The following is a 56,532-nucleotide window of genomic DNA, read 5'->3' as shown; positions in this document are numbered from 1 at the left end:
CTCGCTATGTATTAATTCCTTAACATAGTGCTCAAATCCTTCTAGCACTATGTAACTTTCTTCGAACTCAAGCAGTGGTAAAACAGGGTCTTCATACAAATAATGCCATTTTACCGACTCACTGGCATAATGCTGCTTCACCCATTTTCTTTTGCCGGTAAATGCACCGCCGAATACGAAATGCATGCTCTTCTCTCCTTTGCCTGTTTGTATGTACACGCTACTGAAAAACCTTCTCCATAAGAAAAAGAAACATCCCAAAGCGACGCTGTCTGTTTAAAATGGGATGCAAGTAAACGCAGTGGGCCGCCATGCGACACAATAGCAATGTGACGCAATTGCTGACTGGCCGCCAAATCGACCGCTTCTTCCCACGCTGCCCAAACTCGGTTTGAAAAGTTTGAGAAGCTTTCACCATTCGGAGGCGTATGTTCTGTCCAGTGATCAATCCAATTTCTATACGCCCGTATGTTTTTTAAATCTTCATACGTCTTCTCTTCCCAATCTCCAAAATGCAGCTCACGCCAATTTTTATTTTTAACCACCTGAGATTTTGGAAAAACAACTGCACTTGTTTCTAGCGCCCTTTTTAAGTCACTGGAAATAACGAGCTGAGGTTCTAGAAAAAGCTCTTTCAATTCATTTTTCCCTTCTATACTTAAAGGCGGATCACTCCACCCTATATATTTTTTCTGTTGATTTTCAAGCGTCATGCCGTGACGAATACATGTGATAACCAAAGAATTATCCATAAAAATGTTTCTCCTCCTTCAATGGTTGCCCCTATAACATCTCCTGTTACGCCACCAAACTGCGAACGATAAAATCGTATCCAGAGCCATAAAAAACCGGCAAAGAAAAGAATAATGAATTTATTGTCCATAAAAATAACGAAAATAGCAACTAAGAATAGGCTCATGATGATAAATCCGTAAATAGACCGTTTGGTGACTCCTTGTTGAAAATAAGCAGCCAGACCCGTATCTTTAGCGGGCTTATCTCTCATCAACGAAAAGGCTGCTCCAATTCTTGGAAGGGTAAAGACAATTAAGCATGCCCAAATTGATAAGGAAGAAAGAGACACTAATTCATAGATCGCACTAAAACGCAGCAGCAGCAGAACCATAAGAGAAAGAATAGCAAAAGACCCAACGTGCGGATCACTTAAAATCTGCAGTTTTTTTTCCTTTGACTGATGAGAAAAATACGCATCGCTTACGTCCATCCAGCCGTCTAAATGAAGGCCACCCGTTAAAACAAGCGGTAAAAGCAAAACTAAAATACTATCAACAATCGTAGTGATAGGTGAAGATTGAAGCAGCTGTAAAAAGCTATAAAACATCAAGCCTAGTAACATACCAATCCAAGGCAGTACAAAAAGTGAGCGTGCCGTTCTTTTTTCAGTCCATTGAACAGTTTTAGCTAGTGGTAAGATCGTAAAAAACTGGAGAGAAATCCGTAGTATGGCTATCCATTCTTTCATATATCTACACATTCCTTTCCTTTTTTAAAACGATAGATTCCCGCTTCTACACAAATAGCCACATCTGCTTTTTCTACAATATACTGATGTAATTTCCCTAATATCTTCATATAGCTATATGTGGGCTCTTCTAATACGCCCGCTTCAAACAGTTCATTAGATACTAGCACAACCGTCTGAGACTGCGCAAACAGCTTATCGAGCGTTTCTGTCATATGACGAAAAACCGCTTGTTTCCCTTCTTTTGTTTGCCACCTTTTTTCTGTTAAAAAAAGCTCATTGGCAAGCCAGTTCGTGACACAATCCAAAAGTATAGCATCATCACTTTGAAGATTTGGCAGAATTTGTTGTAAATCTACAGACTGCTCGATCGTTACCCAAGGCGTGTTCGCTGCTTGGCGTTCTTTTTGATGAAGCTGGATGCGTTTTTGCATTTCCTTATCTGTTTGCCTGCTTGTGGCAATATAAACAGCGCGCTTTGTACAAAAAGTTTGAACCATGTTCTCCGCTGCACTTGATTTTCCGCTTCGAACGCCTCCGCTAATAAAGATGATCATATTTCATCAAGTCCTTGTTTGATTACGTTAAGTAAATAGTCATTTTCTTCTTTCGTTTTCACAGCCAAACGGATATAGCGTCCATTTAAAAATGGAAAGTTTTCAGTATGACGAGCTACCACGCCATGGCTTGCTAAATAGACAAGCCATTCGCGCGTTTTAATAGAAGACGGAACGCTGCAAAGATAATAGTTTGTTTGAGAAGGAGAAACCAAAAGCCCCCATTCCTTTAGTTCACTCAAGGTCCGTTCCCGTTCTTGTTTAATATAATGTACGGTTTCTTTTACAAAATCTTTTTCATCCACACATATCATGCCTATTTGCTGCGACAATCCATTTACACTCCAAGGAGGCTGCTTTTTAGCCATCTTGCTAATGATTTTTTCATTTGCCAAAATATAGCCAAGACGAACCCCGGCAATATTAAACATCTTTGTCATGGAACGCACAACAATGATATGCTCATAATCCAGAATAAGAGAATCAAATGAAGGCTGATGTTCGACAAAATCAATAAATGCCTCATCAATCATTAAGTATGTACCATGATGAGCAGCAGCTTTTACTACTTTCATCCATTCCTCATGACTATACATAACGCCCGTTGGATTATTTGGATGACAAATCCACAGTACTTTTATGTCCGGAAGAATACTCATAATCAACTCTATATCCCAGCTCCAGCCATTTTCTTCAGCTAAAGGAACGTATGTCACTTCACATCCATAAGCTTTACTTGCCTGTTCATATTCAACGAAAGTCGGCTGTACAATCCCTGCTTTCTCTCCTGAAAATAACGAAGCAATAAGGAAAAACGCTTCAGCGGCGCCATTTGTAGGCAGCACTTGAGCAGCTGAAACATGATGATGAGCTGCAAGTTTATTTTTCAGCTCCGTTACTTGAGGGTCAGGATAACTAAACGCTGCACCCTTGAATTCGTTCCACTTTTCGTGAAGCACAAGGGGAGCCCCTAAAGGATTTGTATTCACGCTAAAGTCTTTTATATGCGACAAATTCTCAGCCCCTATTGCTTTTAAAAAGACATTAGGATTAGCTCCATGTGTAGGTAATAGCACTAATAACTCCTCCTAACAAAAGATATAATAACCACGTAGCATAGACCGTCCTTTTCATAATGAAAACAGCTTGTTCAATATGACCGGCTTGCAGAGGAATGAGTGGTTCACCCATTTTTGCACGATTAGATTCTATGCCTTTATATGTATTAAGCCCGCCGAGTTGAATACCTAACAGAGCAGCCACTGCGCTTTCCCCGTATCCGCTATTTGGGCTGGGATGCTTCTTAGCATCACGCTTAATCAAACTCGTTACATGCCCAAGAGAATACTGGCTTTTTGCTACATTAACAGCCGTCATCACCACTGCAGTTAACCGACTTGGAATATAGTTTAATACGTCATCGGTTTTTGCACTAAAGTAGCCGAACAGAAAGTAGCGGTCATTTTTGTACCCAACCATCGAATCACATGTGTTAATAGCTCGGTAAAAAAAGGCTAGGGCTCCTCCTCCTATAAATGCATAAAAAAGCGGAGCTGTAATACCATCACTTGTATTTTCAGCCACGGTCTCTACCGTCGCTCTGGCAATTTCTCCTTCTGACAAACGATCTGTATCTCGTCCCACAATCATACTTACTTCATATCTAGCTTTCTCCATATCTCCTAGCTGAAGCGGCTTTTGTACCTTATAGGCAGCTTCGCTTAAAGAACGAGTGGATATAGTAGTCGCAATCATTACGCCCTCTACTAAAACACCTGCTATAAAATGAACTCCGTACAAAGCATGGAGGAACAAAAAGGGAACAACTCCTGCGAGCACAGCCATACTTATCACAAGAAGCAATCCTTTAAATCGTCTTCCTGCACCTTTATTTAATCTAGAATCTATCCAATAAATCCATTTGCCAAACCAGCGAACGGGATGCGGCCAATTTTCGGGATCGCCTATAATTCGGTCAATTAGTAAAGCAATCGTCATGGCCGTCATGTGTGCAATTATCGCTTGTGTAATACTCATTTCTTCACCTCTTTCCCTTAAGTCCCTGCTCTAAGCTTATTTTCACCAGCTTGGCTACCGCTTGCCCTAAAGCGGTCATAGAGCCTGCATATTCATATAATGGTCCTTGCTGAGACGCTGCAACTGAGATGCTGTCCGTAGATGTCCCCGTAGCAATCGTCTTTGTAGCCGGATCTATGACACCCAGCTGTGACAGCGTTTTTGTTTTAGCTTCTGTGGCCGCAATAAAAAGCTGTAAAAACGCTGCATCCGTAAGCGTACCTTCCACGAAAAAAAACATATTAATTGTACCGGGAGAAGAATAGAACGGGACAGCTTCGTCAGCTGTAATATCTACTGCGTTTCCTACTCCAGCCGTTATCACGGAAGCTACTCTTACTCCGTAGCCTTCATAACAGTAAATCGCTCTTTCTTTTAACCAAACGGCTGTCATTAACCCTACGATTTGCTCATGGCGCACATTTTCTTTCATCAAATATTGCTCATACTCCAAAGAAGGAGTATCTGAATAATAGTCTTTGTGAACAAATCGATTGTAAAAGGTGTCCGTTTCCGTAATGCCTGTTCCTAAAACCCCTGAGCTGTATGTTTTATAAGAAGTCTCGGTTTTCATGATTAAAAGCTCAGGCCGTTCTTCAATTTTAAGATGTGAAAAGGGACCAATCCCCTTTTCAATTCGAACTGGAATATGGTCCCTCTTCTTATTTATTGTACACCTCAGGGTATACTGCTTTTGCTAAGTCCTCTAAGCCATCTACAATACGAGGTCCTAAGCGGTTGATTTTGTTTTGATCAACCTTCTCGATGTTACCCTCTTTTACAGCAGTCATGCTGCTCCAAGCGGGACGCTTCATAATCTCATTTTTATCTGCATCATACGTTGCGATAATAACGTCAGGGTTTAACTTAACAACTTGCTCTTCAGAAAACTTAACCCAACCCTTTTCACTAGCCGCTACGTTATCAGCACCGATCATAGTAAGCATTTCGTTCATGAACGTACCTTTTCCTGTTGTATAAATCTCAGGAGCTCCTGATACCTCTATCCATACTTTTTTACGATCTTCTTTTGAAATCGTTTTTGCTTTTTTCTCAATTGAAGCTACTTTTTCTTTCATGTCTTTAATTGTTTGATTAGCTTCTTTTGTTTTACCTGTTAATTTACCGATTTGCGTAATAGAATCATAAACCGTGTCAAACGTTGTTGAATCTTTTACAACAAATACCGGAATACCCGCACTTTCAATTTGTTTAAATACTTCATCCGAAACGCCCATACTTGAAGCGTGTGCTAGCACTAAATCAGGATTTAAAGCAATAACTTTTTCCGCATTAACGTTCATATCTCCTACCTGCGCTTTTTTCTTTACGCTTTTAGGATAATCATCGTTGCTTGTAACACCGACTAATTCTTTTTCAAGGCCAAGGGCATATACAATTTCCGTATTACTTGGCATTAAGGAAACAATTTTCTTAGGCTGTTTTTTCAACGTAATTTCTTTATCACGCGCGTCTTTTACCTTCACTGGAAATGCAGCTTGTGACGTTTGTGCCGTATCTTGCTTCGTTTTTTTATCACTGTTGCTTTGGCTGCCTGCACCGCATGCAGCAAGTACGATGACTAACAGTGCAATAATGGAATACGAAAGCCATTTTTTCATCTAAATACTCCCCCTATATATTGTTCATTGTGAATACGAAACCTCCACGTTAAAGAAAAAGCAAATGATCATGCAAAAAGCAGCGCTATCCCGTTTTTCCGCTTTGACTATGTATACTGCTCGCCGGCAGCTTCAAAATAAAAAAGCTTTACTTTCAATTGAAAGCAAAGCAGGTAACGTCAAGATAAGCAGGAAAAGAATCCGTTCACTATACTTGATATGTATGTTCATTACCCTGCTTCACCCTTCCTCGAAGGTTTCACAGCTAACAATAAGGCAGGTCTCCTGACTTACGCACAAAGCGCTTACAGTGGCGGGACCGCGCTGGTTTTTCACCAGACTTCCCTTTTCACTCAATCTTTAAATTGAGACCTTATTGCTTTACGATTATTCACTTGTCCTAGTATACCCCACTCATGGAAAAATGGAAATAGCCATTCTCACAAAAAAAAGCTGCAAGAATGCTCTCGCAGCTTAAGGAATTAAAGAGTTGCTAAAAATTCACGGACCGCTTCAGGCGTTTTAGCATTTGCACTGTGCAAGTGTGCAATTTTTTCACCGTTTTTATATACAAGAAGAGAAGGAATACCCATTACATTGTTTTCAGCAGAAAGTTCTTCAAACTCATCCTTGTCAATTTTAAACCATGCTTTATCTGTATTTTCATCAACGATTTCATCAATGAACATATCCAAACGTTTGCAATCAGGACACCACGTTGTCGTAAAAATCCCAACGCTTAGTGTTTCGTTCTTAATTTGTTCGCGAAATTGTTTTTCTTCCGTAAATTGTTTCATTGTGTTACCTCCAGCATCTATTCGTTCCTTCTCACTATTCTATGGTAAGAAGTCTGACTTCATTATAAACGATTTTTTTATCGTTGTGCTAATGTTTCAGCTTATTTAGACCCTAACGGTTTTAGACGTAAAAAAATGCTAGCTTAAAAAAGCTAACATTTCGAAATCGCAGAATGTTGTGTCTATTATCAGCTAAACCATTTAGGCGGCATGTTTCGGTTCCAATAAATTTTCCCTAAATCATAATGCTTCTGAAAATTATCTGCAGCCGCATGATAGTGAAAATTAAACCAGTATCCATCTTTTGGAGGATTTTCACGCCGTACATGAAATCGTATTAAGTCCTGACCGGTTTCCCGGTCATATACATGGAAAATCTTTTCACCGTAGCCAGCAGCAGGATGCTCGCTTATCTCGAGATTCTGAATTGACTGTTCACGTTCAGTGCCAATGTCGGTCAGCACTTCTTCAATTTTAGGTAACACTGCTTGACGAAATTCATCTTCAATGACAGGTCCAATTTTTGTTCCGAATTTTTCCACTGACTGTTTTTCAGCTGATTCCATTGCATACGTAACAAATGATGAAACGTCTTCATATTTTGGTTCTTCATATGGCAAATGAATATCTTCTATAACAGCTGTGACAGGAGTTGTTTCTCTTACATACCCTGCTTTATGTTGCTTGTCCGCTTTTGCATCATCAACGTATAAATATTCTGGTGGAGTGACAAGCCCAAATGTAAATACTGTAATAAATACAACTAGCATTCTTTTTATCCATCTAGGCATTCGTATCTTTCCTTTCTCATCTTTTCCCATATGGTCTTTTCATATCGTAAAATTCATTGTCATAACTCACTAGGTATTGTAACATACTTATTAATTTTTTACCTATATTTGCTTATTCATTTATGCTGTCTACGGGCATTCGACAACTTTTTAGTTAGCACCTTCCTTCTTCTGTTTGAGGTTGTCACACCGAGCGGAAACCTATACAAGATATTCCTTTTTTGCTGGATGCTTAAACACAAAAGTATTTTTATGTTCAAAAATATATCATACTTTTATGAACTTTAGATGAAATTCACAAAAAAAACTTCCAAAACTTTTTAATTCCTAAAAGGTTTTGGAAGTCTTTTCAATGAGCGTGATTCTTTTTACTTTTTTGTTTATTTTTGTATATCAATTGTCCCGTAATGAAATTTTGATGTTTTTCGTTTTTGCACGGTAAATCCATGCTCTTCAAAACGACTGCTTTTCCAATGATCTTTTAGCACGACCTTTTGTTTGGCTACTCTTTTTGCTTCTTGTATAGCCATGGGCGTCAGCGTGGTATACAGTGCTATTGCTTTAATACCGTTAATTCCATTCGATTCCTCAATTTGCTCTTGAAACATAGGATCAAAGTAGACAACATCAAAAGAATTATCTTCACAACACGCCAAAAACGATTCAAAATTTTGATGAACCACGTTTATACGCTTCATTGCATCATTCAACTCTTGTACGTCACTTTCCCAATTTAAGAGTCCTTGTTTGACTAAATAAGCTACATAGCGGTTGCCTTCTAGTCCGACAACTTTTCCGCTTTTCCCTACCGCTGCGCTCGCCATCATACTATCCGATGCAAGACCAAGTGTACAGTCAAGCACGCTCATTCCTTTTTCCAAACTAGCAGCTTCAATAAACGAATCACGTTCTCCTCGCAGCCATCTCTTCACTCTAAACATAGCGGAATTTGGATGAAAAAAAATAGGCTCCTCTTCATTTTGGACATGCAATTCTACTCTATTCTTACCGACAACCAGCACGTCTGCAGCTTGAAGATTCTGAAGATCTGCAACGGATTTCTTCTCTCTTGTTACAAAAGGTATACTTAAATCAGTGGCTACTTGTTTGGCTTTTACAATCATCTGTTCATTTGTTCGACCAGCAGTCGTAACAATCACTTTCATAACTCCCCCTACACTGTTTGGCTATTTACATAAAGAAAAAGGATGTCTATAGACATCCTTTTTCTTATAAAGTATATGCGATTTTTCTCTAAAAATCTATATACTAGATGTGACAAAAGCAGGACATTTTATGAACAGTGCTGCTTAAAACCATTTAAAATGTTTTCAAAAATAACTTCTAACGGCTGACCTTCAATTTCGTGTCGAGGAATAAAATGAACGACTTCTTTTCCTTTTAAAAGCGCCATAGACGGTGATGAGGGCTCAATGTCCCCAAAATATTCACGCATTTTAGCTGTTGCTTCCTTATCTTGACCGGCAAAAACTGTTACCACTTGATTTGGTTTTTGCTCAGACTGTAAATACGCTTGTGTCGCTGCAGGACGTGCTAAACCAGCAGCACACCCACAAACTGAATTAACGACAACAAAAGTTGTTCCTTCAACATTTTCCATAAAATCAACTACTGCTTCTTCTGTTGTTAATTCTTCATAACCAGCTTGAGTTAATTCTTGACGCATTGGTTTAACTAACTGACGCATATATTCTTCATATGCCATTGACATATTAACATTCCTCCTAACAATCATTCACGCTAAAAGCATACTATAAAAACCAGGAAAAATCTAGCTACTCACTCTTCAAATCCTCATCGTTGTCCCGTTCTCCTTTTTCATTTGACAAAAAAAGATCAAAACCGGGTCATATCATCTAAGTTTTTTCCATAAAAATGTCGATTTTTACTATTAATATTCCATTTTTTGTACTATAGTAGTAAATAGTAGTTTAGTAGAAAGGATTTTCAAATTGAACCAGCGATTTAAGCCAAACAAACGATTTTATGCATTTCTGTCTTTAGTGTTAGTGATTGTCGCTTCTTTGTTTTTTATTACAGAAGCCAAAGGAAGTGAATCTGCTTCATCTCAGCAAGTCTTAGCATCTACTGCATTGCCGCTGAAAGAAGCTGCATCTTCAGCACAGCCTGAGAAGCTGCTTAATACACTTCACCATAATATGTATGTAGGAAATACGGTGAACGATCAAAATCAAGCTCTTACACAGCCTGTTTATCTTACGTTTGACGATGGTCCAACACCTGATACTCTTCATATTTTAGATGCTTTGCGTCAATATAACGTAAAAGCAACTTTCTTTATGTTAAAGCATCAAATTGACGCTCACCCTGAAATTGCTAAAAAAGTAGCACAAGAAGGTCATGCCATCGGCTGTCACGGCGTCTCCCATGATATTCATGTCATGTATAGTAAAGACGGCGCTGCGCTAAAAGAAATGCAGGAGTGTCAAGCAACAGTTAAGAAAGTAACCGGTGTTGACAGTAAGTTAATCCGCGTTCCTTACGGCAGCGTTCCTTATTTAAAAGAGCCACACCGTACAGAGTTGCTAAGCCACTTTAAATTATGGGACTGGAATGTAGACAGTGAAGACTGGGCACTTCGTTCTGCACCTAGAATTATTCAGGGCCTTGAACCTCATATTCAAGGGGTTAACTCCAATGGAAGAACACCCGTCATTTTATTTCATGACAAATCCTTTACTGCACAGTCTCTGCCGACTATTTTGACTTACTTAAAACAGTCCGGCTATCAGCCTATTAAAATTGATAACACCATGCAGCCTATGCAGTTTCCAACTGCTACTGCAAAGCAGTCATAAAAAAAGATCATTCAAGTGAATGATCTTTTTTATGCTTTTCTGCTTTCTGTCATTTGTTTCCAAACAGAACCTTTTGCTTCTTCTCCGCCTTCGATACGTTCGATCGCTAGCTTGATTTGTAAGTCTACCTCAAATTCTTTATCATTCTCTGCTGCTTTTAATGCAGGAAGAGCTGTCTCGTCCCCTACTTCGTATAAATACATAGCTGCACGCCAGCGCACAAGCTTGTTTTTATCACTAAGAGCTTCACACATTGCCGGAATACCTTCTTCAAAGCCTAAATCTGACATGCAGTCTCCAGCAGTACGGCGCACAGTGACTGATTTATCTTTTAATGCTTTGTATAAATAAGGTAGTACCGTTTTTGATTCAATCATTCCTAAATAGACGGTAGCTAAGCGGCGAATAGATGCTTTTTCATCATCAAGCGCTTTATTTAAAACGTCTAAATCAGCTTCTGTCGGATCCATTTGTTCTAAATGAGCATAGCGCACTGACCAATCTTTGTCTTCTAGCATCTCTTCTGTAACTTTATAGGTTTTACGCGGCTGTACAACTTTTCCGCCTTCTTTTTCTTCTTGTGCATTGGCTACAAGGCGAGTTAATCTTTCTTGAGGATATGCTGCTGCTAATTCTTCGACTACTTCGTCTCCGATAGCCGCTAACTCTCCGTAACGAACGCCTTGTTCTTTCCATTTCCGTTCTAACACTACATTATCTGAAAAGCTTTGAAGCTCTGCTACCGCTTTTGCGAATCGTTCGGGCAGGCCAAAACGCTTTTCTTCATTTCCGTCCGTTAATTTGACTTGCATCGGTACGTTTTTGAACATTTGAACGGACACATTGACTTCACCAAAATGCTCATTCATTTTGTGTTGTTCACTGTTACTTTGCAAATCTTCACCAAACGCTGCACGAACTTGCGGCAAAATTTGCTTCCAATCATATTTGGCATTTCGCTCTACTGCTAAGAAGTCCGCTACGTGGTAGACTCCTTTTACCCCTTCTACTTTTAAAATATCTTGAACAACTTCCGGGGCCGCTTCAGCATTCTTTTCCGTATAGTTATTGCTTTTTCCGCCTGATAACACTTCGTCTAAATTAATTTTCATTGTATTCGGACTTGGCGTTGGCTCAATTGATTTAATGTTCATGTCGTATCGTACTCCTCTCATTAAAATTGTAGCATGTGGCTTATACTCAGTCTAACGACTTGTTTACGCGTTTTCAATTTCTTCAATCAGCTCTGAAAGCTCTGCCCAGCGATCAAGCAGTGTACTTAATTCTTCATTTGCTTTTTCTTGTTCTAACGATAGGTTATGCGCTTTTGTATAATCACTGCCCACCTGTTCAATTTCACTTGTTAAGCGTTCAATTTCTTCTTCTTTTGCTGCAATATTACCTTCGATTTCTTCCCATTCTTTTTGTTCTTTATACGTTAAGCGACGCTTTTTCGTTTTCTCCGGCTGTTTTGGCTTTTCTTCTTTCACTTTAGCCTGCTGAACCATTGCCTGTTTCTTCTTCATCGCTTCTTCCAATTGATCCGTATAAGCGCCAAAATAAATCGAAATGTTTCCTTCTCCTTCAAAAACTAGTAAGTAATCTGCTACTTTATCCAAGAAATAGCGATCATGTGATACGGTGATAACGACACCTGGAAATTCTTCGAGGTAGTCTTCAAGCACCGTTAGCGTTTGAGTATCCAAATCATTAGTCGGCTCATCTAGAAGCAAAACATTTGGCGATGTCATTAATAATTTCAATAAGTATAAACGACGGCGCTCTCCTCCGGACAACTTTTGAATTGGTGTTCCGTGCGTATGTGAAGGAAATAGAAATCTCTCGAGCATTTGCGACGCAGAGATCATTTTCCCATCCGTCGTATGCACAACTTCTGCCGATTCTTTAATATAATCAAGCATGCGTTGATTTAAGTCCATATCGTCGCTTTCTTGGGTATAGTAAGCAACTTTAACCGTTTGTCCTCTGTCAATTTCACCGCTATCCGGCTCAATTCGCCCTGCAATCATATTCAAAAGTGTAGACTTTCCGCTTCCATTTTTTCCGACAATTCCAATCCGGTCTTGTTTTTTCACAATGTGCGTAAAGTCTGAAAGAATGATTTTATTTTCATACGTCTTAGACACATCTTTTAATTCAAACACTTTTTTCCCAAGGCGGCTGCCTGCTAAACTTAAATCCAGTGATTCTTTTTCAGAAGAATCGAGCTTCCCCTCTAATTCATCAAATCGTTGAATACGCGCTTTTTGCTTAGTCGTACGCGCTTTTGCTCCTCGGCGAATCCAAGCCAATTCATTGCGATATAAGTTGCTTAATTTTGCTTGAGTTGCCTTTTCCTGCTCTTCTCGAATCGCTTTTCCTTCTAGAAAAGCAGCATAGTTTCCTTTATAGCTATATAAATTCCCACCGTCTAACTCAAAAATTCGGTTTGTAACAGCATCCAAGAAATAGCGATCATGAGTAACAAGCAATACGGCTCCTTGATATTTGGATAAATATTCTTCGAGCCATTTAACCGTCTCATAATCCAAGTGGTTAGTCGGCTCATCTAAAATTAATAAATCAGGTGTTTGAATTAGGCTTTGCGCAATTGACACGCGCTTTTTCTGTCCACCTGAAAGCTCACCGATTTTTGCACTCATATTTGAAATTCCCAGCTTCGTTAAGATCGACTGTGCGTTAGAATTGGCTTCCCACGCGTTCATCGCATCCATTTTCTGCTGTAAATCGTACAATGTTTGCTGGTTTTTCTCGTTTGCAGAATCTTGCTCTAACGCATACAGAGCTAGCTCATAGTTTTTTAGTAAGTTAAGAAGAGGCGTATCTCCGCTGAAAACTTGCTCCAAAACCGTTAAGTCTTCATCAAAATCAGGATGCTGAGGTAAATAGGTCACGCTGTAGTCTTTAGCATGAACAATATCTCCTTCGTCTCCGAGCTCTAGACCTGCGATAATTTTAAGAAGCGTCGATTTTCCTGTTCCGTTTACACCGATTAAGCCGATTCGCTCATTTTCCGTAATTGTAAATGTTAGCTGATGAAACAGCTCTTTTTCTCCATATGTTTTTGTTAAGTTTTCAACAGTCAGCATTTTCATAATGATAATTCCACTCTTTCTTAAATTGAACTAAAAATTCTTTCATATATGTATGTCGCTCTTGCGCTAGAGACCGTGCTGTTTGAGTATTCATTAACGCAGTGAGCTTTAATAACTTTTCATAAAAATGTGCAATAGCCGTTGATTTCCCGTGTCTGTATTCTTCTTCCGTCATCTCACTTCGTACAGCAATGTTTTCATCATACAAAGCCGTGCCTTTAGCACCTGCATACATAAACGTACGTGCGATACCAATTGCACCGATCGCATCTAAACGATCTGCATCTTGAACAATTTGACCTTCAAGCGTAGCCATAGCCGGACGGTTTCCGCCTTTAAATGACATCGTTTGTAAAATGTGAACGATATGCTTGCAGTTCTCTTCTTCTACCTGATGACTCTTCAGCCACTCCCACACTTCTTCGTACGCCTTTTCAACATCTTCCACTAGCTTATCATCTACAACATCGTGTAAAAGTGCGGCTAGTTCGATAACTTCCCGATTGCCGCCTTCTTTTTTATATAAAAGCACTGCATTTTGACGCACGCGATCGATATGCTGCCAGTCATGACCCGTCGTGTCGTGCGCAAGCTTTGCTTGAACCCACTTTTCCGTTTCCGCTATTTTATTCATTTGCTCACCTCAATTATATCCACCATTATTTTAGCACAAAGTAAGGCGCTCGTCTCACTGACAGCTGGTCACCCTTTGAAAATCCTTGCTGAAAAATAAAAAACAGATGGAAATCCACCTGCTTTTACAGCAATTCTTTTATATCTTTTTGAATATCTTTTGGTGCAGTTTGAGGTGCGTATCGCTTCACGACTTCACCTTGACGATTCACTAAAAACTTTGTAAAATTCCATTTTATCCCTTTGGAACCTAGCAGGCCCGGTGCTTGTTCTGCTAAGTATGTAAATAACGGGTGTGCGTGCTCCCCTTTTACATCTACTTTTGCAAACATCGGAAACGAAACGCCATAGTTTAACTCACAAAATTGTTCAATATCATTTGAACTTCCTGGCTCTTGACCACCGAACTGATTGCAAGGAAAACCTAAAACCGTTAGGCCATTTTCTTTTTCTTCTTCGTACAGCGCCTGCAAATCTTTATATTGAGGGGTGAAGCCGCATTTGCTAGCTGTATTCACAATCAACAGTACGTCACCTTGATAGTTAGATAGCGATACGTCTTCGTCTTTAATTGTTTTTGCCGAGTATTCATACACGCTCATCAAAACGCCTCCTTTTTCCTATTGTAATTCACTTCATTTCTGAAGTACAACTGAAACGCTCTTATGATTTGTCGTAAAGAACCTTTAGCTGATCAGTCGTTTGCAGCATATAATCAATCATCTCGATTAAATCTCCTACTTGATCTTCGTAAATAAATCGGTTAAAGGTTACCGCAATATTGTTTTCATATTCGCTTCCTCCAACTTCATGAGTAATACGTTGCTTCACAACTCTTGTTGTTCCCCAGATCCTCTCACACATTTCCTGTATATTTCGAAACTCAGCTTCTTCAAACGGTTTTTGTTTTTTTAGCTGAAAATGAATATAAACTGTACACCCTGGTTTTTCTACACGGGAAGGCGTTAATTCCGCATGAATGTTGTCTAAGTCGGTTGATAAAGTTAGGGACGCGGTACAGCAAAAATGCGGTTGAAAAGAAATGCGGTACGTTCGAGTAAATTGAGCTAAGTCTACAAAATCTTCGCGATTCGTAACAGATACTTGCCCAGATAAGTCAAGATCATAGATCTCTCCTTCTACAACCACTTTTAAATTATCAAATACAATTGGATCAAACATTTCAACTACTTCCTTTTTTATAAAATGCGAACAGTCAGCTCTTCTTCTTTCTTGCCAAATTAATTCATAAAATACCTGTTATTTTATATTGCAAGAATGAGATTGAGACACAACTAAGTCCACCCAATCTACATCTAGAAGCCACTACACCCATGAAACTTATTTTTACCATAACTATGAAAAAATCCGAACGAGTTTGATTCTTCATCAAGAATCTTGCTTCATCGTTCGGATTTTCCTTCAACTAAAATACTCTTACCCTAGCCTCTTCTCTTAAAAAATCCCTAGTGCATGTCCATTCTCGTCAATATCCATATTGAGCGCAGCAGGTTTTTTTGGAAGTCCAGGCATTGTCATAATTGAACCTGTTAGCGCAACGAGAAAGCCAGCTCCGAGCGAAGGACGGAATTCCCTCACCGTAATCTTAAAATCAGTTGGTCGCCCAAGCTTCGTCTGATCATCACTTAACGAATACTGTGTTTTGGCCATACAGATTGGCAGGTGATCCCATCCGTTTGCTTCAAATTGCTGTATTTGCTTTAACGCTTTTGGAGCAAAATCTACGCCTTGTGCTCCGTAGACGGTTTTAGCAATAGCTTCTACTTTTTCTTGAATCGAAGCTGACACATCGTAAAGAGGCGAAAACTGACTTTCTATCTCGTTCATGACTTCAAGAATTTTTTCAGCAAGCATGACGCCGCCTTCTCCACCTTTTTCCCATACTTCTGTTAAAGCAACGGGAACATTCTTTGAAGCACACCAATTCATAAGCGCTTCTACTTCATCTTTTGAATCTGTTACAAAGCGGTTCACGGCTACAACATAAGGAACGCCGAATGCCTGAATCGTTTCAATATGTTTTTCAAGATTTTCAATTCCCGCTTCTAAAGCCTCAATGTTTTCTTCATTTAAACGCTCTTTAGGAACGCCTCCATGCATTTTCAGAGCGCGAATTGTCGCAACGATTACTACCGTTTCTGGTTTAATATCTGCCATACGAGCTTTAATATTTAGGAATTTTTCTGCACCTAAATCTGCCCCAAATCCCGCTTCTGTTACTACATAGTCGCCTAGTTTTACAGCCATTTTTGTTGCAATGACGCTATTGCAGCCGTGGGCAATATTAGCAAAAGGACCTCCGTGAATGAGGGCTGGAGTATGTTCCAACGTCTGTACAAGGTTTGGTTTAATCGCATCTTTTAAAAGAAGAGTAAGCGCTCCTTGTGCACCTAAGTCTGCAACCGTTACAGGCTCATTGTCTATGTTATAAGCTACCACAATAGACGCTAAGCGACGCTTCAAGTCTTGTAAATCTGACGCTAAGCAGAAAATAGCCATAATTTCTGATGCAACGGTAATATCAAATCCATCTTCTCGAGGAACACCTTGCATCGGACCACCTAATCCAACGACAACCTGACGCAGCGCGCGGTCGTTTAAATCCACCACTCGTTTCCACGTGATTTTACGTGTATCAATACGCAATTCATTGCCTTGATGTATATGGTTATCTAAAATAGCTGCCAGCGCATTGTTAGCTGTTGTGATGGCATGCAGGTCTCCGGTAAAGTGCAAGTTAATATCCTCCATTGGAAGCACTTGAGCATAACCGCCTCCAGCGGCACCTCCTTTAATTCCCATTACCGGACCAAGAGATGGTTCACGCATGGCTACAATCGCTTTTTTACCTAATCTATGTAATGCCTGAGCTAAGCCAACCGTCACTGTCGACTTCCCTTCTCCTGCTGGAGTTGGATTAATAGCTGTAACTAAAATCACTTTTCCATCTTGTTTTGTGTGTAAACGTTCCATAACGGACAAAGAAAGCTTTGCTTTATAATGTCCGTACGGCTCTAACTCGCCCTCTAAAATATCTAGCTGCTCGGCAATCTCTTTAATCGGTTTAATCGTTGCCTCTTGTGCAATTTGCAAATCACTTTTTATTTGCTTCTTAGTTGTCATATAATAACCCCTTTTCTGCTGAGAATTCTTTTTAAACACTTCATCAAAAAAGGATAAAATCCGTTTTTTGGGGGAGATATGAAGTTTACTAAATACAGGAACGACTGCGCTATAATTTTTAATGAGTTTCAGTCACGCTAAAAAAGCATAGCAACACTCCAGTTTAACCTTATTGTACCATTTCATTTTAGCCATTACGCATATTAATGCTCTTTTTTTTCAAAATTCAATTGCTTAATATTCTGTATATTCCTATAATAGTATATTGTACATAAATGTTGAACCTCATTTTCACGTGAGAAAGAACATTTATACGCGTCATTACTTCGAAATCGAATAGGAGGAATTTTATTGCCTATTAATATTCCACGTGATCTTCCGGCAAAAGAAATTTTAGAAAAAGAGAGAATTTTCATTATGGACGACGTGCGCGCGGTTAACCAAGAAATTCGCCCGCTTAATATTGTTATCCTAAACTTAATGCCGGAAAAAGAAAAAGCTGAAACGCAATTATTACGTTTACTCGGGAACTCACCGCTGCAAGTGCATATTACACTTCTTTACACGGCAAGCCATAAAGCAAAAACAACGAGTAAAAATCACCTAGATCAGTTTTATAAAACGTTTGAACAAATTAAAGAACGAAAATATGACGGAATGATTATTACAGGAGCACCTGTAGAACATATACCATTTGAAGAAGTAAACTACTGGAAAGAACTTCAAGAAATTATGGATTGGTGTAAAACAAATGTGACTTCTACCCTTCATATCTGTTGGGGAGCTCAAGCTGGACTTTATCATCACTTCGGCATTGACAAGCGACCTCTTTCTGATAAATGCACGGGTGTATTTACACATGTTGTATCGAGTGAAGAACCAATTAAGCTGCTGCGAGGATTTGATGATGTCTTTTATTCTCCTCATTCCCGTCACACTGATGTAGACATGAATGAAGTACAAAATCATCCTGGCCTTGAGCTTCTTTCCTATTCTGAAGAAGCTGGTGTGTATATGGCGATGTCTAAAGACGAAAAGTTTGTTTTCGTTACAGGGCACCCAGAGTACGACGTTCAAACACTGCAAGAAGAATTTCTTCGAGATACAGAAAAAGGACTAGAGCCAAAGCTTCCGGAACACTATTTCCCAAACAATGATCCCGACAAAAAACCTTTAAAAACTTGGCGCTCTCATGCCAACCTATTGTTTATGAATTGGTTGAACTATTATGTTTACCAAGAGACTCCTTATCTGTGGGAATGAAAGAACCGATCTGTCCCAGTGTTCAATTAAATTACGCATGCTCTTTTTTATGTTAAAACTGCAGCAAATGAGAAATAAAATAGAAAACCTGCTGCTCGTTTAGAGAAGCAGGTTTTCTATTACTAATTCTTCTTTATTCCGCAATTAAAGCTTTCTTTCGGAAATTCAGCATCAACAACACTGCTTTTGAGATCCAACATTCACATACTATTGCTCATTCCCCCTTTTCATCTTTATTTAATTTTGTTTTATCCACCATTTCCTTCTTTTGTTCTTCTATCATTGTGTCCAGCCACTCAGGCGGCTTACCGTCTTGATTTTCATTGTACACTTCTGATATATCTTTTTCTTCCAAAGAGGATAAGATGTCATGAATGTCATTTTGATTGCCTAAAATATTGCCAAATCCTTGACTCACTTTTTTATGACTTCTGAAGTTTGTCGGAAAGTTATTGCCAAAATTCACAGCTGAAGCATCTTCAATTGTGCCAATGTGGATGTCACCTATGCTAAAAGTTGACTCTAGAGCTTGATCAGACTCCCTCATTTCTTCCGTATGGGTTAGTGTATAAGGGACACTTCTTTCATTAATTTTAACTGATATTTCAGAAGGACCCTTTTCTTTATTATTCTGACTACCCGATTTTCGATTGACATCAGATTCATTTGTTGTTTTTTTACCTTTCTTTCCCGGCACTTGATATTGATTCGTTTGCGAAGGAAAAGTATTGCCAATATTCAACGTTCCACTAAGTTCCTTTACATCAATATGCTCTAAATAATAAGACAGTTCGTCCAAGTTTAGTGTTTGAACGTTCTCTATATCTAAATGAAAAGAATGAACCGTTTTTTTTGAAAGTTCATTCATGTTTTTTTCTAAATCTGTAAGCCTTTTTTCAATGTTTTGGAGTATATTCAGCACCTTTTCATCCATAGAGTTTGACCCCTTATTTGATTTAACACCTTTAGCCCATCTACAACATATAATAGTGTATTAGATGACTTCTATTAATGTCTCATATGTATCGGGAGGAATTATGAAAATACATCTTCGTTCTCCTCAGATCGTTTTTGATGATCTCACCGTAAATGCGGTTAAAAACAATGCAGGAGTTTTTATAGGGAAAAATGTTCAGCAAAATTGGGAAACTACGATCATCAGCAGTAATTCAGGTTTCGGCACAATTTCCGGAGATGATAACCAACTATCCTATAACACACACCTTGTTCTTGGTGAAGATGATGTAAATGATTCTTTTGAGCAGGCTGAAAAGGAAGCTTGACTCTACGCTTTTAGTCATCATTCTTTTTAGAAATTTTCGTCACGGTGGTATTATTTAAAATTTTATTAGAATCACCAACTATTTTTCCGAAACCGTCAGAAATTTGACTTTTATGATTCCATTTATATTGAATATTAACGCCGTAAAATAGGCCTGAACTGTTTTGGATTTTATTTACTTTAATCGATTGATAGTGAATATTAGTCATAGACAACCCCTCACAGATAGAAGTTTGCTTCGTCTGATTCAATATAAAACTGAAAATACATTATCTTATGTTTACATTCTTATCTGTTTGCCTCAAATTGAACGTCTCTTTAATCATGTGAGCTTTTACGTCTTTTCTATGATACTTACTCCGTTTACGATAAAAGTATTCCTGTCATTACCTTTTAGTCTATGTTAATAGCTACGATTACACCCTAAAATAAGCTAGCAAAAAACCATCTGTATAAAAGATGGTTTAAATCTCTTACTAATATATTTTCGCCGATCTGACAGAATAATTAATAGAGTGATTAAACGAGTATCCGCGGAACCTGGTTTTCCTGGTTTAACTTTGTGTAACAGGGGCGTTGTTGACATCTATATTTTCAGAAAAATAGGAATCAACGACGTCATTATCGTTAATGATATTTACAATTTGAGAGGCAAAGTTATTATAGCCGATTATTTCACCAAACCCCGTATTACTTTTCCAATTTACTTGCCAATCTGATTGAGTATTTTCCCCCGTGAAAATACCAGAATTAGTAGAAATATACGTAACATTAAGATTAGTAAATTTTATAATCAACTTTTTCAACTTCTTTCATCTTCTTTTTCCCTAGAATTGAGAAACTGGCTGAGGATTAATATTTTCCGGCTGAGTAATTGGAGTGTCGCAAACATCTTGATCATTAATGATATTTGTACTGCCCAATATAGCTGAATTTACAGAGAATCCGTTTCCTAAGTTAAATTTACCTTGGGAATTCCAATCTGGCTGGCTATTTTGACCCGAAGCAATTACTGAATTGGAAACCATACTTACCACATTTATTTGGTTGAAAATGACGGAAACAGGCATTAGTCAATTCCTCCGTTTTCTAAAATTTTAATGTAGTATATGCTTCCTTCTAAAGTATGGTTCAACCGATTTTCTGCAATCAAAAATGTTAGCTAGGTCTTACAGTTATTCATTATATCTATTCTTCTTATAGATCGTTTTGCACTGCTCCTAATCAGCAAGCCTGAAGGGAGGAATTTATTGATTATCCTTAACAAAGAAACTTATTTAGTCATCTTTGTGCACAGCTATGTTTTTCTTTTTATTTTGCATTTAGAACATAGTTTTATCAAATAAATAAAGAGATTAAGACATAACGAAATCGATCTACAAATAAACAAACGAGATAAATGGTCTAATATGGATCGCTTGTTTCACCCCTGTTGATTTCGGTGCAAGACGTCGCTTTCCGCGGGCGGGCGATGAGCCTCCTCGCCGCTTATGCTCCTTCAGGGTCTCACCTCTTCCGCTTTTCCCGCAGAAGTCTTTACCTTACCCTCCAATCAACAGCTAGAAGCACCTACATACAGCCTACGTTCACCCTACCAATAAAAAAATCCGAACGCGTTTGATTCTTGATGGAGAATCAAACGCGTTCGGATTTTCTTGTCCCAGCTTTTTTTAAAGTTCTTTAATGTATTCAATGACCGAATCTGGAAATTCGTTTCGAATTCCGCAATTTCCACAATAAAATCCGCTATATTCGTCTGTCGCAACGTACTGTCTTAGAAGAAACAATGTTAACCTGTTTGGGAGACCGCATTCTGTGCAAAACGCCAGGTATTTGCTGCGCTGTCTGTTTGCTGACATACGTTTCATCCTTTCGATTAACTATAGAAAGCGTTTTCTTATTTATATGGAGCTTTCTTGTTAGTTTATGACAGCAATTACGGTCTATCTCCAATTATTGTCGCGACGAGAAGGGCGGAATAAACGCAGAATTAAATTAATTATAAGCACAATAGCTAAAATGTTAATTAACAACCCAAAAATCCCGCCCAGTGCACCCATATGACCAAGCAAACCCCCAAATAACATCCCTGCCAGGCCGCCATAAAGCAGTCCACGGGCGAATCCTCCTCGTTTTGAACGGGTAAATCCTCGATTTACAGTTCCATTTCTGCGGTTTGAAAAATTAGACCTCGGCTCATTTTGTCTAATGCTTGGCTGTCTATTAAAGGACCGCTTCCCCGAACGGTACGACCTTGCACTTACGTTATAGTCATCATGATAGGAAATATATTCAGCTAAGGGAGATAAACTTAGCGAAAAAATCAATGCTACGGCAATCATTATTTTTTTCATCTGCTTTTTCCTTTCTTCACCTAATAGTAACTGTTTATTATAGTACGCTGTTTCATGCATATCATACGCTTTGACACAAAAGGGAAATTCAGCTTCATACAAAATTTTTAATCGGGTATCATAACGTTATACTTTGCCCTCGAAAGGAGCGTGCATGTACATGATACGAAGAATTAGCATACTGCTTTTTACACTGTGCTTTTTATTTAATGGAGCCCTTCCTGCACTATGTAAAGCGGAACAAGTAAAAAATGTAGCTGTGCGTGACCGTTTGCTTTATCAAGGTAATAACCAACTAAAGCAAACCGCCCTAACATTTGATGATGGACCGGATCCACGCTTCACTCCACATGTATTGGATCAGTTGAAAAAGCATGGTATTAAAGCAACCTTTTTTCTTATTGGGGCAAAAGCTCACGAACACCCTGAGCTGGTGAAAAGAATGGTCGCTGAAGGTCATGCTGTTGGGATTCATACCTATTGGCACCCCAATTTACTAAAGGAATCTACTGAAAAGTTTCACTGGGAAATTGCCAAAACTCAGGCTATTATTAAAAACATTACCGGTTTTGAAACACAGCTGTTTCGTCCTCCATATGGAAATTTAACGCAAGAAATGATCAACGAGCTGCCAAATGAAAATGTCTATGCGATTAACTGGTCTTCTGATTCATTAGACTGGAAGCAAATTCCAGAAGTAGAAATCACCAATAATGTATTTAAGAACATGCACGCCGGAACAATTGTTTTGATGCACGACGGCGGCCATTGGACCATGGACCTTTCTAACACCGCAAAGTCGCTCGATACCATCATTCCTAGACTTAAGCAAGAAGGATATCATTTTGTGACCGTCCCAGAACTTTTGCACATCCCTTATCCAAAAAATTAAGCTCCAAAGCGTTTCTGATTTAGAAACGCTTTGGAGCTTTACGATTTCCCTTGATAGAAAGTAAATATGCCTCTCCTACAAAAAGAGCGTGTCAAAAGATCTAATTCAAATCCATCTTAATACTCAAAAATATGCCTTATTTCTTCAAAACGTTATCGTACTAAAGATACAAAAAGAGGCATTCTTTTTTTGTTCCATCGCTCTACAATAGAGGGAATTTACGGATAACCTCTAAAATAGGTTTTAAGTTGCATGATTAGGAGTAAATATTACTATAACTACTCTCATGTTTTTAGACAAGCTGCATATAGATAAAATGAGAGAGTCGAACGCATTCCACATATCCCTAAATTTCTTCTTCTCACAAAAAAATTGACGAACTTTTTTTGTCAACAGGTGCGTATAGATATGATAGAATTCCTATATAATGACCTGGATTCATTTCTAAACAAGGAGTTTTGACTATGATTAATGAACAAGAGACGTTGTTATTTATTAAAGAACTTGGCCGCTTGTTGAAAGACTATCAAAACTGTTCAAACGCCTCTGTAAAAAGTGAAATATATAAAGATATCGTGTTGTTGAGCAATGTTATCCAGTTAGATCACGTGAACGTTTCTTACGCTTAGAAAATCCTTTTTATTTCTTTATAAATTTCAGTTTTTCTACTATAACTACAGAAAAGGAAGAAAGGAGACGATTTCCATCCATCTCCTTTCTTCCTTTCTCGTTATCGTTTTTTATGGTTATTTAGAACATAGTTTTATTAAAATTACTGTAGAGTTTTTCGAGTGTGTTCGGTCCAACTATTCCATCTACCTGCAGATAAAGTGCTTGTTGAAAAGCTTTTACCGCTTTGAAAGTAGAAGACCCGAATATACCGTCTGCGCCTCCAAAAAGAGAATAACCTAAGTGAATAAGCATACGCTGAATTAACTGTACGTGATTTCCTCGATCTCCGTATTTAATTAACATCCTTGAAGCCTTTGGCGCCTGTTTTTTAGGTCCTTTTCCACTTCGAAGCTCCGACAAAGATAAACCGAATGTATATTGAAAATGAGGGTAATCTTTTAAGCTTGTCCAATCTCCTCCCCATTCCAACCCAATCCTTTTTCCTATCTCTCCCGCTTTGTTCCATCTTCGATCAATGGTCCAGTCAACTTTTCCGTCGTTATCAAGCAGCGCAATGTCAAAAGCTAGTCCATAGTTATGATAAGAATACCCGCCTTTGGCATTAGTCACAATACTTCCTGGTGTTGTTCGGCCTTGTGAATATAGTTTGTGCTGATGCTCTATCGATCTAAATCCTTCAGTGATACTAACAAATATGCTTTCTTTATATGATTGCCCAATGAGCTCGTACGCTTTTTCTTGCACTATTTCATGTACATCTTGCAACTTATTTTCTGCTTTTTGTAACAGCTTGTCTAATGATAAATCACTCATACTCCCCACTCCTTAACTAGATGGCTTCTCCTTATATAGACGTATAAGACGAACTCTAAGGGAAGCATCCAGTATCAGTTTATGCGGGAAGCAGTTGAGTTGTGCAACATGGAGAGCTGCTGTTATTTCAGCACCCAGTGGCTGATAGCCTTCGCTACTCCGTTATTGACATTTGTATCTGTCACCCAGTCCGCTGCTTCTTTTACAGCTTCCTGAGCATTTCCCATAGCGATTCCACACCCTGCCGCTTCAATCATAGCCATATCATTTAAGCTGTCTCCCATAGCAATGACTTCATCCATTGTAATGCCCAAACGTTCACATACAGTCATGATCCCTTTTGCTTTATTAATACCAAGTGCATTAATTTCTAGATTCGTTAAACTAGAGTTGCTAATTTCAAAATCTGAAATGCCTGCTATTTGTTTCAGCACTTCTTCTCGTAAAGCATCATCTGGAATATCGTAGCCAAACTTCAGCCATTCCTGTGAGGCAATATCTTCTGGAAATTCGTCTCTCCATACTTTATCCGTAGTCACCGCCCAAAAGTTAAGCTTATGCTCTTGCGTTAAATTCCACATCTTCTCGATGGAAGAAGCATCAATTAACTTTCGTTCTACAAGCTCTCCAGATTCATCCCAAATTTCACTTCCGTTCACTGTAATCAGGTAAGAAGATAGCTGAAGAGACTGCGCATATTCACGGCATGTTAAAAGGGAGCGCCCCGTGCTGAGCACCACATGAACACCTTGTTCTTGGGCTTTAGCAATGGCCTCACGATTTTCTTTAGAAATTTCTTGCTGATTGTTCAGCAGCGTTCCATCCATATCTAGTGCGATCAGTTTAAATTCTTTCTTTTCATTTGTTTGCATCTTTCTCTCTCCTTCTCATCAATAGTAGGTATAACATTACGCTGAGCGTTTGACTTACACTATGTAACTCTTATTATAACTGTAGCACAGGAGCATTTCGCTCTGCACCAGATAAGCGTTAAAATGGTTAATTATTCTACGGGGAATAATTGAAGGAAAACAAAATAGCTTTGCCGTAATTTACATATAACGCTTTTCATTTTTAGTTATTTCAACTAGAATTTTGGTAAAAGGATGTGAATGTTATGAATACTATTATTTCACCAGTTGACTTACATACTGCATTACAGCAACCCCAACACTCCATTGTGTTGCTTGACTGCCGATTTACCCTTGGGAATTCTGAGGCAGGTGCAAGCGCTTATCAAAATGAGCACCTCCCGGATGCTCATTATTTGGATTTAGAAAAAGATTTGTCTTCTGCAGCTGCTTCTCTCGGAGGCAGACACCCGCTGCCTGACGTTCAAAAGCTAGCTCAAAAGCTCGGCAGCTTAGGAATTAATGCTGATTCAAAAGTCGTCGTTTATGATGAACAAAACGGAATGATGGCTTCAAGAGCATGGTGGCTACTGCGATATATAGGAATTGAAGACGTAAAAATTTTAAATGGAGGTTTTAATAACTGGAAGCAATCGGGATATGAAACAACGAAGAACGTACCAGAAGCTTCTCCTCAAACGTTTGTACCTTTCGTTCAACAAGATTGGGGACTTGCAGGAGTTGAATACGTAAAAGAGAATCTTCATAACCCTAATGTTATTCTGATCGACTCTCGTGAAAAAAGGAGATATCTCGGCTTAGAAGAACCCATTGATTTTGTGGCAGGACATATCCCAGGCGCCATTCATTCTTTCTGGAAAGATGTGTTAACTTCAGAAGGTTTGTGGAAAACAGATAAAGAGTGGAAGGAAATGTTTTCAGCTATTGATTCTCATGCTGAAATCATTGTATACTGCGGATCGGGTGTATCTGCTTGCCCGAACGTTTTAGCTTTAAAATCAGCAGGTTTTCCAAATGTAAAATTATATGCCGGCAGCTGGAGCGATTGGATTAGCTATCGTGACAATCCCATTGAGAAAACAAGATAGCACAAAGAAGGCTCAGTCTCACCAAAAGTATAGAGGCTGAACCTTCTCTTTTTGTATTCTTCTTATTAGCCGCATGTTATTTACTGAGCCTTAATATAAAGTCATGAAGCCGCTCTAAGGTAAGCAGATTTTGATTACATGCTTCGCTATCTTGACAAATATAATTTCCTCGTTGTGTAAATGTCCCTTGAACAGTTCCTTTGATTTCAGCAGTGAACATACCGACTTCCTCGTAGCTGTGGCAAAGCGTGCATATTCCTTTCTGGTTGATAGGTTTAAACGTTCCTTGAATGCCTTTTAACTTCTGGGTATACGGCTCCTGCGCTACGATAAACTTTCTGTTTGAGCCTTTATCGATCCAGCTGACATAGGAAATGCTCGTTAGATCAATGCTATCAGCAGAAGGAACTTTTAACTTTTTCACTTTTGGAAACAGCTTTTTCACGCCAGCTTCTGTAAAAGATTTAAATGGAATCACGTAAGGCTTTATTGTTTCTAAAAACACCTCTGCTTGCTCCTTATTTCTAACTTCAGCAACTGACAGCAGTAATTCTTTCTGTTCCTCGCTAAGAACCTCAAACACATTTAATACTTTTTCTTTTGCAAGAGCTTTTAAAGCCTGCAGCACATCAGAATTGTTTACTGTTCCATGCCCATTGATAAGAATTTGCGTTTGGCTTTTGATAAAATTATATTGATCATTTCTTATAAACGCTTCCACGTTCTTCACTCCTTCTTCATTTAATTAGCTAATTTTTACTTTACCGTACGAATTCTTTTTATGAAATGTAAAAAATAAATCAGAAATAAACTATACCTAAAAAAGCGCGGGCATTCAGTTGCCAGCGCTTGATTTCTACCGTTGCTTTTTATATACAATTTTTTTGATGGTTTCGGTTGATAAAAAGTATTCACGGGCTAGTTCCTCAATTGAAGTTCCTTTTTCAAACAAATTCTTAATCCGTTCGTTTCGCTCGTCAATCAACTTTCTTCCACCAGAGCAAGTTCCCCATTTTCTTTTTTCCTTCTGCGGCTTTGGAATATAAATGGTTTCTCCTTGAATGTATTTTTGAATTTCACTAATCAGCTCTTCAGGTAAAATATTTGTTGCTTTTACATACGTCATTTCTGCCAGCTCCTTATGTGGTTTTGCTTATACAATAAGGGGCAAAGCCGTATATATTAGAAATGAGATATGCGCGGTTAGGCGATGTCTATTACTAAACCGTCCACCCCATGCAAAGTATCGCCTTTCTAATATCAGGCTTTGCATGAGACGCTGCAGTATCCGGTAAACATCTTTTATTTACCATTTATTACACCTCCACTTTACATCGGCTGTAAACCAAGCTTGTATAAAATTACAATTATTGGCTCAGATTTTATTATAAGCTATCTATAATCTTGCACACAATACCTTCTTATTTATAAAACTGACCCCATAAATAGAACGAACTTGCAGGGAGCTCGTTGTTCTCCCTGCAAATTCGTTTTATTTTTGTTATGAACGCTTCTGCTTTTTGTTAGCTGAACTGCTTTGAACACCTTGTTCAGAAGTGGTCGTCCCTTGTCCTTCTACATTTGGTGAACCTAGCTCTGATTTTGAGCGGTCTTTTTTAATTTTACTCATGTCACTCACCTCCAGTTTGTAGTGTACCCTTTGTACAGCTACATATAAGGAGAGGTGTGCTGTTTTTATTGTTTCTTGAGCATAAATAGCCATAGAAACGTTAAGGCTTGCTTTAATTCATTTGGGAGCTGTCCAATCAGCTTATCTGTAACATTTCGCTTATATACACCTTCGCCATCGATTACTTCCCATCCATTTTCTTTTGCAAGCTGTTCAAACTCCCACGGCATCATCGTATTGCAAATAACGTCTTCACCATATAGTCTTTGAAAACTATTGGTACGAGGCTGAGCAGTTGGTCCAAGAATACCTACACATGCATATCCTCCTGTTTTTACAACTCGGTGCAATTCCTTCAGAGCTAATCGCGGGTGCTCCGTCCATTCCAGGGCGTTGATTACCATAACCCCTTCTACTGATTCAGAAGACAGCGGGAGCTTCATAATATCAGCTTGAGCGAACGACAAATTTTCACTTTTATGCAGTTGAGATGCTTTTTGAATCATTTCTTCTGATAAATCAAGACCGATTGCTTTATATCCAGAAGCGGCTAGAAGAGACGTCCCAAACCCATCACCGCAGCCGACGTCTGCTAGCAAAGCGCCTTTTTTAAGATGTTTTTGAATGAATGGAATCACTGTTTTCCGGCTTCCGTTTTTCCACATTTCTTCACTTCGGCTATTCCAAAATGATACTTTTTGGTTCCACTCGTCTTGAGCTTGATCATGCCAATTAAATGTTGTCATTTTTTATCCCCTTTGCACTCTTTTCTTTACCTTATCACTTTTTACAATGAATAAAAACGACTATTTCAGCAACCATATAGATGTAAAGGAAGGTGTTTATTTGTATGAAAGAACGTTTCGTTGCAGTACGTAAAAATGCAGACGGTGACCTCTTAGAATTCCAAACGGATTCAGGAGACGTTTTAGCCTATGAAGCAGCGTTAAAGAAAGTAGAAGCCGGGGACGTTGAGCATGTGAGTACGTTTGTAGGGAAAGACGGCGGTACGTATATTCGCAGCATTCCTGACCATGACAAAACAAATAATCTCGATGCATTGCCATCGTTTTAAAGGAGAATGAAGATGACTAAAAAGAATAACAAAGGAAGCGCTAATCAAAGTAATCCAAAAACACAGCACCACCTTGTAGAAATGGGTGAAGAAATTTCAAGCGGGGATAATTCAAAGGGAAACAAACGCAACAAAGATCAGTCAAGTAAAACACAATAAAAAAAGCCGTGCTTCTTAGCACGGCTTTTTCTTATTAATGTTGGCTAGGAAGACCTAATGTTGAAAAATCTCCTGTTGCCACGCTTGTTCCAACTGAAGCAACACCTGCTACTAATGTAAACGCTAATGCCATACCGACTAATACTTTTTTCATAATTATTTCCTCCTCTTTCTTTGATTTGACTCTAGTGTATCACAGGATAAAAGTAGATGAATTCCTTTCTATCAGCATTTATCACCTTAAAACCATGGATTTTCTCCATTTTGATAGAAATTTCTCAAAAATTATAATGATAGGAATATTTTAAACAAATAGAGCTTCAAGTTCTTTTTCTACTAGCTTGACGAATCGCTCATTTCGTTGCAGGGTGAAAATGGTCATAGACTTTTCCATATATTCTTTACCTTGTTCAATTTTACCTAATTTGATCAAACTCTCTCCTGCTTGGTAATGAAGTTCTCCAAATAAATACATTGATTCATTACTAATGCACAAATCGATTCCTCGGTTGCTATATATTAATGATTCATCATAGTTACTCATATCTCCAAGCGTTTTGGCAAGTGCATTTAAAATTCTAATTTTTATATTTTCGTCTTTTGTTTGGGGCAGCTCATTTAAGCTTTTGAGTGCTGTTTGATATGTATCTAGAGCCTGTTCATACTCTTTCTCTTCATAAAGAATAATTCCAATGCTATTTAAAATTTCAATTTCTCTTTCTTTATAAAACGTTGCCGATTGCTTAGTAAGCTCGATCGCTTGGTACATTTTAGACAGCGCATCTTCTTTATTATGATGAATGTAATACACGCAAATACCTTCGTGCCACATTAAAAATTGCTTGTTCAGCGGATTTTGAAACAGCGGACTTTCTTTTTCTTTTACAATGATATTATGAATAGCATCATAATCTCTCTGACGAATATATTGACGAATTAATGATTGAACCGCATCTACGTAATCAAGTCGAGGTGATTCTACACTATCAAAAAAGTAGTTAACATCTACGCCAAGGCGCTTAGAAATTTTATAGAGGGTAATGCTTGATGGATATTCTTCACCGTTTTCAATTTTGCTGATTTGCGCTTGTGTACAAATGTCTCTTGATAATTCTTGTTGTGTCAACCCTGCCATTTTGCGAAGGTCTCTCATAACACTCCCAATTCTATACTCTCTCATCTCTTTTCTCACCCTTACTTTCACATAATATATTCTCTCTATAAACATATAGTGATTTTATTTAGATAGTCAACAGTAAACACGTTAAAAATTTATACAATGTTTCGAAATTGACCATTCCCTATAATAGCAAATTAATCTATAAGAGTAAAATAGTGTATTATTTCTCTTCTCTAAAAAATCCTGTGAAAAAATAATATTGAGACATAACGAAATCAATCCAGTCTACAGATGAACAAATAGGATGAATAAGCTAATATAGATCACTTGTTACACCGCTAAAAGCACCTGCATACATGAAACCTATGTTCACCATAACAGCAAAAAATCCGAACGATAAATCGTTCGGATCTTCCTTCAACTAACATATTTTTGTTCCATTCTCATTCACATTTTTATTTATAAACAGGATATCCAACAAATTTAAAGTCTTTGCCGATTGACGTCACAGAAAGACGCTCCACGTCCACTGCGTCCCACATTTTCTCTACGCCTTTTCCTTCTAGGAAAGTAGGAGCTTCTTTTCCTCCTGAAAGCTTTGGAGCCATATACAGCACCAATTTATCAATTAAACGATTTTCCAAGAATGCGGCATTCACTTCGCCCCCTCCTTCAATTAAAAGAGACGACACAAATTTCTCACCTAGTATAGAAAGCATATCTTCAAGATTTACTTTGTCCTCACCGCTTGTAACAAATACTTCAACGCCTTGCTTTTCGAGTTGTTCTTTTTTTTCTTTTGAATAGCCCTGACTTGTAAATATCCACGTTGGAGCTAAAGAATCCGTTGCTAGCTTAGATTCAAGCGGCATGCGCAGCTTTGAATCCATCACAATACGAATTGGACTGCGGCCGCCTTCAATGCGAGTTGTCAGCTCGGGGTTGTCCTTAATGACCGTATTCACCCCTACTAAGATACCCGCTGTTTCATGACGTAGCTGATGTACATCCAAACGAGCTTCCTCAGACGTAATCCACTTGCTGTGAGAAGAAGCAGTTGCTATTTTACCGTCTAACGTAATCGCTGACTTTAATGAAACAAACGGCTTCTTCGTTACAATATACTTATTGAAGACCTCATTCATTTGACGTGACTCTTCTTCACATACACCTGTTATAACCTCAATGCCTGCGTTTTCTAAAATTTCGACCCCATTACCTGCTACTAAAGGATTGGGGTCTAAAGTTGCTATGACCACTTTTTTTACACCCGCTTCAACTAGCGCTTCAGCACAAGGACCTGTACGTCCGTGGTGTGAACAAGGCTCTAGCGTTACGTAAGCAGTCGCTCCTTTTGCTTGTTCGCCAGCCATTCGCAGCGCGTGAATTTCAGCGTGCGGTTCGCCAGCTTTTAAATGCGTACCAATTCCAACGATTCGATTATCGTTTACAATGACCGATCCTACAAGCGGATTTGGCTCTGTTTGTCCTTTTGTTGATTTTGCGTTTTGTAAAGCTATATTCATATAAAATTCGTGATTGATCAAAGAAGAACCTCCTCTTTTAAATGTCCTGAACGTTTAACTTTAGTATCCAAATACTTTTCATTAAACTGCGATACATCTCCCCAAAGTGGAACGCGCCCTGATAAAAGTGCGCCATTTTTCTCAAGCGCGATTAGCTTTTTCGGATTATTGGTAATCAGCGTAACCGGTTTTTGGCGCAGCACTTTTAACACGCTGATGGCATCACTATAGCTGCGAGTATCATCTTCAAATCCTAACCCTTCATTCGCTTCTACCGTATCAAATCCGTTTTCTTGAAGAACGTATGCCATTGCTTTGCTGAATAGTCCAATGCCGCGTCCCTCATGATTTGCTAAATAAAATAGCGCTCCGCTCCCATTTTCGACGATCATTTTCATTGATTGTTTTAATTGAAAACCGCAGTCGCAGCGTTTGCTTCCGAATATATCTCCCGTATGGCAGATACTGTGCATACGAATGAGTGCCTCATGCGATTCTTGAAAATCTCCGTACACAAGAACACTAGATTGCTGCATGTCAGCTAAATTAGCTCCTTGCATTTTTTCAATAAGCTCTTCCGTACTTAAAGATCCTTCTTTTACATTATCAGAACGCAACCATGAATACCAACTAAATACTTGTGTCTCGCCATCCAGATTCACAGGAAGCGTAATAGGTCCTACTATATAAATAAAATGGTCTTCATTTTTTACTACGTTAATTTTATCTTTTAAAATTGAAACAACTTTTTGGTTAATCACAGTCATTTCCTCCTCTTATGTGTCTTTCACTTATCTACTATTTTCACATTGTGCTCAATCTCTCACATGAACAACCATTTTTTTAGCAATTCACTACATTTATCTTTTTTAATTGATGTATCAGCTTACTAAAAGTAAGTGACTTTACTTGCTTAAAGTATTATATGACGATACATTTATCTTGTAAAGCTTTTATACTCTTTTTGTTACTTTTAGTAATTAACTTTTATAATTATATAAATTATATAATCAAAATATAAATACGTAAAGTAATTTATAATCTTTAAGTAATTAAATTACACAACACTAGATAAAATACTGACTTTGTTTTATAATATAGGAAGAGAATGGAGGTAATAACATGGACGGTTTAGCACTCTGCCCACGTTTTGAAAAGGCTGTTACTATACTAACGAAACGTTGGACGAGTTTGATCATTTTTCAGCTACTTTCCGGCTCACAGCGGTTTTCTCAAATGCAAGAAGCACTTCCAGTAAGCGGAAGACTCTTATCCGAGCGCTTAAAAGAATTAGAGCATGAAGGAATCGTCATTCGTACAGTTATTCCGGAAACTCCTGTTCGAATCGAGTATTCATTATCCGACAAAGGATTAGCACTAGCGCCGGTAATTCAGGAAATTCAGACATGGTCCAGTGAGTGGATTACAAAAGAAGAAGTGGAATAAAAGAAATCTCTAAAGAAATCAGGAGGGCTTCTATATCGATATACTCACAGCCGTTTTCGTTTTCTTTAGAGCTCCATAAATAAAAAAGGCATGCTCCCCTTGAGCACGCCTTTTTTTATTTATGTTATTTTCCTAATGATTCATTTTGAGAAATAATGCGCTGTTTCTGGCTTCTTCGGCCGTGCAATACAAGGTATACTGCTATAGCTAAAAGAGCAACAATGGAACAGAAGACATACATTCCTTTATACCCGGCTGCTGTAGATAAAATGCCTAATAAAAAGGACCCTAAACCCATTCCAGAGTCAAAAAACACAAAAAACGTAGCGGTGGCGACACCTCGGCGATGAGGAGAAGCTTTTTTTACAGCAATGGATTGAAAACTTGATGTAATCGTTCCAAAGCCTAATCCAATCAATGCTCCAGCTAATAAAAACACCCAGCTTGTTGTCGCTTGGCTAAGTAAAAAAATACCGATAGCTAAAGATAAAATGGACGGATATACCACGCTGTTTTCTCCGTATTGATCAAACCATTTTCCAGTAAAAGGTCTAGAAGCTAATAAGCACACCGCGTATACAACAAAGAAAAAGCTTGAAGCTTGCGTAAAGCCCATTTCTTTTGCATAAATAGACACAAACGAAATAACACTTGCATATGAAAAAGCTACCACAAGGCCAGCAACAGAAATAGGCAGCGAACGGTATTCAAAAAACGCCGCAAGACCTTTGGCTGGCTGTATTTCATTTGTTGCAGAAGAAGCTTGGACATCAGGTACACGAAGTACTAGACTGCATAATACTGCTAAAACAGAAGATACAACCGCAACGGTAAAGACCGCTGTATGACTCAAAGTATTTGTTAACGTTAAGCCTACAAACGGACCTACTACCATCGCTAAGTTCATAAACGTCGCATAGTACCCCATCCCTTCTCCTTTTCTCTGTTCTGGGATTACATTTGCAACGATTGCTCCTGTAGCAGTTGTGCTCATTCCAAAACCAATACCATGAAGCACACGCAGCAGCAGCAGCGCAGATAATGAGTGAATATTCATATATAAAATAGAACCAATTAAAAAGATAAAGACACCTATTAATAGTACTTTCTTTTGTCCTAATGTTGTCATCCACTTACCGGCTAGCGGTCTGAACACAATACCGGACACTAAAAAGATTGTCACAATTAGCCCTAAGCTTTGTTTACTTGCATGAAGTTCATCTGTTGCAAACAGCGGCAATGTGACAGTTAACATATAAAAAATGACAAAAACAAAAAAGCTGGTCAATGAGACCGCTAAAAAATCTTTTGTCCATAATTTCGATTTCTGCATGATTTTCCTCCTTTTATTTGTTTATTCGTATCTATTTATTAAAACAAACTAAATCATAGTCTAGAAATAATATGTATACGAATTATCTCAACTCAAACTATTATAGGGTTCATATATGTAAGTGTCAACATGTATTTATCGATTTTGATTTCCGTCCAAGGCTTCGCTTTTCGCGGGAATCTTCGCCTTGCCCTCCAACCAACTGCTAGAAAGACCTACACACATGAGACCTACGTTTACCACAAAAAAAACAAACCATGAATCAAACACTTTGATCAATGGTTCGTTTTTCACTTCGTCTAATATTCTTTTGTCCTAGCCTCTTTTAGAACCTTCACTTCTTTAAATGAGAAATAATTTGATCCGTTACTTCACTAGTAGTTGCGCTGCCTCCAACATCTGGTGTAATGATGCCCGATTCTGTCACTTGCTCGATAACCTCTAATAAATGACTGCCTACTTCTTGTTCACCAAAATGATCCAACATCATTTTAGCCGTCCAAATCTGTCCGATTGGGTTTGCAATTCCTTTTCCGACAATATCAGGAGCAGACCCGTGTACCGGTTCAAACATCGAAGGATATTTTCCGTTCACATTAATGTTTGCAGCAGGAGCAACGCCAATACTTCCCATAATAGCAGCTCCGATATCTGTTAAAATATCTCCAAATAAATTGCTTGCCACAATGACATCAAAACGACTTGGATTTGTAACGAAAAAAGCCGCCAGCGCATCGATGTGCTGTGAGTCTGTTTCAATATGAGGATAACTCTTGGCAACATCTTGAAACACTTCGTCCCAAAACGGCATGGAATGAACAATTCCATTTGACTTAGTTGCGCTTGTAACTTTTGCTTTTCTTTTAGAAGCTAATTCAAATGCGTAGCGCATCGCTCGTTCTGTTCCTTTTCGAGAAAAAACCGCATTTTGAATAGAAATTTGATCTTCTCCTTGATAAATCCGGCCTCCTACTTCACTGTATTCTCCTTCACTATTTTCACGAACAACAATTAAATCAAAATCGTTTGGGTTCATTAGTGGAGATGCAATGCCTTTTAACCTCTTGGCTGGACGAATATTAATTACCTGCTGAAATTCTCGACGAATCTTAATGAGCAGACCCCATAGCGACACGTGATCTGGCACAAGATTTAAATTTCCTACGGCTCCTAAAAAAATTCCGTCAAAGTGTTGAAGCTGCTTTAGCCCATCTTCCGGCATCATCTGTCCGTACTTTAAATAATAATCACAGCTCCAAGGAAATTCTGTAAATTCAAATTTTAACCCCCCGTGAAGATCTGCAATCGTATGAAGGACCCTAACCGCCTCCGGCACAACTTCTTTTCCTACTCCATCTCCTGGTATGTTCGCTATTTTTAACGTTTTCATCAAAAGTCCCCCTGCGTCTTTTTATGTAAAAAACCTATCGGTCGACCGTCGACTGGTATTATCTATTTGATTATACGTAAAAAGAACGCTTTCATCAAGAAAATTCTGAATATACTCATTCTCTTCAAAAATTCAAAATTATTATGACTCTTATTAACAAGCGTATTATAATTAGGAAATAAATGATTATAAATAAACGAGGTATATCAATGAACAATTTTGATTTACATAAGCCGTTGCCATACTATCTTCAATTTTATGAAAAAATTAAGCAAATGATTGTGAACGGTGAATATAAACCGGGCCAGCGAATCAATGAAACCCAGCTAGCTAAAGCATTTGGGGTTAGCCGCTCTCCGATAAGAGAAGCAATGCGTTTATTAGAAAAAGACGGCCTTTTAGTTGCAGATCAAAAAACAGGCTTTATTGTTTATTCCCTGTCTCCTGAAGACATAGAAGAAATTTATCAAATTCGTACGGCTTTAGAGTCTTTAGCCATTGAGCTGTGTATTACTCGCGCTTCTGATGAAGAGCTTCTTTTCATTGAGCAGCTGTTAGATAGAACCGCTGAGGAAATAAAGCAAGGAGCGGAGGATTCTCGACTTATTGAGCTAAATGAACATTTTCATCAGCTGATTCTTCAATCCAGTCATAATAAACATCTAAAAAAACAGCTCGATAGCGTAAATGTATTGATTTATTTTTGTCGGGTGCTTAATTTTAAAGGTAAAGGACGCGCTGCTGAGATTTTAGATGAGCATCAGCAAGTGTTCACCTTTATGAAAAAACGCAGTTTAAAAGCTGTTGAACATATGCAAAAACATTTACATCATGACCTTGTTCATTTACAAAAACGATTAAACACCAAAAGCGATTGAGACATAACTAAACTCATTCAATCCAAAGACGAACAAATGAGATACATAAATAAAAGAATCCGAACGATGAATCGAGAGCCTCCATCAAGAATCTCGATTTATCGTTCGGATCTTTCTTCAACGAAAAAAATTTTGTCCTAGCCTCTTTTTTTAAATAGGTAAAAACACTCCAGGTGCTTCCCCATGTTCATCGTCATCGAGCCACCACTTAAAGCCTTCTTGTTCAACTAATTTCTGGGCTTCTTCAGGACCTTGTGAACCCGATGGATATTCATAAAGCGGCAGCATGTCAGCTTCAAATGCATCTAATACAGGCTGCACCCACTGCCAAGATAGCTCTACTTCTTTCCAATGAGCAAAAAATGTAGAGTCGCCGATTAATGCGTCGTAAATAATTCGTTCATATGCTTCCGGTACACTTTCTTCTTCTCTTGAAAACGTAATACGAACCGGCTCAATAACACCATTTTTTAATGGATTTTTGCTGTTAAGCTGCAAAGCGACGTTTTCGCTTGGACTAATTTCAATAATAAATAAGTTTGGCGCTACTTTGTCATAAGGAGTTTCGTACAGACCTTTTAAAGAATCTTTAAATTCTACGACGATGCGAGTTGATTTTTCTTTCATTCGTTTGCCCGTTCGAATATAAAAAGGAACGCCTTTCCAAAATGGATTATCAATCCATAAACGTGCTGCCACAAACGTATCATTGTTAGAGTCTGCTTCTACGCCAGGCTCTTCTTTGTATCCTCTAACAGATTTGTGATCGATTTCTCCGCTTCCGTATTGCCCTCGTACAACATCGCGAGCTACTTCTTTCGCTTGAATTTTCCTCAGTGACTCCATTACTTTTTGCTTTTCTTCTAAAATGTTTTCTGAGCAAATTCGTTTTGGAAGATGCATAGCTGTCATCATGAGAAGCTGTAGCATATGATTTTGAATCATGTCGCGTATGGCCCCCGTATGATCATAATACCCTGCACGATTTTCAACACCGACTGTTTCACTTGCCGTAATTTGGACATTTGCAATGTGTTTATTATTCCACAGCGATTGCAGCACGGGGTTCGTAAATTCAAGTGCTTCTAAATTTTGCACCATCGGTTTACCTAAATAATGATCAATTCGATAAATTTCTTCTTCTTTAAAAGTACTGGTTAGCTTTTCATTAAGCTCCCTTGCTGAAACAAGATCATGTCCAAACGGCTTTTCAATCATAAGACGCTTCCAGCCGCTGGTTTGATCCAAGCCGCTTTTTTTTATATGCAGAGCAATTACATCGAAGTATTCGGGTGCTACGGACAAATAAAACAAACGATTTCCTTTACTTCCATGAGTTGTTTCTTGCTCATTCACAAGTTTCAGCAGCTGTTCGTAATCTTCTGTTTTGCTTGCGTCTACTGCTTGATAATGAAACAGGGACAAAAAATCTTCTTCGTTACTTTCCATTTTCCGTCTCGAAAAATCGTTTATAGATTGCTTTACACGCTCTTTAAAATCCTCATGAGACATCTGCTCGTACCCCGATCCAATAATAGAAATAGCATCAGGGAGCTTTTTGTCTGTAAATAAATTATAAAGAGCGGGAAAGATTTTTCTTTTTGCTAAATCACCCGTTGCGCCAAATAAAACAAAAGTTAAGGACTCCACTTTTTTTCCTCCCGTCAGGTTGTATGTATGATGGATTTTCTCTTCTCCTAGCTTACCTCTGTTTATTTGGGAATATCCTTTTTTCATCAAAAAGGACGCTCACAAGTGTGAGCGTCCTTTGCTATTTACATTAAAATGTTTGTCATTCCCCACAGCAACAAAAAGCTCAGCAGAATCGTCATATTTGACACGGTGCCGACAAATTTTTGATCGTATTTGAATTCTACTGCGTAAGGTAAAACTGAACCCGCTACCGGTAGAATGAAGCAAACTAAGATTGTATACCGGAACATATCTTCAAATGGAAGCAGGAAAAACAGCGCAATTCCTACGCCGAGTCCGATTACGTAGCGGATACTTAAAAACATAATAATTTTTTTCAAGTAGCTTTTTTGGAACGAGAAATTTAAATATACGCCTAAAAGCAAAAGAGAGAGCGGCATATTCGCTTTCGAGATAATGCCTGAAACGTCTAATACGTATGATGGTAAATGAATGCCTATAATCGCAAGAAGACAAATGATTACATAGGTAAGAAGCGGCATTGATTTTAATACTTTATATAAAATCTTTTTAAATTCAATGTCAATATTATCTCCTGAGTAGTAGCTGCCAATCACATAGCATAAAACAAAAATAACAAAGGCATTTCCGACATCAAACATACCAAAGTATTTAAGCCCTTCTTTTCCCCAGATACCTTCTACTAGTGGATAAGCAAACATTCCAATATTAAATCCTGGAATCATCATCGTCAGCATGCCTTTCACTTTTCGCTCATCTTTTCGAAAAACAAAAACCCCTACAGCAGCTAACAGCAAGCCATAGACAATCCCAATAACTAATAGTAAGATAAGCGATCCATCAATTTTAATACTGCTGAATGTGACAATAATCAAGCAAGGCATTGTAATATTAAAAATAATTCTGGCTAAAGCTTCCCCGTCTTTTTGCTGAAGGAGGTTTGTTCGTTTTAGTATGTATCCTAATAGAATGATTGTAACGGAATACAAAAACTGACTGTTAAAGCTGCTCATAGACCTACTCCCTTGCCCTCTAAGATAAACGTTTTATAGAAACGTTCTTCATATCTTTTATACTTATTTAATCGATTGTTTTACCCTGTCTTTTTTAATCCTTGTTTCATTATAATATAAGCAGCTTAAAAAGAAACTAGAGAATTGGATGCAGTTTACCTGTTTGTTAGACACAAACAGCTTAGAAACAAATGAAAAAAATTTCCTCCAAACTGATTTTAAAACAGGACATTTTTCTTTTTTATGGAATTTATTTAAAAGGTATGTAGTATTTTTATGAGGAGGAAGAAACGTGAAACGAAAAATGATAGCGCTTACTTTTTCTGCTGTTCTTTGTTTTTCAGCTTCAGGATCTCTTGCTGAAGCTTCTAACAACACAGATGTAATCCCAAATGCTGATCAGTCAGCAGAAACCTATTTTGACGGAGCGAACGGGAATTGGCTCACCACTAAAAACCCCGCTCAATATCAGCAGGCTACGCTCTATGGCAATATTGGGCTTACTCCTTATAACTGGGGGAAACCTGAAGATGGATCGGGCTGGTATCGAATCAATCAGCCCGCTGCGGTCAAAGGAACGCAAGTAAATGGCATTTTTGAAGACGCTCAGTTCGTCATCCGCGTTCCTGATAACTGGAACGGAAAACTTGTAGTAGCCGGCATTCCTGCCACGCGCAACGAAACGTCCACCGATTTATTATTCAGCGATTACGTTCTTAAAAAAGGCTATGCATTTGCAGCCACCGATAAAGGAACGCAAGGAGAAAGTGACCCTAACGATCCTTTTGCTAAAGTAAAAAATGCACTCGCTAACGATGACGACAGCGTAGCAGAATGGAATATGCGCTATCGTCAACTGACAAAAGCTGCCCAGCAATACTTGATTACTCATTATTCAGACAAGCTAATCAACCCGTCCAATCGAAAAAATCCTGCAAGCGATTTGATTCGAAACAATCATAAAGTACCGACGTATGCAATTGGCATTTCAAACGGTGGATACGTTGTCAGATACGCACTTGAACATGATGATCCAAAGCAAACAAAAGAGCCTCGTTTATTTGATGGGGGCGTCGATTGGGAAGGCGTATTATGGAGTGCAAAAGCGCCCAATTTAATTAGCTCACTAACACCTGTTGTCAACAACGCAGAAGAAGCGCTGTACGGAACGGGAAAAGAACAGCAAAAAGCCATTAAACAAATGTATAAAGCAGGTCTTCCAAAAGGATCAGAAAAATTATGGAATTATCATGATCAAGTGTACTGGGCGGTCACATTAAACATTTACCGTGATCACTTTGATCCAACTGCTCCAGGAAGAACAAACTGGCACAACTATTTAAACTTTACTTCAGCAGGTCTACGCGACCGCTCATGGGATTATATCTTTGAAAATTATCGCTATCAAACTCGTCCAAAAAGTGTAAAAGAAAATGTAGCAAAAGTAGAAAATACGGGTGATATCGATGTACCTCTTATCAGTATGGCCGGCTCTCTCGATTCACTTATCTTCCCGTCTATTCACGCGGAAGGCTATGAAAAACTCGTTAAAAAAGCTGGCAAGGCAAGCCTTCATCGTCTTTATACCGTTAAAAACGGAAATCACGTTGACAGCTTAGTATGGAATAAACAAACGGATCCAAATCAAGAGCTTCAGCCTCTGCTTCCATATGCCCATCAATCTTTTGATTTGTTAGTAGACTGGGTGGAAAATAAAAAAGCAGCGCCTGCAAGTAAAGATATTAAAGCACCTCAAAATAACCTTAAAGTAATCGACATAAAATCTGGGCAAGAAGTAGAGCCTCGCTGAGGTTGAGACATAACTAAATGAATCCAACCTAAAGACGAACAAATGAGATATAAATCAGCTGGACTGCTTATTACACCGCAGTTGATTTCCGTGCATGGCTTCGCTTTCCGCGGGCGGGCGCTGAGCCTCCTCGTCGCTTGCGCTCCTGCGGGGTCTCACCTGTTCCGCTTTTCCCGCAGGAGTCTTCGCCTTGCCCTCCAATCAACTGCTAGAAGGAACGAAACAGATAAAACTATATTCACAATCACAAAAAACGAACCACTAATCAAACATGTTGATTAGTGGTTCGTTTTTCACTTCGGGGAAAATGCTTTTGTCCCATCCTCAGTCTTCATAATAATCAAGATACAAATGACCTGCTGAGTCTGCTTGACCTAAAAATACCTTATCGACTGCAGCACCTTTCTTTTGGAGTTGCTCTTTAACCCATGATACGCTATACCCTAGCTCATGAACGGCTTCTTTCATTATATTTCCGTCCATGATAATCGTTTGAGGTAATCGTGTCGCCTCTCCTTTTATTAATAAATCTTCTCTCGTAACGTTTTGCTTTTCTTTTTTTAACAGCACGCTTAATTCGCCGTTTGTTTCGAGCATAGCAAAAGCTACGTCTTCTACGTAAAAGATGTCTTTTTTCCGAAGCTGCTCCATGAGCTCATCTACTGTATATTTTTCTTTTTTTACATTTCCCTCAAGAATTTTTCCTTCTTTAATGAGGATCGTTGTTGTCCCTTCCACCGCTTTTCGAAAGCTTATACTTTTTAACGATACGTTTGATACAACAATAAGAAACGATGCCCACACTAAAATTGCGACTACCCCGTGACTTACCTGTAAATCTACATCCATTGAAATTGTTCCTGCAATATCTCCAATTGTAATGCCAACGATATATTCAAAAAAAGAAAGTTTGGATAACTGTTTTTTCCCCAACAGCTTTGTGATAAAAAACAAGCCAAGTAAAATCAGCACTGAACGAAGTACCACTTCCATCCAATGATTCAACGCATGCACCTTCTTTACTAAAATTGATGTATCTTTTATTTTGTGCATATTTATATGGATCAACGCAGATTTCCACCTTCCATTATTTACATAACTTTCATGGCAGGTTAGAGTAGAAAGAAGTAGGAAACAAATGGGGGTTTTATAATGAACGATGAAGTGTTAACCGTATTTAACGACCAACAAGAGCGCATAGGAACAGCGTCTCGCAAAGAAGTTCACGAAAAAGGCTATTGGCACGAAGCGTTTCACTGCTGGTTTGTCAGCCGTGAAAATGATATAGACTATATTTATTTTCAAATTCGCAGCGAACAAAAACAAGATTATCCCGGTGCGCTTGATATCACAGCTGCCGGACATTTGCTTCATACAGAAACCGCTGTGGACGGTGTAAGAGAAATTCACGAAGAGCTTGGCGTAAACATTTCGTTTGATGAATTGCTTCCTTTAGATGTATTTAAATATGAAGTATCTGAGCCGCACTATATTGACAAAGAGTTTGCACACGTATTTTTATACTACAGCTCTCACCCTCTTAATGCGTTTACGTTGCAGCAAGAAGAAGTATCAGGGCTTGTAAAAGCGCCGTTTTCTCACTTTTGCGAACTGTGGCTTGGAAATCAAACAGAACTGATCATTGAAGGGATAACAAATAAAAAAGAGCCGATTCACCGTACAGCCCATAAAAGTGAATTTGCTCCTCATCCCAAAGCTTACTATAAAACGATCATTGCATTCATTAGCCAGCAGCTGCATTCAGCAAAAAAAGCTTAGAATCCTAAGCTTTTTCTGCTGAAAAAATCATATATGTTGCACTGCCAAGCGCAACAAGCTTACCGCTGCTGTCTTCAATTTTCACTTCTCCAACAGCAAGCGTTTTGCCGCGATGAGACAGTGTGGATTTAGCAACTAAATATTCACCTATACCCGGCCTTGTGTAATTTACTTTTAATTCAACTGTACTGGCACTTTCAGCCTCAGAAAGAGAAGACCGCACAGCTGAACCAACCGCCGCATCGATAAGCGTGGCAATAACGCCTCCATGAACCGTTCCCCTTCCTTGCAGAAGCTGCGGCTGAATCGTGATTTTTAATTCCGCATATCCTTTTTCAAGCAGCGTTTCTTCAATGCCAATATAATCCCAAAACGGAATCATCCCTTTACTCATTCGTTTCATCAATCTCATCCTTTAGATAAATAAGCTATGTAAGAACTTCTAGAAAAACTGGAGAAATCCTGTTTCTTCGCATGTAAAAAGCGCCTGCTCTTTAGCAAACGCTTTTTATCCCTCTATTTTTCAAACAAAAACTGCACTTTGTTTTCTTTCCATACGGGTGATTGTAAAAAACTACCCGGATTAACAAGTCTTATTGCATACCAACATTTATCCGATTTATATCCAAAACATCGGTGATTCCTTTCTCATTCATTCTTTCAAGCAGATACTCATACCCTTTTTCCAATGCAAGCTTTCTTTCTTCTTCATAGATAGGAACAAGTGTATACATATTTATGTCTTTATCTCTAGTATGGACGTTAGCCAGTCCGGACTCTTGAGGACGACAGATCATTACGCATGATAACTTTGTATTTGATGCAAATGGCTGAGGAGGTTCTCCATTTGGAAGAATAACTCCTTCCTCAAGCCACCTATCATAAAGGTGTGGAATATGAGCCACTTTCCTTAACCATCCAAAGGGCCAAGAATGATTTTGGTCTTGCATATTATCTTTTTCGACTACCCAATTTGAAGGTAACTTTAGTAACAGCTCTGCATACTTAAATGTTCTTTCTTCATCTGAATAATCCATAGGTTCATCACTCATGCCGGTAGTTACAAGCGTGACGAAATCTTTATTCATTGAGGGAGGGATTATGTGAATAGTGACTGATACTCTACTACCTGGAACAGTTTCACTTATAGTATTTTCAATAGGACCGAAGTGTTTCGTAATATGATTTAAAATCTCAACATGACGGTCCTGATCATTATGATTTGTTGTAGTTACACCCGTAGAGAGCTCTCCCTGACTTTCTAACAACTTAACAATTTCTTTTTGACCTTGTTCCTTTGCAAAAGTCAATGCGTCTACCTCTCTCATAGATTCACCACTATATGTAACATTCGTATCTATACCACTTTCAATTAATAGTTCTGCAATATTAGCGTGGCCATTACTAATTGCACCAAACAATGGATTTCTTTCTGGATCGCTTACATCCATATCTGCTCCACGAGATAATAGATACCTAACTATATCAATATGACCTGCAGAAGCTGCTTCGTTCAATGCTCCACCACCATACACTCCTCCAAGTACATTAACATTTGCACCCAGTTCTATTAGTTTCTTAACAATATCTAACTCTCCTCTAGAAACTGCAACATGAAGCCACGTTCCAAAAGGGGTCATCATATTTAAACGTTCAGCATCGGAGCCAATTAATTCAACTACCTTTTCAATATCGCCTTTTTTTATAGCCGAACGAATTTCTTTTGCAACTAAATTACTATCCATTCCTCATTACCTCCTAGGAAATAGTTCTATTTAAATTGCAACATCCTGGTAGCCTACTTCCACCACTTTTTCATTTAATAGGCGAATGCCTAAGCCATTTTCCATATCCCATGTACAATTAAATGTCATTCTAATATCTCGCCCTTCAAAAATATCCGCATATGGAACAACAATTCCATCTAAAGTTATCATGTCTAATATTTGATCCGCTGTTTTAATTAAAAGGTAATGTTCATTTAATCCACTATCATTGCCTAGTTCATGTTGCTTTTGATTATAATAGTCTACTCTACTATTGATTGACTGGCTTTTGTCCTAATCTCTCTTTATTCCTCTATTTTTCAAATAAAAACTGCACTTTATTTTCTTTCCATTCTAACTTGGCATTAAAGGTTTTATCGCCTTTTTTAAAGCCTTCAATCAAATCTGTCTGTCCTTCACTTAACAGTTTTTTTAAATTAGCTTGGGTGACTGTTTTACCTAAAATCTTTTTCGATACGGTAAACGTGCATTTGGTTTTTGCATAGTTTGAGCATCCGTAAAATGAACCTTTATCGACTACTTTTCCGTCGCAAAGCTTACACGAACCAAACGATTTAGAAGAGAAGCTTTTACCTTTACCTTTTCCTTTTCGCTGAATGGATTCAGTGTCGTATCCGCTGAAGTTCCACTTACTTTCTGCTTCGACAGCGTCTTCGATAATTTTAGCTGACAGCTTTTTTGTTTGTTCCATAAAAGCAGCGGCCGATGCTGCTCCTTCTCCAATTTCAGCTAAACGCTGCTCCCACTTAGCCGTCATTTCTGGTGAAGCTAAAATTTTATCGCCAATCGCGTCAATCAATACCTTTCCTTTATCAGTCGCAAACACTTGGTTTTTTTTCACATCAATATATTTACGGTCTTTAAGCATTGTAATGATTCCCGCACGCGTAGCTTCAGTCCCTAACCCTTCTGACTTTGCTAAAATTTTCTCCAGCTCATCATTATCCAAATGCTTACCCGCTGTCTTCATCAGCGTAATCAACTGACCTTCCGTGTAGCGTTTTGGAGGCTGTGTTTTACCTTCTTTTACGTCTACTTTAACAACTTTTCCTTCTTCCCCTTCTTGGACATTCGGAAGAATAACGTCGTCGTCTTTCTCGTTTTGAAAAATTACTTTGCGCCAGCCTTCTTGAATTTGCTGCTTTCCTTTTGAAATAAAAGCTGCTCGCTTTTCCACGAGTGTCGTAATCGTTGTATAGTCGAAAATCGCTTTTTCATAGTGTGCCGCAATTAGACGTCTTACGACTAGGTCGTAAATTTTCTGTTCGTCTCCTGACAGTTTGCTGGGGTCCTTCACTTGTTCCGTTGGAATAATCGCATAGTGATCGCTCACTTTTTTTGCATTTACATAGCGTTTATTTCCCAGGACTGAAGAGTAAGGAAGCGGAAATAAATGTTCGTATTCAGAAAAAGCACTCAGTTTTTCTAAAATCTCAGGAAACGTTTCCGCTTCTCCTTCTGTTACATAGTTTGAGTCTGATCGTGGATAAGAAACAATTCCTTTCTGGTACAGCCCTTGCAGCACATCAAGCGTCTTTTTAGGAGAAAACTTAAACGCTTTATTGGCGGTTGCTTGAAGTGATGATAGGTTAAATAATAAAGGCGGCTGGAACTCTTTTCGCTCCGTTACGAGTTCATGAACTTCCGCGTCTTTTCCTTCGCAAAACTGAGCAATTTTATAGGCCATTTCTTTTTCTTTAAGACGCGATTCTCCGTCTTGATGCCATTTGCCTTCATACTTCTTTCCTTCAATATCAAACTTAGCAAGCACTTCCCAAAAAGGCTCTGATTTAAAGTTATCAATTTCTTTTTCACGCTTCACGATCAAAGCAAGAGTTGGCGTCTGTACGCGCCCTGCCGAAAAAACATCTGACATACCATGTTTTTTTAACAAAATGCTATACACCCGTGAAGCATTCATCCCAACGACCCAATCTGCACATGCTCTTGTATATGCTTCATAATAAAGGTTACGCGTATCACTTTCGTCTTTTAACTGCTGAAACCCATCATAAATGGCTTTTGGCGTTAAAGAAGAAATCCACAATCGTTTCATCGGCTTATGCACACCTGACAGCTGAATGATATTACGAACGATTAATTCTCCTTCGCGCCCCGCATCTCCCGCATGTATAATTTCTGTGACCGTCGGCTTTTTAAGCAGTTTTTTTACCACTTGAAACTGCTTTGCTTTTGATCGCGTCACTTCATATTGAAAGCGGTCTGGAATCATCGGCAGCGTGTCAATTGACCACTTTTTCCACTCCGGCTTATAATCTTCCGGACTCACAAGCTGACATAAATGACCCACTGCCCACGTTACATATGCTCCGTCTGTAAACACTTCATTCGGTGGAATCTCTAAATAGCCGTCGTGACGCTTCGGCTTAAACTGTGAAGCGAGCGTTGACCCTTGATCCGGCTTTTCTGCAATAATTAACTTCATGTATTTAATCACCTTACATTTCAAATTTCCATGTGAAACTTAGTCAGTTTTATTATTTTATCATAGAAAGAGCTGTTGGAGTATGAATGAGGAGAAAAGTAGTTTAGATGAGAGATACCTATCTCATTTTAAAAACGTGTCGTTGTCCGTTATAGCTTTTCAATAAAAAAGCTGTAGATCATTTTCTACAGCTTTGATGCATATCTGAATTTTTCTGGCAACAGCCATTATCATATCGACTAAAAACAGATCTCCTTTGGGACGTGTTATGAAATAATCAATAACCAAATATACAAACCAACAAGCGTAATAAACAATGTCGGAATCGTTAAGATAATACCCGTTTTAAGATACGTTCCCCATGAAATTTTCACGCCTTTTGTTGAAAGAACATGAAGCCACAAAAGCGTCGCTAAAGAACCAATCGGGGTAATTTTCGGACCTAAATCCGATCCAATAACGTTTGCATAAACGAGCGCTTCCTTGATTGTTCCAGCTGCGTGTGTGGCATCGATTGCTAGTGCATCAATCATAACGGTTGGCATATTGTTCATAATCGATGAAAGAATAGCCGCAGTGAATCCCATACCAATTGTTGCTGCAAACAGTCCATGACTAGCCGTTGCTTGGATCACGTCAGCCAGAATTTCTGTTAAACCGGCATTACGCAAGCCGTATACAACAACATACATGCCGATAGAGAAAAAGACAATCGCCCATGGAGCTCCCCGTAACACTTTTTTTGTATGAACCGCTCGGCTTTTTTTAGCCATCATCAAAAACAGAATAGCAATAATACCTGCAATAATCGAAACAGGGACGCTAAAGAATTCTCCAATTAAATAGCCTAGCACTAACAAAACTAAGACAATTCCAGATAATCGAAACATCTTTTCATCTTTGATGGCATCCACTGGCTTCTGTAAATCTGCTACATTGTATTTCTTAGGAATTCTTTTGCGGAAATACAGATATAAGACCATAATACTTGCAAACAGAGAAACCAAATCTGGAACAATCATGCGTGATGCAAATTCAGAAAAGCTAATACCGAAGAAGTCGGCTGATACGATATTTACTAAGTTACTAACAACAAGGGGCAGCGACGTTGTATCTGCAATAAATCCACTTGCGATAATAAACGGAAAAACCATTTTATCGTCGAACTTTAATGCCCGAACCATGGCTAGTACAATGGGTGTTAAAATCAACGCTGCTCCGTCATTAGCAAATAGCGCTGCTACAACGGCTCCAAGAAGAGACACGTACACAAACATACGCACGCCGTTCCCTCCTGCAGCTCTAGCCATATGAAGCGCTGCCCATTCAAAGAAACCAATTTCATCTAAAATTAAAGAAATAATAATAATAGCAATAAACGTAAGAGTCGCATTCCACACAATGCTGGTTACCTCAAGAACGTCTTGAAAATCAACAACGCCTGCCAGTAAAGCAATCATAGCTCCCCCGCAAGCCGACCAGCCGATTGATAAATTTTTCGGCTGCCAAATGACAAAAATTAATGTTACTAAAAAAATCAATGATGCTAGTACAACTGATGCCACTTTTTAAACCTCCAATTATTCACAACAACTAATACGCAGTCCTTGTTTTTCCAGCTCTTTTAAACGTTCGTCCTGACTTGGTACAGATTCAAGTATGCCCAGAACAAACTCATAGTACTGGCTTTCTTTATTAAGAGAATAAAAAACCCATTGCCCTTTTCTTCTTTCCTTCACAAGTTCAGCATCTCTTAATTTTCGTAAATGCTGACTAATTGAAGGTTGGCTAGCTTGATAGATATCTACGAACTCACAAACACAGCATTCATTGTTCTCTATTAATTTAACCATCGAAAGCCTTGTTTTATCTCCCAATAATTTTAAGATTTGGGCTGCCTTTTCAATACTATCTATAGATTTTGTGCTCATTAATGAATACCTCCTACTCCCTTTCAGTTGATAGATAATAATGTGCTTATGTATTAATGCTCATTACTATAATTGATTTCTAAATATTTTACAATTTTTTAGTAAACTAAAAGTGATTTAGTAGTTGTCTGAGGATTTAAAGAAGTTATTTTTCCTTACTAATCTAAACCAAATCTAGCACATAATACTACAAATATATTTTCAACATTCCACCAATAATGTGAATGCCCATCCAAATATTACTGACTACCAGTTGGATGGGCATTTCCTTATAATTTTTCTTTTTTTATTTGTACATATGGTTCGCTTTTCCTCTTTTTTGTAAAAAAATAGAGGCACTAATCCACGAAGTAATTGGAATAATAATGGCTACACCAATGCCTCCGCTTAAGATAGAAATGACTTCTGCACAAAAGGTTTTTGAATTGATAATATCTCCAAACGAATACGACAATCTCTTAAACCATATAATTAAAGTCAAATATCCCCCTACAAATGCAAAATACAGTGTATTGGTTGTAGTGCCTAAAATATCTCTTCCGATTTTCAGTCCTGAATTGAAGAGATTTTTTTTAGTTACGGATGGGTCATGAACAAATAATTCATTCATAGAAGATGAAATAGATAGCGAAATATCAATGATCGCTCCTATGGCTCCCATAATAATTGTACAAATGGCTATTTTAGCAAAGTCAATTCCAACGTAAAGTGAAAAAGCGTTAATTTCTTCTTCTTGTTCTTCTCCAAACCCTTGAATCATGGCATGATGTTCAATGATAAAAATAAAGAACACTAAAACGGCTAAGGTAATAATCGTTGAAACAAACGCAGCAAGCGTTTTATGATTGAATTTATTAATATAAAATAAATTAATGCAGCTAATGATTGTACAAGCGATCAACGTAACAATAATCGTATTTTTTATAGACAGCATAAAGAGAATGGTTAGAAAAATAACGCCAAAATTCAAGAACAAAGCAAGGAAAGATCTAATTCCTTTTTTTCCGCCCACCATACTCATCAGAATAAATAAAATAAGAGCAAGCAACAGTAAAACGTTCACTTTCTGTTCCCCTTCCTAAAAATAAAAAGAATCGAAAGATAGAGTGTAATTGGAATCGTTAAAACAATGCCAATGCTGCCAGTAAGAGCACGAATTAACTCTAACGAGAAATTCATTGAAAACGTGTACCCTAAAGGAGAACCGTTTTTTAAATAAAGAAGAACCATTGGAATTGTTCCACTTATATATGAAAAAAATAAAATATTCGTCATGGCTCCCATAATGTCTCCGCCAATTTCCTTGCCCGATTTCAGCAAGTCTTTGTGCGCTATCTCTTTATTCTTTTCATATAGTTCATAGACAGAAGAAGTAATCGTAATCGCTATATCCATAACAGCTCCTAGAGATCCTATTAGTACCTCACTCATAAATATTTTTTGAGGAGGAATCGTCACAAACTCCATTCCTTCATAATGAAGGCCATTAGAATCTGTCAGTTGCATGACACCATACGCGATTAAAAGAGAAACAAATGTACCTATTAAAGTTGAAATAATCGCTACATGCGTTTTTTCTTGATTACCGCTTACTAATAACAAAGAAATAACTGTAAAAAGAACGACAGCTACAATACATACAGCTAGCAAGCTCACATTCCCTAGTGCTAAATATACATTAAGGGCCCCGATTAAAAGGACAATATTAATAAATAAGCTAATGATCGAATAAAAACCTTGCTTTCTTCCAATAGCCAGCAAAATCAGTATAAATAAGCCCGCGACAGCGGTAACCTGCGTGTCCCGCTTCACTCCTTCAATCGTGCCGCTTAAAGCATGCTGTGAATTCTTTTCTAAGGAGACAAAAAGATCTGTTCCGACAGTGTACTTTTGATCATAAGCCCCTGAGTATGAGTACGTATTCTCTAAATGGATAAGCTTCCCTTTATATTTTCCGTTCATGATTTTAGCAACAATTTTTTGAGAATATACGGTATCTTTGTTGTGATTTAAATCAGTAGATTTATTTTGTTCTACAACATTCGTCTTCACTACCTCCGCTATCGGTTTTTTATAAAGCGAATAATTGTGGTTTGTTACTATTAGCGCTATACACAAACAGCAAATTCCTAGTATATAGAGAAAGATTTGTTTACGCGATAATTTATTAAACTTTTGCTTCGAAAAAAGATTCCTTATATGCTGGGAATACAGAGGTGACATCACATAATTCCTTTCTGGTTATTATTTGAACGCAGAGCTCTTGAACATGAAGAGACTGCAAAGAGATCTAAATTCCCTTTGCAGTCTTTTCATTCGTTTATTATGAGCGTTATAGAGTAAGACATACTCTAGGTACACAAGACGCTCAAACCTGCTGTTTTTTCCCTCCGTACTGTAACAGAGAAAAATGAAATTATAGTGAAAACGTAGAACGATTTATCTACTTCACTAGTTTTTTATGACTATCTTATATAATCATAGGAATATAAAAACAAATAGAAAACTGTCTGCGCTATAATAAATTGACTTTATAGCTACTGATTAGTTATAAAACTCATGAAAAGCGACAAATAGTTGCTAAAAACAAGGAGGTTATTTCATGTTAACGAAAAAAACACTTATCATGCTTTCTACTCTCACCCTTGTAACAACATGCGTAGCATTCAGCACTCCAACTACTGAAGCAGCTGCTAAAGATACCTACTCACAAAAAATTGAAACTAAAGCAGAAACAAGGCCTACGCTTCGTAAAGGTTCTCACTCTAGCTACGTAAAGGACTTACAGCAAAGCTTAAAAGATGTGAAGTATAACACATCAGTTGATGGAATTTTCGGTACGCAGACACAAAACGTAGTAAAAGAATTTCAAACCGATCACAGCTTGTCTCCAGATGGTATTGTTGGCCCCTTAACATGGGCAGCTTTAGATGAGAACAAGGTAGAAAGAAAGCAATTTCCTGTCAGCACAGCTATTACATTCGGTAAAAAAGAACTCGGTGACAACATTGTCTTCAGTACAGACGACCGCTTACGGAAAGATAACAACGATAAAGCTTACTACAGATTCGTAGCAAAAAACAAAGACTGGATGGATCAAGGCGGATCAGGTACCATAGGGTGGTATCATATTTACAAAAATGGAGATGTGATTGAAGCATCCAATTAAACCTATTTACAAATAACGGTTCGAAAAAAGCCTTCATAATCACTCTTTTGAGTGATTTACTATTTCTCTTACAGAATGCTGAAATTTAAAGGAATTATTCCGTAGGTATTTTACTTGAACAAGAACAGCTTTTTCTCCCCGCAGCTGTTCTTGTTATTTTTTAACAAAAATGAAAAAAATCAGCATATTGAACATTCTACACGCTGCTTTTTGCGATTACAGGACTACTCTGCGGGTCGAGGTCCTGCTTCTCGTCCTGAGTTCTCTACCGTTAATATGGGCCGAACGGTGATATCTTCATTTACACGAATTTGACATGATAAGCGCAAGTGATCTTCAATTGAACTTTCTGAGTATGCATTTTTCTCTGCGTGTGTTAAATCACAATATTCACCTTCAAGCACTTCTACCCTGCAAGTCGTGCATTTAGCTTTCCCGCCGCATCGATGAAGAATATTTATACCGTTGTCTTCGAGTGCCAAGACAAGCTTTTTTCCTTTTGCCACGTCAAAACTTCCGTATCCTAAAACGGTTACTCTTGGCATGTATCTCCCTCTTTCCCTCTACTGTGTACAAGCGATTTGAATTACACTATATGCAGTTTCTTTTTATTGCATGCCTAAATCCAATTAAGAAGACCATCATTTTGTAATACGGCAACTAAAACGACAATCCCAAGTATAATAACAGGTATCAGTGCTTTTAAAATTTGATACTTAGATAATTCTATACGTTGAGGCTCCTTTAACAAATGACTTTGATTTAACTCAGTATTGTTTTCACTTTCTTTATGATTCATGTTCCTCTGCCTTTCTATTTTTTATAGTGCGGTTCATATCTACTTCTGCTGAAATCACAAAAGTAGACACAGAATTTCTTCATAAAAATCATCTTAACCTTTTTAAGAACATGCTATACCAACAATTCTGTTTTAAAACAAGTCCCTATCATATGTTTCAAACAAACCAATTCATCTTGTTTCTCCTTTTAATAGCATCAGATCAGAAGACTAGACTTTTTCACATCACTAAGTGCATGAGCAAGGTCGTTATTTATAATCAAAAGTAAAACCCCATAGCGAGTCATAGGGTTTTACTTCGTACTTTGTTTTTTTGGAATTTTAATTTGTTTAATATCTCCCAACACATAAATATAAAAAATTAAGCCTAACAACAATACAATTCCCGCTACAATAAAGCTTAGATTAAAAGAACCGGTTTTATCCAAAAGATATCCCGTTAAAGCTGTAGCTATAATTCCACCAAACAAATTATTAGCTAAATTAACAATAGAACTGAGAAGAGAAATGGAGCCTGCAGGCGCAATTTCAGCAGAAATTGACCAGCCGATTGGTGCCGTTGCAGATATACCTGCCAGTCCAATCGAGATACAAATCATCGCTACTACAACACTATTGGTGAAAATAGAACCTAAAAAAACAAACCCTAAGCATAATCCTACAACAATGATCGTGCGATATACTTTTTGACTGTTATATCCTTTTTTTATGAGGTAATCAACAAGCCAACCGCCAACTAAAATGCCAGCAAATGTAGCAATTAGCCAAGGGACTGCCGTAAGCAGACCCGATGACATGATATCCATGCCGTATTTCTCTTTTAAAAAAGTTGGCAGCCACGTTAACAGTAAATTAAACGTATATCCATAGCCTGTAAACCCAATCATTAGCCCCCAAACTTTTCGATTTGTAAATAATACTTTTAAGGTATGTAAAAATTTTGATGTTTTTTCATCGTTCGCATTTAAATTATTTTCTTGAATATATTTCAGCTCATCATCTGATATGCGTCTATGCTTTTCTGGTTTTTCGTAATAAAACCAAAACAGCAGCGTAAACAGCACGTTTATCATTCCAATGGATAAAAATGCTGTGCGCCAATCAAATTTAGTGATGAGAAATGCTACAAGAGGCGCGCCAAGTACATTTGAAAATTTTGCCGCTGAATCAAACAAAGAATTTGGCAAGCTTCTTTCGTTTGGAGGAAACCATAGAGACGTAGCTTTCGACGCTGCTGGAAAAGCTGAAGCACTCATTATTCCTATTAAAAATCGAACGATATAGAGAAGAAGTTTTCCTTGCAAAAATGCCATCGACATAGTTAATAAACTCCAAATCACCATACCCACTCTTGTTACCCATGCTACTCCGAACCGATCAAGCAAGCTTCCGGCAGGTATTTGCATGATCGTATAAGAATACGTATAAATAGAAAAGACAATTCCGAGCTCTGTTCCCGTTAAGTGAAATGCATCTTGTATTGCAGGAGCGGCCACTGACACCGCTACACGATCAAAATAATTTAAAATAATCATACTGCTTAACAAAGATGAAATGAACCATCGTGTGCGTCCTGTCCGCTTTACTGTATGTTCACTCATAGCTAGCTCCTTTCATCAGTAGTTTGTTCGTTTTATTACCGTAGCATTCTACTTAATACCACCACTTCTTTTGAAAGAAACATGCGTTTTCTTCATCCATCATGCAAGAAATCCCTCATGATAAAACATAAAACAAGAAGTAAACAAAAAGAGATTGAGTCATAAAAAAATCAATCCAAACTACAGCTAGAAGCAACCACCTACATTCACCATAACAACGAAAAAATCCGAACGATGAATCGAGATTCTCAATCAAGAATCTCGATTCATCGTTCGGATCTTCCTTCACCTAAAACACTTTTGTACTAGCCTCTTTTTTCACTAACAGTCTATTTGGCTGAAAGTTCACTTTCGGTTACCCACTTGTGATTTTTTACTTTCTCTCCGCCTGTAGTCGGTGCGTAGTCTACCATGTATACCGTTGTTTTTTCGGCTGAACCAATCGTTGCTTTTGCCCCTTTCATACCTTTCATATGATCTGCTTCAAGCGTTACTTCGCTACCTGGCTTTAACTGCTCGTTACCCGCACCTTTTATTTCTTCTTGAATAACCCACTTATGATTTTTTACTTTTTTTCCGCCAGTCTTTGGCGTATACGAAACGGTATAGGCCGTAGTGTCGTAAGCACCAACAATCGTTGCTTCAGCCCCGTTCATGCCTTTCATATGATCTGCTTTTATAACGGCTTTATCTCCAACTTTATATGTTGGATTCTCTGCTTTTTTTAATCCTTTTGGAACCTCTCCTGAACTAGAGTGATTCATCTCTGAGTGATCGTGCATGGATTCATTTTTGTCAGCTGAAGGCTTTTCATGACTAGAATCGTTTCCGCATCCGCTTAGTCCAATAATGACAGATGCCCCAAGAATAAATAGCTGTTTTTTCATAACAGTCCCTCTTTTCCACATAATAAACTTTAAAATAAAAATCATTTAATCATTAGAAACAACTTACCTTTGCCTACTCTTCTTCTTTTCTTTATTGTAGCCAGAATTTGTGCAGATTTTGTGAAGATGAAGGTAATTGGGCACGAATAATTCCTGTGCCTAAAAAAGGCCCTCGTATGAATCACTTACCATAAGGAAAAAATATAAAAATAAAAGGAGGAAAGAAACATGCTAAAAATACGCTTTGCTCTGTCCTCACTGTTACTTGCGTTTAGCTTGGTGATGGGAACCCCTTTTGCTTCCGCACACTCCACCCTCTCATCTAGCGTACAAAAAATAGAAGTAACGTCCATTAAAATGAAAACGCTCAAAACATTTATCGATGAACAAGATATGAATGCATTCACTAACAGTATAAAAAAAGCGCAGCATATGAAACTTCTCTTAGATGAAGAATCTGCTGGGAGCATCGATTGCAAAATGACCATTACCTATGGAGATGGTTCTAGCCGTCATTATTTCATTTGGATTATGGATGATGGACGTGATGTGTTAATTGCTCGGCAAAAACACCCAGAAGACCTTCATCTTAAAGGGTATGAATTGAATCAAAAAAATTCCTTGCACCTAACAAAGCTGCTAAAGAATATTCTTTAGCAGCTTTGCTTTTAGATCACTTTCACCGAGAATGACTCGATGACTCTAATATTTTTTAGTTTATATTGCCCAAATAGCATATACTGCTATGACTGCGAGCACGTACAAAATAGCTGAGACGATCCATTTTTTCATATCTTATAGCCTCACTCTCTGCAATCGCAGT

At 38.2% G+C, this 56,532-nt stretch carries 65 protein-coding genes, 1 pseudogene and 1 riboswitch (2 of these 67 only partly in view); of the genes and pseudogenes, 14 read left to right on the top strand and 52 right to left on the bottom strand.

Annotated elements, in window-relative coordinates; genetic code table 11:
- From OK414_RS10195 to OK414_RS10140, 12 genes are all read right to left on the bottom strand, one after another.
- Window positions 1–186, bottom strand: the beginning of a protein-coding gene (locus OK414_RS10195) for a bifunctional adenosylcobinamide kinase/adenosylcobinamide-phosphate guanylyltransferase (RefSeq protein ID WP_263045570.1). It extends 240 nt beyond the left edge of the window; 186 of the gene's 426 nt are visible here — the first part of the coding sequence; its start codon is at window positions 184–186; its stop codon lies off the left edge, out of view.
- Complete coding sequence (locus OK414_RS10190; protein ID WP_016763837.1) at window positions 138–752, bottom strand: histidine phosphatase family protein; 615 nt, start codon at window positions 750–752, stop codon at window positions 138–140. The genes OK414_RS10195 and OK414_RS10190 overlap by 49 nt, the downstream gene beginning before the upstream one ends.
- Complete coding sequence (gene cobS / locus OK414_RS10185; protein WP_016763836.1) at window positions 710–1,483, bottom strand: adenosylcobinamide-GDP ribazoletransferase; 774 nt, start codon at window positions 1,481–1,483, stop codon at window positions 710–712. The genes OK414_RS10190 and cobS overlap by 43 nt, the downstream gene beginning before the upstream one ends.
- Window positions 1,480–2,040 (bottom strand): bifunctional adenosylcobinamide kinase/adenosylcobinamide-phosphate guanylyltransferase, encoded by a 561-nt coding sequence (locus OK414_RS10180; protein WP_047932795.1) that lies wholly within the window; start codon window positions 2,038–2,040, stop codon window positions 1,480–1,482. The genes cobS and OK414_RS10180 overlap by 4 nt, the downstream gene beginning before the upstream one ends.
- The gene (gene cobD / locus OK414_RS10175; protein ID WP_034652729.1) at window positions 2,037–3,116 is read right to left on the bottom strand and encodes a threonine-phosphate decarboxylase CobD; all 1,080 of its coding nucleotides are present in this window, start codon (window positions 3,114–3,116) and stop codon (window positions 2,037–2,039) included. Before cobD ends, OK414_RS10180 begins: the two co-directional genes overlap by 4 nt.
- On the bottom strand, window positions 3,091–4,077 hold the full coding sequence (cbiB, locus tag OK414_RS10170) for an adenosylcobinamide-phosphate synthase CbiB (protein WP_016763833.1): 987 nt from the start codon (window positions 4,075–4,077) through the stop codon (window positions 3,091–3,093). Before cbiB ends, cobD begins: the two co-directional genes overlap by 26 nt.
- A 4-nt stretch (window positions 4,078–4,081) precedes the next feature.
- Window positions 4,082–4,690 (bottom strand): adenosylcobinamide amidohydrolase, encoded by a 609-nt coding sequence (locus OK414_RS10165; protein WP_016763832.1) that lies wholly within the window; start codon window positions 4,688–4,690, stop codon window positions 4,082–4,084.
- A gap of 88 nt (window positions 4,691–4,778) precedes the next feature.
- Window positions 4,779–5,738, bottom strand: coding sequence for an ABC transporter substrate-binding protein (locus OK414_RS10160; protein ID WP_014460464.1), 960 nt, complete (start codon window positions 5,736–5,738; stop codon window positions 4,779–4,781).
- 257 nt (window positions 5,739–5,995) lie between these two features.
- Window positions 5,996–6,129: riboswitch (cobalamin riboswitch) on the bottom strand.
- Between the two features lie 91 nt (window positions 6,130–6,220).
- The gene (locus OK414_RS10155) at window positions 6,221–6,535 is read right to left on the bottom strand and encodes a thioredoxin family protein (RefSeq protein ID WP_013056696.1); all 315 of its coding nucleotides are present in this window, start codon (window positions 6,533–6,535) and stop codon (window positions 6,221–6,223) included.
- A gap of 188 nt (window positions 6,536–6,723) precedes the next feature.
- Window positions 6,724–7,326 carry a YpjP family protein gene (locus tag OK414_RS10150; protein ID WP_025752035.1) on the bottom strand — a complete coding sequence of 201 codons (603 nt, stop codon included), beginning with the start codon at window positions 7,324–7,326 and terminating at the stop codon, window positions 6,724–6,726.
- 380 nt (window positions 7,327–7,706) lie between these two features.
- Window positions 7,707–8,492, bottom strand: coding sequence for a class I SAM-dependent methyltransferase (locus OK414_RS10145; protein ID WP_263045569.1), 786 nt, complete (start codon window positions 8,490–8,492; stop codon window positions 7,707–7,709).
- Between the two features lie 128 nt (window positions 8,493–8,620).
- A complete protein-coding gene (locus OK414_RS10140) occupies window positions 8,621–9,058 on the bottom strand; it encodes a BrxA/BrxB family bacilliredoxin (protein ID WP_014460467.1) in 438 nt (145 codons plus the stop codon).
- Between the two features lie 241 nt (window positions 9,059–9,299).
- Between OK414_RS10140 and OK414_RS10135 the strand changes: the two genes are divergently transcribed.
- A complete protein-coding gene (locus tag OK414_RS10135) occupies window positions 9,300–10,166 on the top strand; it encodes a polysaccharide deacetylase family protein (RefSeq protein ID WP_216875066.1) in 867 nt (288 codons plus the stop codon).
- Between the two features lie 29 nt (window positions 10,167–10,195).
- Here the strand turns inward: OK414_RS10135 and OK414_RS10130 are convergent, their stop codons facing one another.
- From OK414_RS10130 to OK414_RS10105, 6 genes are all read right to left on the bottom strand, one after another.
- Entirely contained in the window at window positions 10,196–11,320 is a 1,125-nt protein-coding gene (locus OK414_RS10130) for a conserved virulence factor C family protein (protein ID WP_034652739.1), read from the bottom strand.
- Window positions 11,321–11,383: 63 nt separating this feature from the next.
- Window positions 11,384–13,282, bottom strand: coding sequence for an ABC-F family ATP-binding cassette domain-containing protein (locus OK414_RS10125; RefSeq protein ID WP_016763828.1), 1,899 nt, complete (start codon window positions 13,280–13,282; stop codon window positions 11,384–11,386).
- On the bottom strand, window positions 13,263–13,916 hold the full coding sequence (locus OK414_RS10120) for an HD domain-containing protein (RefSeq protein ID WP_216875062.1): 654 nt from the start codon (window positions 13,914–13,916) through the stop codon (window positions 13,263–13,265). The genes OK414_RS10125 and OK414_RS10120 overlap by 20 nt, the downstream gene beginning before the upstream one ends.
- 124 nt (window positions 13,917–14,040) lie before the next feature.
- The gene (locus OK414_RS10115) at window positions 14,041–14,517 is read right to left on the bottom strand and encodes a glutathione peroxidase (protein ID WP_013082834.1); all 477 of its coding nucleotides are present in this window, start codon (window positions 14,515–14,517) and stop codon (window positions 14,041–14,043) included.
- A gap of 61 nt (window positions 14,518–14,578) precedes the next feature.
- Window positions 14,579–15,097, bottom strand: coding sequence for a hypothetical protein (locus OK414_RS10110; RefSeq protein ID WP_013082833.1), 519 nt, complete (start codon window positions 15,095–15,097; stop codon window positions 14,579–14,581).
- A 273-nt stretch (window positions 15,098–15,370) separates the two neighbouring features.
- A complete protein-coding gene (locus OK414_RS10105; RefSeq protein ID WP_263045568.1) occupies window positions 15,371–17,059 on the bottom strand; it encodes a formate--tetrahydrofolate ligase in 1,689 nt (562 codons plus the stop codon).
- A gap of 351 nt (window positions 17,060–17,410) precedes the next feature.
- On the opposite strand from OK414_RS10105, the gene metA reads away from it, so the two are divergent.
- Complete coding sequence (gene metA, locus OK414_RS10100) at window positions 17,411–18,322, top strand: homoserine O-acetyltransferase MetA (RefSeq protein ID WP_016763824.1); 912 nt, start codon at window positions 17,411–17,413, stop codon at window positions 18,320–18,322.
- 214 nt (window positions 18,323–18,536) lie between these two features.
- Here the strand turns inward: metA and OK414_RS10095 are convergent, their stop codons facing one another.
- Window positions 18,537–19,256 carry a hypothetical protein gene (locus OK414_RS10095; RefSeq protein ID WP_095379545.1) on the bottom strand — a complete coding sequence of 240 codons (720 nt, stop codon included), beginning with the start codon at window positions 19,254–19,256 and terminating at the stop codon, window positions 18,537–18,539.
- A gap of 103 nt (window positions 19,257–19,359) precedes the next feature.
- On the opposite strand from OK414_RS10095, the gene OK414_RS10090 reads away from it, so the two are divergent.
- Window positions 19,360–19,605 carry a hypothetical protein gene (locus tag OK414_RS10090; RefSeq protein WP_034652750.1) on the top strand — a complete coding sequence of 82 codons (246 nt, stop codon included), beginning with the start codon at window positions 19,360–19,362 and terminating at the stop codon, window positions 19,603–19,605.
- 10 nt (window positions 19,606–19,615) lie between these two features.
- On the opposite strand, the gene OK414_RS10085 is transcribed toward OK414_RS10090, so the two are convergent.
- From OK414_RS10085 to OK414_RS10065, 5 genes are all read right to left on the bottom strand, one after another.
- The gene (locus OK414_RS10085; RefSeq protein WP_034652753.1) at window positions 19,616–19,813 is read right to left on the bottom strand and encodes a hypothetical protein; all 198 of its coding nucleotides are present in this window, start codon (window positions 19,811–19,813) and stop codon (window positions 19,616–19,618) included.
- Window positions 19,814–20,158: 345 nt separating this feature from the next.
- The gene (locus tag OK414_RS10080; RefSeq protein WP_034275938.1) at window positions 20,159–20,410 is read right to left on the bottom strand and encodes a hypothetical protein; all 252 of its coding nucleotides are present in this window, start codon (window positions 20,408–20,410) and stop codon (window positions 20,159–20,161) included.
- Window positions 20,411–20,431: 21 nt separating this feature from the next.
- On the bottom strand, window positions 20,432–20,674 hold the full coding sequence (locus tag OK414_RS10075; RefSeq protein WP_016763819.1) for a hypothetical protein: 243 nt from the start codon (window positions 20,672–20,674) through the stop codon (window positions 20,432–20,434).
- A 600-nt stretch (window positions 20,675–21,274) separates the two neighbouring features.
- Entirely contained in the window at window positions 21,275–21,463 is a 189-nt protein-coding gene (locus tag OK414_RS10070) for a hypothetical protein (protein WP_014460480.1), read from the bottom strand.
- Window positions 21,464–21,547: 84 nt separating this feature from the next.
- Window positions 21,548–21,958, bottom strand: a complete 411-nt coding sequence (locus tag OK414_RS10065) for a hypothetical protein (RefSeq protein WP_016763817.1) — start codon at window positions 21,956–21,958, stop codon at window positions 21,548–21,550.
- 160 nt (window positions 21,959–22,118) lie between these two features.
- Here OK414_RS10065 and OK414_RS10060 point away from each other — a divergent pair, with 160 nt between their 5' ends.
- On the top strand, window positions 22,119–22,850 hold the full coding sequence (locus OK414_RS10060; RefSeq protein ID WP_263045567.1) for a polysaccharide deacetylase family protein: 732 nt from the start codon (window positions 22,119–22,121) through the stop codon (window positions 22,848–22,850).
- A 464-nt stretch (window positions 22,851–23,314) separates the two neighbouring features.
- On the top strand, window positions 23,315–23,479 hold the full coding sequence (locus OK414_RS10055; RefSeq protein WP_013056680.1) for a hypothetical protein: 165 nt from the start codon (window positions 23,315–23,317) through the stop codon (window positions 23,477–23,479).
- Between the two features lie 121 nt (window positions 23,480–23,600).
- Here OK414_RS10055 and OK414_RS10050 read toward each other — a convergent pair whose 3' ends face one another.
- A complete protein-coding gene (locus OK414_RS10050; protein WP_263045566.1) occupies window positions 23,601–24,296 on the bottom strand; it encodes a peptidoglycan-binding protein in 696 nt (231 codons plus the stop codon).
- Window positions 24,297–24,418: 122 nt separating this feature from the next.
- Entirely contained in the window at window positions 24,419–25,168 is a 750-nt protein-coding gene (locus tag OK414_RS10045) for a Cof-type HAD-IIB family hydrolase (protein ID WP_034652759.1), read from the bottom strand.
- A 245-nt stretch (window positions 25,169–25,413) separates the two neighbouring features.
- On the opposite strand from OK414_RS10045, the gene OK414_RS10040 reads away from it, so the two are divergent.
- Window positions 25,414–26,256: a sulfurtransferase gene (locus OK414_RS10040; RefSeq protein ID WP_026106555.1), complete on the top strand. Its 843-nt coding sequence runs from the start codon at window positions 25,414–25,416 to the stop codon at window positions 26,254–26,256.
- A gap of 76 nt (window positions 26,257–26,332) precedes the next feature.
- Here the strand turns inward: OK414_RS10040 and OK414_RS10035 are convergent, their stop codons facing one another.
- The 4 genes from OK414_RS10035 to OK414_RS10020 form a co-directional block, all read right to left on the bottom strand.
- Window positions 26,333–26,977, bottom strand: coding sequence for a FusB/FusC family EF-G-binding protein (locus OK414_RS10035; RefSeq protein ID WP_263045565.1), 645 nt, complete (start codon window positions 26,975–26,977; stop codon window positions 26,333–26,335).
- A gap of 135 nt (window positions 26,978–27,112) precedes the next feature.
- Entirely contained in the window at window positions 27,113–27,382 is a 270-nt protein-coding gene (locus tag OK414_RS10030; protein WP_013082822.1) for a CD3324 family protein, read from the bottom strand.
- Window positions 27,383–27,757: 375 nt separating this feature from the next.
- Window positions 27,758–27,886, bottom strand: coding sequence for a YuzL family protein (locus OK414_RS10025; protein ID WP_013056674.1), 129 nt, complete (start codon window positions 27,884–27,886; stop codon window positions 27,758–27,760).
- A 65-nt stretch (window positions 27,887–27,951) separates the two neighbouring features.
- On the bottom strand, window positions 27,952–28,632 hold the full coding sequence (locus tag OK414_RS10020) for a class I SAM-dependent methyltransferase (protein ID WP_016763810.1): 681 nt from the start codon (window positions 28,630–28,632) through the stop codon (window positions 27,952–27,954).
- Window positions 28,633–28,736: 104 nt separating this feature from the next.
- On the opposite strand from OK414_RS10020, the gene OK414_RS10015 reads away from it, so the two are divergent.
- Window positions 28,737–28,961: a DUF3892 domain-containing protein gene (locus OK414_RS10015; protein WP_263045564.1), complete on the top strand. Its 225-nt coding sequence runs from the start codon at window positions 28,737–28,739 to the stop codon at window positions 28,959–28,961.
- Window positions 28,962–28,973: 12 nt separating this feature from the next.
- Window positions 28,974–29,120 (top strand): hypothetical protein, encoded by a 147-nt coding sequence (locus OK414_RS10010; protein WP_013056671.1) that lies wholly within the window; start codon window positions 28,974–28,976, stop codon window positions 29,118–29,120.
- A gap of 304 nt (window positions 29,121–29,424) precedes the next feature.
- Here OK414_RS10010 and OK414_RS10005 read toward each other — a convergent pair whose 3' ends face one another.
- The 3 genes from OK414_RS10005 to OK414_RS09995 all read right to left on the bottom strand — a co-directional run bounded on the left by OK414_RS10005 (window position 29,425) and on the right by OK414_RS09995 (window position 32,533).
- Window positions 29,425–30,300 carry a helix-turn-helix domain-containing protein gene (locus OK414_RS10005; protein WP_014460489.1) on the bottom strand — a complete coding sequence of 292 codons (876 nt, stop codon included), beginning with the start codon at window positions 30,298–30,300 and terminating at the stop codon, window positions 29,425–29,427.
- Window positions 30,301–30,695: 395 nt separating this feature from the next.
- Window positions 30,696–31,787 (bottom strand): bifunctional diaminohydroxyphosphoribosylaminopyrimidine deaminase/5-amino-6-(5-phosphoribosylamino)uracil reductase RibD, encoded by a 1,092-nt coding sequence (gene ribD, locus OK414_RS10000; RefSeq protein ID WP_034652772.1) that lies wholly within the window; start codon window positions 31,785–31,787, stop codon window positions 30,696–30,698.
- The gene (locus OK414_RS09995) at window positions 31,784–32,533 is read right to left on the bottom strand and encodes a GTP cyclohydrolase II (protein WP_170943785.1); all 750 of its coding nucleotides are present in this window, start codon (window positions 32,531–32,533) and stop codon (window positions 31,784–31,786) included. Before OK414_RS09995 ends, ribD begins: the two co-directional genes overlap by 4 nt.
- Window positions 32,534–32,888: 355 nt before the next feature.
- On the opposite strand from OK414_RS09995, the gene OK414_RS09990 reads away from it, so the two are divergent.
- Complete coding sequence (locus OK414_RS09990) at window positions 32,889–33,212, top strand: winged helix-turn-helix transcriptional regulator (RefSeq protein WP_014460492.1); 324 nt, start codon at window positions 32,889–32,891, stop codon at window positions 33,210–33,212.
- Between the two features lie 124 nt (window positions 33,213–33,336).
- Here the strand turns inward: OK414_RS09990 and OK414_RS09985 are convergent, their stop codons facing one another.
- A complete protein-coding gene (locus OK414_RS09985) occupies window positions 33,337–34,545 on the bottom strand; it encodes an MFS transporter (protein WP_263045563.1) in 1,209 nt (402 codons plus the stop codon).
- Between the two features lie 334 nt (window positions 34,546–34,879).
- Complete coding sequence (locus tag OK414_RS09980; protein WP_016763805.1) at window positions 34,880–35,935, bottom strand: tartrate dehydrogenase; 1,056 nt, start codon at window positions 35,933–35,935, stop codon at window positions 34,880–34,882.
- Between the two features lie 209 nt (window positions 35,936–36,144).
- Here OK414_RS09980 and OK414_RS09975 point away from each other — a divergent pair, with 209 nt between their 5' ends.
- The gene (locus OK414_RS09975; protein ID WP_263045562.1) at window positions 36,145–36,813 is read left to right on the top strand and encodes a GntR family transcriptional regulator; all 669 of its coding nucleotides are present in this window, start codon (window positions 36,145–36,147) and stop codon (window positions 36,811–36,813) included.
- A gap of 150 nt (window positions 36,814–36,963) precedes the next feature.
- Here the strand turns inward: OK414_RS09975 and zwf are convergent, their stop codons facing one another.
- Both zwf and OK414_RS09965 read right to left on the bottom strand, forming a co-directional pair.
- Window positions 36,964–38,463, bottom strand: a complete 1,500-nt coding sequence (zwf, locus tag OK414_RS09970; RefSeq protein ID WP_263045561.1) for a glucose-6-phosphate dehydrogenase — start codon at window positions 38,461–38,463, stop codon at window positions 36,964–36,966.
- Between the two features lie 125 nt (window positions 38,464–38,588).
- Window positions 38,589–39,500: an AEC family transporter gene (locus OK414_RS09965; RefSeq protein WP_016763802.1), complete on the bottom strand. Its 912-nt coding sequence runs from the start codon at window positions 39,498–39,500 to the stop codon at window positions 38,589–38,591.
- Window positions 39,501–39,792: 292 nt separating this feature from the next.
- Here OK414_RS09965 and OK414_RS09960 point away from each other — a divergent pair, with 292 nt between their 5' ends.
- Window positions 39,793–41,310 (top strand): alpha/beta hydrolase, encoded by a 1,518-nt coding sequence (locus OK414_RS09960; protein WP_205662757.1) that lies wholly within the window; start codon window positions 39,793–39,795, stop codon window positions 41,308–41,310.
- 70 nt (window positions 41,311–41,380) lie between these two features.
- Here OK414_RS09960 and OK414_RS09955 read toward each other — a convergent pair whose 3' ends face one another.
- Together OK414_RS09955 and OK414_RS09950 are read right to left on the bottom strand one after the other, a co-directional pair.
- On the bottom strand, window positions 41,381–41,515 hold the full coding sequence (locus OK414_RS09955; protein ID WP_263045560.1) for a hypothetical protein: 135 nt from the start codon (window positions 41,513–41,515) through the stop codon (window positions 41,381–41,383).
- A 119-nt stretch (window positions 41,516–41,634) separates the two neighbouring features.
- Window positions 41,635–42,378, bottom strand: coding sequence for a DUF421 domain-containing protein (locus OK414_RS09950; RefSeq protein WP_263045559.1), 744 nt, complete (start codon window positions 42,376–42,378; stop codon window positions 41,635–41,637).
- 81 nt (window positions 42,379–42,459) lie between these two features.
- On the opposite strand from OK414_RS09950, the gene OK414_RS09945 reads away from it, so the two are divergent.
- Window positions 42,460–43,089, top strand: coding sequence for an NUDIX hydrolase (locus OK414_RS09945; RefSeq protein WP_013056657.1), 630 nt, complete (start codon window positions 42,460–42,462; stop codon window positions 43,087–43,089).
- Window positions 43,090–43,093: 4 nt separating this feature from the next.
- Here the strand turns inward: OK414_RS09945 and OK414_RS09940 are convergent, their stop codons facing one another.
- The 8 genes and pseudogenes from OK414_RS09940 to OK414_RS09905 all read right to left on the bottom strand — a co-directional run bounded on the left by OK414_RS09940 (window position 43,094) and on the right by OK414_RS09905 (window position 51,305).
- Window positions 43,094–43,492 (bottom strand): PaaI family thioesterase, encoded by a 399-nt coding sequence (locus OK414_RS09940; RefSeq protein WP_205662755.1) that lies wholly within the window; start codon window positions 43,490–43,492, stop codon window positions 43,094–43,096.
- 190 nt (window positions 43,493–43,682) lie between these two features.
- Window positions 43,683–44,834 (bottom strand): suppressor of fused domain protein, encoded by a 1,152-nt coding sequence (locus OK414_RS09935; protein ID WP_205662754.1) that lies wholly within the window; start codon window positions 44,832–44,834, stop codon window positions 43,683–43,685.
- 30 nt (window positions 44,835–44,864) lie between these two features.
- Window positions 44,865–45,134, bottom strand: a pseudogene (locus OK414_RS09930) (DUF6985 domain-containing protein); the annotation flags it as partial.
- 34 nt (window positions 45,135–45,168) lie between these two features.
- Entirely contained in the window at window positions 45,169–47,322 is a 2,154-nt protein-coding gene (locus OK414_RS09925) for a DNA topoisomerase III (RefSeq protein WP_043981980.1), read from the bottom strand.
- 266 nt (window positions 47,323–47,588) lie between these two features.
- On the bottom strand, window positions 47,589–48,887 hold the full coding sequence (locus OK414_RS09920) for an arsenic transporter (RefSeq protein ID WP_263045558.1): 1,299 nt from the start codon (window positions 48,885–48,887) through the stop codon (window positions 47,589–47,591).
- A 15-nt stretch (window positions 48,888–48,902) separates the two neighbouring features.
- Window positions 48,903–49,253, bottom strand: a complete 351-nt coding sequence (locus OK414_RS09915) for an ArsR/SmtB family transcription factor (RefSeq protein WP_013056623.1) — start codon at window positions 49,251–49,253, stop codon at window positions 48,903–48,905.
- Between the two features lie 286 nt (window positions 49,254–49,539).
- Window positions 49,540–50,316: a YibE/F family protein gene (locus tag OK414_RS09910; RefSeq protein ID WP_205662750.1), complete on the bottom strand. Its 777-nt coding sequence runs from the start codon at window positions 50,314–50,316 to the stop codon at window positions 49,540–49,542.
- Entirely contained in the window at window positions 50,313–51,305 is a 993-nt protein-coding gene (locus OK414_RS09905) for a YibE/F family protein (RefSeq protein ID WP_205662749.1), read from the bottom strand. Before OK414_RS09905 ends, OK414_RS09910 begins: the two co-directional genes overlap by 4 nt.
- Before the next feature lie 550 nt (window positions 51,306–51,855).
- Here OK414_RS09905 and OK414_RS09900 point away from each other — a divergent pair.
- On the top strand, window positions 51,856–52,422 hold the full coding sequence (locus OK414_RS09900; RefSeq protein WP_095379537.1) for a peptidoglycan-binding domain-containing protein: 567 nt from the start codon (window positions 51,856–51,858) through the stop codon (window positions 52,420–52,422).
- Between the two features lie 224 nt (window positions 52,423–52,646).
- Here OK414_RS09900 and OK414_RS09895 read toward each other — a convergent pair whose 3' ends face one another.
- The 4 genes from OK414_RS09895 to OK414_RS09880 all read right to left on the bottom strand — a co-directional run bounded on the left by OK414_RS09895 (window position 52,647) and on the right by OK414_RS09880 (window position 55,709).
- A complete protein-coding gene (locus tag OK414_RS09895; protein ID WP_263045557.1) occupies window positions 52,647–52,967 on the bottom strand; it encodes a (2Fe-2S)-binding protein in 321 nt (106 codons plus the stop codon).
- A 74-nt stretch (window positions 52,968–53,041) separates the two neighbouring features.
- Window positions 53,042–53,221, bottom strand: coding sequence for a hypothetical protein (locus tag OK414_RS09890; RefSeq protein ID WP_013082801.1), 180 nt, complete (start codon window positions 53,219–53,221; stop codon window positions 53,042–53,044).
- A 293-nt stretch (window positions 53,222–53,514) separates the two neighbouring features.
- Window positions 53,515–54,822, bottom strand: a complete 1,308-nt coding sequence (locus OK414_RS09885; RefSeq protein WP_016763790.1) for an MFS transporter — start codon at window positions 54,820–54,822, stop codon at window positions 53,515–53,517.
- A 329-nt stretch (window positions 54,823–55,151) separates the two neighbouring features.
- Complete coding sequence (locus OK414_RS09880; RefSeq protein ID WP_205662748.1) at window positions 55,152–55,709, bottom strand: YdhK family protein; 558 nt, start codon at window positions 55,707–55,709, stop codon at window positions 55,152–55,154.
- A gap of 228 nt (window positions 55,710–55,937) precedes the next feature.
- Between OK414_RS09880 and OK414_RS09875 the strand changes: the two genes are divergently transcribed.
- Window positions 55,938–56,366, top strand: coding sequence for a hypothetical protein (locus OK414_RS09875; protein WP_205662747.1), 429 nt, complete (start codon window positions 55,938–55,940; stop codon window positions 56,364–56,366).
- Window positions 56,367–56,504: 138 nt separating this feature from the next.
- On the opposite strand, the gene OK414_RS09870 is transcribed toward OK414_RS09875, so the two are convergent.
- Window positions 56,505–56,532, bottom strand: the end of a protein-coding gene (locus OK414_RS09870) for a heavy metal translocating P-type ATPase (RefSeq protein ID WP_205662746.1). It continues 2,390 nt past the right edge of the window; 28 of the gene's 2,418 nt are visible here — the last part of the coding sequence; its start codon lies beyond the right edge, outside the window — the gene reads right to left on this strand; it ends in the stop codon at window positions 56,505–56,507.

The sequence above is a fragment of the Priestia sp. JV24 genome, assembly GCF_025910025.1.
Classification (GTDB): domain Bacteria; phylum Bacillota; class Bacilli; order Bacillales; family Bacillaceae_H; genus Priestia; species Priestia megaterium.
The sequence above is the reverse complement of the archived record's forward strand: the minus strand, read 5'-3'. Positions and strand labels throughout refer to the sequence as shown.

What these genes read in the sequence shown, in the direction of transcription:
- OK414_RS10190 (WP_016763837.1), bottom strand. Translation starts at nt 752, where the DNA reads ATGGATAATTCTTTGGTTATCACATGTATTCGTCACGGCATGACGCTT.
- cobS (WP_016763836.1), bottom strand. Translation starts at nt 1,483, where the DNA reads ATGAAAGAATGGATAGCCATACTACGGATTTCTCTCCAGTTTTTTACG.
- OK414_RS10180 (WP_047932795.1), bottom strand. Translation starts at nt 2,040, where the DNA reads ATGATCATCTTTATTAGCGGAGGCGTTCGAAGCGGAAAATCAAGTGCA.
- cbiB (WP_016763833.1), bottom strand. Translation starts at nt 4,077, where the DNA reads ATGAGTATTACACAAGCGATAATTGCACACATGACGGCCATGACGATT.
- OK414_RS10165 (WP_016763832.1), bottom strand. Translation starts at nt 4,690, where the DNA reads ATGAAAACCGAGACTTCTTATAAAACATACAGCTCAGGGGTTTTAGGA.
- OK414_RS10160 (WP_014460464.1), bottom strand. Translation starts at nt 5,738, where the DNA reads ATGAAAAAATGGCTTTCGTATTCCATTATTGCACTGTTAGTCATCGTA.
- OK414_RS10155 (WP_013056696.1), bottom strand. Translation starts at nt 6,535, where the DNA reads ATGAAACAATTTACGGAAGAAAAACAATTTCGCGAACAAATTAAGAAC.
- OK414_RS10150 (WP_025752035.1), bottom strand. Translation starts at nt 7,326, where the DNA reads ATGCCTAGATGGATAAAAAGAATGCTAGTTGTATTTATTACAGTATTT.
- OK414_RS10145 (WP_263045569.1), bottom strand. Translation starts at nt 8,492, where the DNA reads ATGAAAGTGATTGTTACGACTGCTGGTCGAACAAATGAACAGATGATT.
- OK414_RS10140 (WP_014460467.1), bottom strand. Translation starts at nt 9,058, where the DNA reads ATGTCAATGGCATATGAAGAATATATGCGTCAGTTAGTTAAACCAATG.
- OK414_RS10130 (WP_034652739.1), bottom strand. Translation starts at nt 11,320, where the DNA reads ATGAACATTAAATCAATTGAGCCAACGCCAAGTCCGAATACAATGAAA.
- OK414_RS10125 (WP_016763828.1), bottom strand. Translation starts at nt 13,282, where the DNA reads ATGAAAATGCTGACTGTTGAAAACTTAACAAAAACATATGGAGAAAAA.
- OK414_RS10120 (WP_216875062.1), bottom strand. Translation starts at nt 13,916, where the DNA reads ATGAATAAAATAGCGGAAACGGAAAAGTGGGTTCAAGCAAAGCTTGCG.
- OK414_RS10115 (WP_013082834.1), bottom strand. Translation starts at nt 14,517, where the DNA reads ATGAGCGTGTATGAATACTCGGCAAAAACAATTAAAGACGAAGACGTA.
- OK414_RS10110 (WP_013082833.1), bottom strand. Translation starts at nt 15,097, where the DNA reads ATGTTTGATCCAATTGTATTTGATAATTTAAAAGTGGTTGTAGAAGGA.
- OK414_RS10105 (WP_263045568.1), bottom strand. Translation starts at nt 17,059, where the DNA reads ATGACAACTAAGAAGCAAATAAAAAGTGATTTGCAAATTGCACAAGAG.
- OK414_RS10095 (WP_095379545.1), bottom strand. Translation starts at nt 19,256, where the DNA reads ATGGATGAAAAGGTGCTGAATATACTCCAAAACATTGAAAAAAGGCTT.
- OK414_RS10090 (WP_034652750.1), top strand. Translation starts at nt 19,360, where the DNA reads ATGAAAATACATCTTCGTTCTCCTCAGATCGTTTTTGATGATCTCACC.
- OK414_RS10085 (WP_034652753.1), bottom strand. Translation starts at nt 19,813, where the DNA reads ATGACTAATATTCACTATCAATCGATTAAAGTAAATAAAATCCAAAAC.
- OK414_RS10075 (WP_016763819.1), bottom strand. Translation starts at nt 20,674, where the DNA reads ATGCCTGTTTCCGTCATTTTCAACCAAATAAATGTGGTAAGTATGGTT.
- OK414_RS10070 (WP_014460480.1), bottom strand. Translation starts at nt 21,463, where the DNA reads ATGTCAGCAAACAGACAGCGCAGCAAATACCTGGCGTTTTGCACAGAA.
- OK414_RS10065 (WP_016763817.1), bottom strand. Translation starts at nt 21,958, where the DNA reads ATGAAAAAAATAATGATTGCCGTAGCATTGATTTTTTCGCTAAGTTTA.
- OK414_RS10060 (WP_263045567.1), top strand. Translation starts at nt 22,119, where the DNA reads ATGATACGAAGAATTAGCATACTGCTTTTTACACTGTGCTTTTTATTT.
- OK414_RS10055 (WP_013056680.1), top strand. Translation starts at nt 23,315, where the DNA reads ATGATTAATGAACAAGAGACGTTGTTATTTATTAAAGAACTTGGCCGC.
- OK414_RS10050 (WP_263045566.1), bottom strand. Translation starts at nt 24,296, where the DNA reads ATGAGTGATTTATCATTAGACAAGCTGTTACAAAAAGCAGAAAATAAG.
- OK414_RS10045 (WP_034652759.1), bottom strand. Translation starts at nt 25,168, where the DNA reads ATGCAAACAAATGAAAAGAAAGAATTTAAACTGATCGCACTAGATATG.
- OK414_RS10040 (WP_026106555.1), top strand. Translation starts at nt 25,414, where the DNA reads ATGAATACTATTATTTCACCAGTTGACTTACATACTGCATTACAGCAA.
- OK414_RS10030 (WP_013082822.1), bottom strand. Translation starts at nt 27,382, where the DNA reads ATGACGTATGTAAAAGCAACAAATATTTTACCTGAAGAGCTGATTAGT.
- OK414_RS10025 (WP_013056674.1), bottom strand. Translation starts at nt 27,886, where the DNA reads ATGAGTAAAATTAAAAAAGACCGCTCAAAATCAGAGCTAGGTTCACCA.
- OK414_RS10020 (WP_016763810.1), bottom strand. Translation starts at nt 28,632, where the DNA reads ATGACAACATTTAATTGGCATGATCAAGCTCAAGACGAGTGGAACCAA.
- OK414_RS10015 (WP_263045564.1), top strand. Translation starts at nt 28,737, where the DNA reads ATGAAAGAACGTTTCGTTGCAGTACGTAAAAATGCAGACGGTGACCTC.
- OK414_RS10010 (WP_013056671.1), top strand. Translation starts at nt 28,974, where the DNA reads ATGACTAAAAAGAATAACAAAGGAAGCGCTAATCAAAGTAATCCAAAA.
- OK414_RS10005 (WP_014460489.1), bottom strand. Translation starts at nt 30,300, where the DNA reads ATGAGAGAGTATAGAATTGGGAGTGTTATGAGAGACCTTCGCAAAATG.
- OK414_RS09995 (WP_170943785.1), bottom strand. Translation starts at nt 32,533, where the DNA reads ATGACTGTGATTAACCAAAAAGTTGTTTCAATTTTAAAAGATAAAATT.
- OK414_RS09990 (WP_014460492.1), top strand. Translation starts at nt 32,889, where the DNA reads ATGGACGGTTTAGCACTCTGCCCACGTTTTGAAAAGGCTGTTACTATA.
- OK414_RS09985 (WP_263045563.1), bottom strand. Translation starts at nt 34,545, where the DNA reads ATGCAGAAATCGAAATTATGGACAAAAGATTTTTTAGCGGTCTCATTG.
- OK414_RS09980 (WP_016763805.1), bottom strand. Translation starts at nt 35,935, where the DNA reads ATGAAAACGTTAAAAATAGCGAACATACCAGGAGATGGAGTAGGAAAA.
- OK414_RS09975 (WP_263045562.1), top strand. Translation starts at nt 36,145, where the DNA reads ATGAACAATTTTGATTTACATAAGCCGTTGCCATACTATCTTCAATTT.
- OK414_RS09965 (WP_016763802.1), bottom strand. Translation starts at nt 39,500, where the DNA reads ATGAGCAGCTTTAACAGTCAGTTTTTGTATTCCGTTACAATCATTCTA.
- OK414_RS09940 (WP_205662755.1), bottom strand. Translation starts at nt 43,492, where the DNA reads ATGAAACGAATGAGTAAAGGGATGATTCCGTTTTGGGATTATATTGGC.
- OK414_RS09935 (WP_205662754.1), bottom strand. Translation starts at nt 44,834, where the DNA reads ATGGATAGTAATTTAGTTGCAAAAGAAATTCGTTCGGCTATAAAAAAA.
- OK414_RS09925 (WP_043981980.1), bottom strand. Translation starts at nt 47,322, where the DNA reads ATGAAGTTAATTATTGCAGAAAAGCCGGATCAAGGGTCAACGCTCGCT.
- OK414_RS09915 (WP_013056623.1), bottom strand. Translation starts at nt 49,253, where the DNA reads ATGAGCACAAAATCTATAGATAGTATTGAAAAGGCAGCCCAAATCTTA.
- OK414_RS09900 (WP_095379537.1), top strand. Translation starts at nt 51,856, where the DNA reads ATGTTAACGAAAAAAACACTTATCATGCTTTCTACTCTCACCCTTGTA.
- OK414_RS09895 (WP_263045557.1), bottom strand. Translation starts at nt 52,967, where the DNA reads ATGCCAAGAGTAACCGTTTTAGGATACGGAAGTTTTGACGTGGCAAAA.
- OK414_RS09890 (WP_013082801.1), bottom strand. Translation starts at nt 53,221, where the DNA reads ATGAATCATAAAGAAAGTGAAAACAATACTGAGTTAAATCAAAGTCAT.
- OK414_RS09885 (WP_016763790.1), bottom strand. Translation starts at nt 54,822, where the DNA reads ATGAGTGAACATACAGTAAAGCGGACAGGACGCACACGATGGTTCATT.
- OK414_RS09880 (WP_205662748.1), bottom strand. Translation starts at nt 55,709, where the DNA reads ATGAAAAAACAGCTATTTATTCTTGGGGCATCTGTCATTATTGGACTA.
- OK414_RS09875 (WP_205662747.1), top strand. Translation starts at nt 55,938, where the DNA reads ATGCTAAAAATACGCTTTGCTCTGTCCTCACTGTTACTTGCGTTTAGC.